The organism is Parahaliea maris (assembly GCF_008064665.1).
GTDB lineage: Bacteria > Pseudomonadota > Gammaproteobacteria > Pseudomonadales > Halieaceae > Parahaliea > Parahaliea maris.
Window position 1 is genome coordinate 173,015 of the sequence record NZ_VRZA01000006.1, and the last position, 57,671, is coordinate 230,685.

Here is a 57,671-nt window from a genome sequence, read left to right on the forward strand (position 1 = left end):
TGCGGGTATCAACCGCGCTGTCACCCGCAGTTACAAGTGGCTGACACGGCGTAGTGCTGAGGTGACCAGTTATGACATAGCGCTGAGACGGGCCAGGGAACATTGCGAGACCTTTGGAATTACAGTGCCAGAACGGGAGCCCGGAAAGGTGGGGCAACTGTGGAATATCCTCAGCTACATGGCGCGTCACCCGGTGTCATCCCTGCGCAGTTTCAGCTATCCCCGGCTGCGTCGAGGCCTGCAAATGCTGTTCTCCTCTAATTCGGACGATTTTGCTGTCTGGGTGGGCAGTCGCTTTCCAGGTTATGTGCCCGAGGCCTACGAGTTCGACCTCGGAAGTCTGCGCGCTGAACTGGATACGCTGGAACTCGAGTTCGCGCAGGTAGACCAGCCCAGGGTGTCGATTGTGGTGCCGGTTTACAACGAGTACCGGATGACGGTCAATTGTCTCGAATCGATTCTCAAGCAAACCAGTGATTCAGCTCGCTATGAAGTTATCGTCGCTGATGATTGCTCCAGCGATCTGACCCGGTCGATCGCCGACCGAATTAGTAACGTTGAAGTCGTTCGTGGCGCAACTAACCTGGGCTTTTTGGGTAACTGTAATCGTGCTGCTGAACAGGCCCGGGGTGAGTTCATACTTTTCTTGAATAACGATACTGCGGTGACGGAAGGCTGGCTCGACCGTCTGGTTGGCTTGATGGACAGTGATGAGAGCATCGGACTTGCGGGTCCGAAACTACTGTATCCCAATGGCAAGTTGCAGGAGGCGGGAGGTATTGTTTGGAGCGATGCGTCGGCCTGGAATTACGGCAAGCTGGATAATGCTGACAAACCGGCCTACAACTACGTCAAGGATGTCGATTATATCTCCGGTGCCTGTCTACTGATTCGGAGCTCAATCTGGCAACAGCTAGGTGGCTTTGACGCCCGCTACTCACCGGCTTATTACGAAGATACGGATATCGCCTTCGCCGTACGTAGCCTCGGCTTTCGCGTAGTTTATCAGCCTGCCTCGCGCGTTGTGCATTTCGAAGGGGTCAGTAACGGCACTGACCTGAAGGAGGGCCTCAAACAGTATCAGGTTCGCAATCGAGAGATATTCCAAGATAAGTGGCGAGAGGAATTGGAGTCCTTCCATTTCGAGAATGCGGAGCACGTATTCTGGGCTCGTGACCGCTCCCGGGAGCGGCGCAGCATTCTCATTATTGATCACTATGTGCCACATTACGACAAAGATGCTGGCTCCCGTTCGACCTTTATGTACATCAAGCAAATGGTCCACATGGGCTACAAGGTATTGTTCCTGGGGGCCAACTTCTTCCCCCATGAGCCGTATACGGAAACCTTGCAGCAACTCGGGGTAGAGGTATTGGTGGGAGAGCCAATGGCTCGTGGGCTCGACCGTTGGCTGGCCGAAAATACTCGCTATATAGACACCATCTACATTCACCGACCCCATGTCGCAGAGCAGTTCTTGCCCCACCTTGAACGACTGGAGAACAGGCCGCCCATCGTTTTTTTCGGGCATGACCTTCATTACCTTCGAACCAGGCGGGAGGGTGCCGTGCTGTCGGAATCGAGTCTGGAGAAAGAGGCTTCAAGATGGCACAGCCGGGAATTCGCCGTATTTGATCGTGTCGATAAGATCTATTACCCATCAGAGGTGGAAGTAGCGGCCATTAGTAAGGAGCGCCCAGACCTCGACGTCTGTTCGATTCCGTTATACGCCATAGAACCTGCGGCCGATACCACTTACGCGCGGGATGAGCGGCAGGGAATGCTCTTTGTCGGTGGGTTCAACCATCCGCCGAATGTGGATGCAATCAACTGGTTTGTGCGCGAAGTACTCCCGCTTGTGCACATTGAGTGTCCTCTGGTCCAACTTCATATTGTTGGCTCCAACGCGACAGAGCAAGTGGCGGCTCTCGGTGACGAGCCGGGGGTGACCTTCCATGGTTTCTTGAGTGACGAGGAGTTAGAAGCGCTCTACCAGAGGGTGCGTCAGGTAGTGGTTCCCCTCCGTTTTGGCGCGGGGGTCAAAGGTAAGGTACTGGACGCGCTGGCGCGGGAGCTACCGGTTGTCGCGACTTCGGTCGGTGCGGAAGGAATCCCCGAGGCGGAGGACGTACTCTGTATCGCCAATGACGCCAACGATTTCGCCGCCGTCGTTATCGCCATCGAGAAGGGCGCGATGGATGTTTCCTCCCTGCTAATGAGAGTTCCGCAATGGCTGGAAGAGCGTTACTCCAAGCGTGCTGTACAGGTATTGCTGCAGCGTGATTTTGGCCACCCCCTGCGCGAGCCGCTCAACATTGAGGCGACGGCATGAGGGACGGCAGTAATGATCTGGATGGGTGTTGCACGGCGCTCGAGCTGTTTAGTGGCATCCACTGCTCAAGGCAGCGCCTGAGTTACCCCCGTTTGAGCGGCAAAGAAGTTTAATGCGCTGCGTAATCCACATAGGTACCGAGAAGACTGGTTCAACGGCGATTCAGCGTTATTTGTTGCACCACAAGGATGAACTCAGCTTGAGCGGAGTTCATTGCTGCGAAAGCTATGGCAAGGGCAATAATCGAGCCTTCGCTGCGGCCTTCACCGCACCAGACAGACGGGATGACTATTTTCGCCAGAATGACCTGGACGATCCGGAGAGCAGGAAACAATGGTTTGAATCTCTCGCCGCCCAATTTGACACGGAGTTGCAGGAAACTGGAGAGACAATCGGGACATTTTTGATCTCGTCCGAGCACCTGCATTCCCGGCTCCAGTCCGCATCTGAGGTCAGGGCCGTCGCTGACTTTGTATTGCCAAGGTTTAGCAGTGTCGAGATTCGCTGTTACCTGCGGCGACAGGATGAATTGGCGCTCAGTCGCTTCAGTGAGGCCTTGCGGGCCGGTTATGCGCCCCCTGCATTATTACCGAAAGGTCAGCGCCCTCTCAGTACTCAGCCGGCTCCCTACTTCGACTACGCGGCGCTATTGGATCGATGGGCCTTGGCCTTTGGCGACGCCGCTGTGCACCCTCGGATTTTTTCTCGGGAATCGCTTTTTAAGGGGGATGTGGTAGCGGATTTCCTGCAATCCATCGGTCAACGAAAAGCTCCAGAGTCCAAGGTAATACGAGCAAATGAGGCGCTTCCCGCGACGACGCAGGCCGCTATTTACATGTTAAACCGACATATGGCGAAACCGCATAGTGTTGAGGGGCGAGTGTTGAGAAAGCGTCTTGTTGCAATGGCGGAGCAAATGGGGATCAGTGGTGATAGCCTTCTTCCCTGTAAGACCGCAGCGCGGAACTTTTACCAGAAATTTGAAGCAGGGAATAGAGAAGTTGCGAAGCGCTGGTTTGGTCGGGATACACTGTTTGTTGAAGACTTCAGCAGATACCCCCTTGAGTCGACGCGGTTGGATTCCTCCCGGGTAGCGTCACTATTGGGGGGACTATTGTTGGCGGTGGCAGGCGAGGGAGAAAATTCAGACAGCTTTGGTCCCGTGTTGCCCAAGAAACCATTGCCCGACTTCAATTGGAGCTAGAGATCGCCACGCGGCAACTAGCGAAGTAGGCAAGTGTGAAGCAGTCGCCAGGTGCGACGATAGCAGCCCAGCTAAAACGATATTGGATCTATAAATTTATATGCGAACCGTAATATGCCACTATCATATTTTCAAAAACAGTGGGACCAGTTTTGATGAGCAACTAACGGCGAATTACGGTGATGCTCATTGTATTTTTGACGGTCCTTTCAGGTACTCAAAGATTAACCAAGATGAATTAATCAAAATTGTCAGTAATCACAAAGATTGTATTGCGTTCTCTTCGCATCAGATTAACCTGCCTGTCCCTTCCTCGATAGATGTTCGCGTGGAGCCGGTGGTATTTGTGCGGCATCCACTGTTGAGAATACGGTCTATATATCAATTCAGCAAGAAGTCTCCTGCCACTTCCTTCGTCGGAGAATTCTCTTCAGGTCTGGATTTCGGCGATTGGATAAATGAATGCATAAAAAGCAAAGCTGGTTTGACTATGATCAGCAATGCTCAGACTCGCTTGTTATCGAACGTTTATAATCGCCCTTCTATTCAAAGGCGCAGTGCAAGTGGAGGATTGATCTGTGATTTTAATCAAGCAGTCCGAAACCTGTCTCAGGTCAATTTGTTAGGGCGTACAGAGTTTTTTGAGCTTGATGTATCGAAGTTTACGAAAATAATGGCCGAGTTTGGGGTCGAGTTCGAATTTCATCGAAAGTCTGCCAGTAATGTTACCTCTGGAGACCTTGAGTTGCCTGTTGAGGCCAGACTAGAACGTATGCAGAGAGAAGTTGGGGAGCCGGTGTATGCGCTGCTTAAAGCTATGAACCAACAAGATCTGAATTTATACGATTTTGTGACGGAAACGCTTCAGTACTAAGCAATCCCACTGCCTTGAGATGCCATTCTCGAACTTAACTGGATCCTTTCTAATTGCTACTGTTGCCTGTGAAAACAAAATATTTATTGAGTACAAAAACCACTATAGGCGTCGTCGTAATCATGACAACGACTGAAAGATAGCGCGACACTTTCAGATAGTCCACGATGTACCAGGCGAAGAAGGTATTGAGCGTAACCCCCGTTAGGGCTGAAGCAATAAATTTGACTAACTGGGTGCTGCTGCTCGTGGTGTCTCGGAATACCCAGCGTGAATTTCCAGCATATGAAACGAGTACCGCCAAAGAAAAAGCAACTAGATTTGCCGTTGTCGCTCGCGCTACAAGCGCAGGATACAAGCTCAGGTAAAAGAACACATGTACGGCGGTTGCGATTGCACCTACAATCGCAAAACGCAGCAACTCGCCACCGAGACAGCGGTCGATCAAGCTGGGTTTGTTACTCATAGACTTTACGAACGAGATAGAGTGGCCGTCTTTTCGTCTCGACGAAAATTCGTGAGACATATTCTCCCAGCATACCGATTCCAACGAGCGTAATCCCATTAAAGAACAGCATTACAGTCATTAGTGAAGCGTATCCAGGTTGATCCACACCCAGGATGACTGTTTTGATCACGATGACAGCGCCATAGATAAATGCCCCCGTCGCCAGGCTGAACCCAAGCCAACTCCATACCTTCAGGGGAAAGGAACTGAACGAGGTTATGCCGTCGACAGCAAAACGGAAGAGCTTTCGGTAGTTCCACTTGGTAGTTCCTATCGCTCGATCCGATCTCGCGTGGGCCAGGCGCATCTCCCGGAAGCCCAACCATTCAAACAGGCCTTTGTTGAATCGAATTCGTTCCTCCAGACTGAGAAATGCGTCTAGTGCCGGACGTGCCAAAAGCCGGTAATCGCCTGCATTCGGTGTGATTTCGGTATCGCTTATCTTATTGATGAGGCGGTAAAAAGCGTTTGCTGTGGCGCGTTTGAAAAAACCATCCGCATACCGGTCCGTTCGAACATGTGTCACTACGTCGAATCCTTCTCTCCAATGTGCGACCATTTCCGGGATTAATTCTGGAGGGTCCTGGAGGTCCGCATCGATCATGATCACCGCTTCACCTCGAGCGTGTGCCAGGCCTGCGGTTAATGCGGCTTCCTTGCCGAAGTTCCTGGATAGGTCGACAATTCTCAGTTGTGGAATTTGCTCACGCATAAGTATGAGCCGGGCAAGGGTCTGGTCCGTGCTTCCGTCATTGACGACTATTATTTCGAAGGACTGACTACATTCGGAAATAAGTGGTGTTACTGTGGCGAAAAAAAGCTGGATCATGTCTTCTTCGTTTATCATCGGACAAACGAGACTCAATTCAACAGAACGCTTTTCTAAATTTGCGGTTTCCAATTTCGCTACCTTTACAGTTCATATCGACCTGAGGGCTGGTTCAATATTGGGTACGAGGCGCTTACTTTACCTTACAAATGTCAGAGCCCTTTCGGCACTCCAGATAGAATTTTACAGCATTTCGCGCAAGTTCGGGGCTTTCCCGCAACTCCTTGGGCATTATGCGATTAATCTTTCCGGTATCGTTGTCCTCTCCGTTTGCAAAAGCCTGCAGTGCAGCTTCCTGTTGATGGTGATAGGAAGCAAAGAAGGGAGTGCTAAGTCTGAATGCGTTCACTTGGTAAAAGTAAATTGCCAGCACGAGACTCCAGCCTGCCACTGTCAGAATTTTGGCTGGAGTGCGCGTTGGCGCGAATTTTGTACGCTCAGGAATTGCGATCAACCAGTACCATGCGAGTCCACATACGGCGAAGCTTGTATACCGGACATAACGAGGAGCCATTACATATTCATCGCCCAGGTAATTCCGAGTTAGAAAACTTCCCACAAGAGACAAAGTGCCGAATACAATCATGGCGCTACCCAAATTAGCCGGGTGTCGATAGGCAAGCTGGTCTATGGCTGTTACAACGATGCCGAAGAATAGCAAAGCGCCGAGAAACGTTAATGTGCTATAGGCTTCAGGCTGTGTCAGTCCTAAACGTACAAGGGACGTTCCAGAGATCAGGCCTGATCCAAGACCGGCGCATACCCATTGAAGAAAACGTACGATATCCAACGACTGTGTTTGCGCGGATGAGTTCTCCTGGGCACCTGCCAGAACGATAATGACAGGCAAACTGATAAATAGAATAGCGATGAAACGTAGCTCGTACACTTTCCGCTGCCGTGAAGTCAAGGCTAGAACCACTAGAGTGGCCGCCGAAGCAAAAGCGAGCGTGAAAGCAATATCAGAAAACAAAGTAGCTGCGATTATGCTTACCAATACAGGAATTAGTCCGCAATCATTTTTCAAATATCTGTAGGTCAGGAACACGAAAACCCATGCTAGAAGAATGAAAGTGTACTCAAAAATGAGCAAATTGTTTCCCAGGCTGTTTCGCTCCTCGGGGTGGGTAAAAAGCATGATTAGAAAAGTAATTATCCACCAATTGATTCGGCCACTTGTTCTCTTCATGTCGTAAGCGGCGCCGTAGACTAGTAATGCGAGTAACAGAAAATAGGACGCGGCGCCTATCAGGCGAAGGACATGTAAATTATAGTTGGCGTACTGTGACACATATAGAATTACCGATTTTGTCAGTACATGTCCGTGTCCGGGGAATTCGAACTCAGAAAACAGAGAGGCCAGAATCTTGGGCTTGTCGGTGGCGGCCAGTGGTTCAACGAACTGAAAGGTCCATCTGAATAGATCTTTATAATCAGGGTACGCATGGGCTGTCTGTTGTAGATCTAAAATGACCACGCTAATCCAGCCAATAACAACGAAAAGGAAAATACAGAGGCCAATATTTTTTGAAATTGAGGCAGGGCTTGGAGTCATCTATCTTATGTCCACCTAACATCACCAGCGTGCTATTCATGCTGATAGTTGCAATGAGAAAACATGGGTATTTCTGGGTGAGGCTGGACTCCGAGTAATGGACATTACTGGCTCCGAGCGCATCATATGACATTGTGGAAAGACCTGCAAAATGCTCAAATCGGCATTCGCGATAGTTCCATTTGGGTACTGGATATGGGTGTCGATATCACAGCTCGCAGCCGTGTTCAGTTTGAGGATCCGTCCGTCGGGGTGGGGAGTGTAGCAAGCCACCTAACCGCTTATCCTCATCCACTGCGGTGTAAAATCCCTGGGGATCCCGAGGGTCTTTAAGAGTTGCGGCGAAAGCGATCGAACTGGTTTGGGGTTCTCGGAAGGGTCATTGGGCTAGTTGTGGAGATTTGGAGTCGTCATGAGGCATGTCCTGTTACATGGTCACATATTTAAAAATGCTGGAACCACGCTAGATTGGGCCTTGCAGCGCAGTTTTGGGCCCCGCTTTCTGTATCATCAAGAAGAAGTGGAGATGCGAAATAGAGGCGAGAAGAGATTGGCGGAGGTTATTTTTAGTGCCCCGGACTTGACAGCGCTTTCCAGTCATCACATGCCCATACCAACTTTTAGGCTGGCAAATTTCTGCTTTCACTCGCTCTATCTGTTGCGCCATCCATTGCGGCGCGCGATTTCTGTGTATTCTTTCGAGCGGCGGCAAGATGTGCAGACGCGGGGAGCCAAAGCTGCAAAAAGGATGGGACTACAGGATTACTTGCGTTGGAGGTTGGAGCCGGATGTGCCCAATACAGTGCGTAACTATCAAACTGCTTATCTAGCGGGATGTCATCGTCAGTTTCTCGATGCCGGAGAGATGGCGTCGCTATTTGGCGAGGCCCAAACTGCGCTTGGCAAACTAAGTCTCGTTGGGCTTGTGGAGCGGTTTGATGACAGTATGGTGCTATTCGAGACTCTGCTAAGGCCCTGGTTTCCTGATATCGACCTTGCTTATGTTACCCAGAACCGCTCGCAGGTAAGTGGAGAGGCCGGCACCTTGGGCGAGTTTTCCAGTCCAGTTGAAGAAATGGGTAAACTCGCTCCGGCGATGGTGGACGCCAATGCTTACGACCTCGCACTTTACCAGTTAGTCTCCGACAAACTTGATCATGCAATTAATGGGATAACCGGGTTCGAGGAAAAGCTCAGGAAATTTCAGGAGCGCTGTATGAGTGTGAAGGACGCACACGGCTAGAGGCACATAGACGTTTTTTTTCTGCTGAATTGCTTTTAGCGTTCGCGAATCTCTTCGCTCAGAAGCCTTGGGTCAGATATAATGAGACCAGGCGGTTCCTGGGGGAAATCTGCAAGATTTTCTTCCCCCAGTACATAGCTAATCTGCTGGCTGATGCAGCGGTGTTCTGGTTTATGGCTGCTGGTGGGTAGGGACTGTTTGCTTTGGGTTGGATAGGGTTAGAGGATGCTGGTATCGGTTCATTTACCAAAAACGGCCGGCACGAGTTTCCGTGAAGCGCTGAGCGAAAGTTACGGCACTCGTCTCTACACTGATTACAACGATAGACCTGTAAACACACCACTGCTTAGTCTTCGCCTAAGGACGGTCTGTTCGGCGGTGACGTTGCCATTTAATTCTCCGGTATTGACGGGGAGTTTTGATTGCGTCCATGGGCATTTTTTGCCATTTAAATATTGTGCATTAGGAGTAACCGCGAGCCCACAGTTTATTACCTGGCTTCGCGACCCCCTGGATCGTTTGCTCTCTCATTATTTCTACTGGCGAGATGCTTCGCTGTCGAGCAATTTCGGACCGGTCTGGCAACAGTTCAGGGACGAAAGTTGGTCCCTGGAGCGATTTTGCAGTGAACCAGTTATGCGCAACCTTTATGCCCGATTCCTCTGGGGGTTTCCCCTCCGCCACTTTGACTTCGTTGGCCTGACCGAACACTATGAGGCCGATCTTGAGTTCCTTGGGAATCATGTGCTTCAACGTAACCTCAAGCTGGTTCGCCGAAACATTATGTCGGGAACCGGAAAACGAGAAGCAAAAGATGCTCTTTCCGCCAGGTTCATAGAAAACGTGCGAGGCTGGCACAGTAAGGACTATCGTATCTACGAGCAGGCATTGGAGATGCGCGCTAGACGGATTCGGCTGGGTAGTGGGAAAGATTAGCATGAACTCCTGGCCAGCTATTGTCGTTTTCATAACGTGTAGTGATAGCTGCGATCGCCAAGGTAAATGCAGATTAATGGTATAGAGACCACCAGGTCTGCTACTTGACCTATGGTGAAATTGAACCTGCCATACTGCGTTATCCGGTGAGGCGACATGCACCGTAATATTTGTCTCGGCCGGGCTACAAGTTGGTCAGGCTGAAGTTTATGTAACTGGAGGCTACGCCTCCCCTCCAGTTTAACTGAATTCAGGGCCCTCAAATTATGCCGCCCTCGCAGTCCGGCTGGCGCGACGCCATCTTCAATCGCCGCATTCTCGCCTGCGTGTTCATCGGCCTGGCCTCCGGAATGCCGCTCTACGTGCTCTACCAACTGGTCCCGGCCTGGCTTCGGGATGAAGGCGTATCCCTCACGGAAATCGGCCTGTTCTCCCTGGTTGGCATCCCCTACACCTGGAAATTCCTCTGGGCGCCTTTCATGGACCGCTATAGGCCACCCTTGCTGGGTCGCCTCGGTCGTCGCCGAGGCTGGATGCTGTTTACCCAGGTGGCCCTGCTTGCATCCATTGGCGCTTTGGGCCTGTTCCAGCCCGACTCTGCGACGCTTGTGATCGCCTGGATTGCGTTCGCCGTGGCGTTCTTCAGTGCCAGCCAGGATGTTGTGCTGGATGCCTTTCGGCGCGAAATTCTCCCGGATTCCGAGTTGGGCCTGGGCAATGCTATACACGTGCAGGCCTACCGTATTTCGAGCCTTGTACCGGGGTCGCTGTCGTTGATTCTGGCTGACCTGATGCCCTGGGGCAGCGTTTTCTGGATTACCGGTGCTTTCATGCTGGTAGGTGTGGGCATGACCTTCATGGTACGGGAACCGGAATCCGAGGTTCCTCTGGGCGGGGGGCTGCGTGAAACCGTGGTAGCACCGTTCTATGAGTACCTTCAACGCAAGGGCTGGCAGCCCCTGCTGGCCGTGTTGACTTTCATGTTTCTATACAAGATCGGGGACAACATGGCGACGGCCCTGGCGACGCCGTTCTACCTGGATATGGGCTTCTCCAAGACCGAGATTGGCCTCGTCGCCAAGCACGCTGCCCTGTGGCCCGCCATTTTTGGCGGCCTGCTCGGTGGTGTGGTGATGATCCGCGTGGGTATCAATCGCAGCCTGTGGCTATTTGGTGTGGTGCAACTGGTGAGTATCCTCGGGTTCGCCGTACTGGCGGCCAGTGAACCGCATCTCTGGTTACTGGCGCTCGTCATTGCTTTTGAGTATCTGGGCGTAGGATTGGGTACGGCGGCATTTACCGCATTTATCGCCCGGGAGGCCAGCCGCGCTTTCGCAGCGACCCAGTTTGCGCTCTTTACGGCTCTCGCGGCACTGCCGCGGACATTTGCCAATGCCAGCACCGGGGCCATTGTCGAGGAAACCGGTTGGGTGGCTTTTTTTCTGCTGTGTGCGGTGCTGGCTTTACCGGGCATGTTGATGCTTTTGTGGGTGGCCCCCTGGCGCGGGGAGGGAGAACGTACTGTGGTGGTGCAGAGCGCTAGCTGAGTCGTTTCCCAAGTGCCCGGCTCGTCATAATCACGGCGTCCAGCGATACTTCCGCAGCGCTATTTTCCCCTGCGAAATACGCACTCCCTCTGCCTCCAGCCGCTGCCTTTGGGTATACTCCCCGCTGGAGCCGGCAGGCAGGGAAATGCTGCCCTGCGCATTGATCACGCGATGCCAGGGAACCTTGCTTCCCGCGGGTAGCTGTCGCAATGCGAGCCCCACACGACGCGCAGCTCGCCCCAGCCCGGCGTGAAGCGCGACATCGCCGTAGGTCGCCACTTTGCCGCTGGGGATCATGGCCACGACCTGCCATATGCGCTCGTTAATACTGGTTTCAGGGTGAGTCATATGTAGTTGAATAAGAAGGGCGCTGTCTGGATGCATCCGCTTCCTTGAAAAGTATGTACTGTAAACCGACTGACAACTTACGACGAGTCTCTTGAAAAGTTTCAATCGCAACAAGCTGTTTCTCTTCTTCCTCCTTCTGGCCGCTACCCTCGGGGCATCGGCCAGAGCCGATCGACTCTACACCACAGACGGGGAATCGATACCCGGCCGTCTCCTCGGTATCTCCGACGGCAAGGTCCTGTGGTCTTCCGAAGTGTTCGGTGACCTGGTTATCGACCAGTATCACATCAGCCGCATCGAATCGGGTGATCATTATGATTTCAAGTTGTCTGGCCGCGAGCTGAACGACTGCTGGATGTTTGTGCAGGACGACCATCAACTGCTGCACTGCGACGAAGGTGTGGAAATGCTCTCCAGCTGGAAGCTGGTAGTGGCCGTGGGGGAGTCGGTGAATGATCCGCCGCCGCTGCTTGCCCAGAAGGGCAACGTCATCGTTGCCGCGGAGGACTCATCCGGCAACAACAATCTCAACAAGATCAATGTGGACGCGCGCTCAGAGCTGCGCTTCATCGAGTCCCGCCATACCCTGACGCTACGCTATCAGGAGGAGACCCTCGAGGACGCCCCCGCCCGTGACATGTGGCGCACCGGGTATCAGTACGACCAGTTTTTCACCGAACGCTGGTTCGCCGCGGGTAACGCCTCCTACGAGGAAGACGAGTTCAAGGCGATCGAACATCGCTCGCTGGTGGGTATGGGGATGGGCTACCAGTTCCTGGAGACTCGTTACTTTGACCTGCTGGGCAAGGGTACGGTGAACTACGTTGATGAGCAGTTCAGCACCAGCCCCAGCCGCAAGACCCCGGCCTTTCTCTGGAATCTCGATTTCGCCTGGCGTTTCAATGACAAGGGCATGGAGTTCTTCCACCGTCAGTCGGCCCTGCAAGCCTTTGAGGATGGTGATGACTGGGAAGTCACCACCCTGACCGGATTGAAATACCCGATCAACGGCCACTTCAGTTCGACCGTGCAGCTCGAGTACGACTACGACAACCTGCCCGCCCAGTCCGAGGTGGAGAAAAAGGACCAGACCTGGTCCATCGGCCTGAATTACAGCTGGTAACCTTGCATTCGCCCTGACCGTCCCCAGAACAGGGGGATAGGAGGTCGCCATGCGTTTATTGTTCCTGCTCCTGCCCTGGCTGGAGCTCGCCACCCTGATCAAGCTCGGTGCCGAAACCAGCGTGCTCACCGCACTGCTCTACGTCTTTGCCACGCTCGTGCTGGGGCTGCTCATCCTGCAGCGCCAGGGGATGGGCATGTTCCAGCACCTGCGAGAGGCCCAGGCCGGCCGGGTGCTGGGTGGCCGCCTGCTGCTGGATGATATGGCCGTCGGCTTTGCCGCACTTTTGCTGATGTTTCCCGGCATGATCACCGATGTTGCCGCCCTGATCGTGATGATCGGTCCACTGCGTCGGCGCATTGCCCGCTTTTTTGCTGGCCCGCAGGCGGAACCTTACGTCCCGGAGCGCGACGCGCAAAGCCACAATACCATTGAGGGACATTACCGGCGGCTCGACGACTGAGCTTGGTGTTGTTTCATAACCAATTGATATATAAGAATTAATTTTATTTTCTGTGAGTGGTTGGGGCGCTTGACGGCACACCGTATGTGACTAGAATTAGCACTCTCTCGCAAAGAGTGCTAATCGGGCCCTTGAAATCCATTCCAGTGCCCCAATAGATCAAGCAACCCCCGCCGGGGGCCTGTATAACATCGTTACTAGGAGAGCTTCAGAAATGAAAATCCGTCCGCTGTACGACCGGGTGGTCGTTCGTCGTAAAGAAGAGGAAGAGACCACTGCAGGCGGCATCCTTCTGCCCGGTTCCGCCAAAGAGAAGCCCAATCAGGGCGAAATTGTTGCAGTTGGCGAGGGCAAGGTCCTGGACAACGGCGACGTACGTGCCCTGGCTGTCAAGGTTGGCGACCGCGTGGTCTTCGGCCAATACGCCGGCAGCAACACCATCGAGGTTGACGGCGAAGAGCTGATCATCATGGGTGAGAGCGAAATCTACGCCGTCGTAGAGTAATCGCCCCCCGAACCGAATTCAGAAACTGTAAAGAGATTAAGGATTTAGACAATGGCAGCTAAAGACGTATTTTTCGGTGACGACGCTCGTCAGCGCATGCTGAACGGCGTGAACATCCTGGCTGATGCCGTAAAAGCCACCCTCGGCCCCAAAGGCCGCAACGTAATTCTGGACAAGTCCTTCGGTGCTCCCACCGTGACCAAGGACGGTGTATCCGTGGCCAAGGAAATCGAACTGAAAGACAAGTTCGAAAACATGGGCGCACAGATGGTCAAGGAAGTAGCTTCCCAGGCTTCCGACCAGGCCGGTGACGGAACCACCACTGCCACCGTACTGGCCCAGTCCATCGTTAACGAAGGCCTGAAGTCTGTTGCCGCTGGCATGAACCCGATGGATCTGAAGCGCGGTATCGACAAAGCCGTTGCCGCCGCTGTGGCCCAGATCGAAGCCGCTGCCATCCCCTGTGAAGACAGCAAGGCGATCGCCCAGGTAGGCTCCATCTCCGCCAACTCCGACAGCCAGGTTGGTCAGATCATTGCCGACGCCATGGAAAAAGTGGGTAAAGAAGGCGTGATCACCGTTGAGGAAGGCACTGGCCTCGACAACGAACTGGACGTGGTAGAAGGCATGCAGTTTGACCGCGGCTACCTGTCACCCTATTTCATCAACAACCAGGAAAACATGACTGCCGACAACGAGTCGCCCTTCATCCTGCTGGTTGACAAGAAGATCTCCAACATCCGCGAACTGCTGCCCCTGCTGGAGCAGGTAGCCAAGGCCTCCAAGCCGCTGGTGATCGTAGCAGAAGACGTGGAAGGCGAAGCCCTGGCCACTCTGGTTGTGAACAACATGCGCGGCATCGTGAAAGTCGCTGCCTGTAAAGCACCGGGCTTCGGCGACCGTCGCAAGGCCATGCTGCAGGACATCGCTATCCTGACCGGCGGCACCGTGATCTCCGAGGAAGTGGGCCTGGACCTGGAGTCCGCTACCCTGGAGCACCTGGGCACCGCCAAGCGCGTGACCATGGACAAGGACAACACCACCATCATCGACGGTGCTGGCGAAGGCGCAGCTATCGAAGCCCGCGTGAAGGAAATCCGCGTCCAGATCGAGAACACTTCCTCTGACTACGATCGTGAGAAGCTGCAAGAGCGCGTGGCCAAGCTGGCCGGCGGTGTTGCCGTGATCAAGGTTGGCGCTGCCACCGAGATCGAAATGAAAGAGAAGAAAGCCCGCGTTGAAGACGCCCTGCACGCAACCCGTGCTGCGGTTGAAGAAGGCGTGGTTGCTGGCGGTGGTGTTGCCCTGGTGCGCGCTGTTTCCGCTATCGCCGACCTGAAAGGCGACAACGAAGACCAGAACCACGGTATCGCAGCAGCCCTGCGCGCCATGGAAGGTCCGATGCGCCAGATCGTGTCCAACGCGGGTGACGAAGCCTCTGTGGTTCTGAACAAGATCCGCACTGAAGGTGAAGGCAACTTCGGCTACAACGCTGCCACCGGCGAGTACGGCGATATGCTGGAAATGGGTATCCTGGATCCCGCCAAGGTAACCCGTACTGCGCTGCAGGCTGCTGGCTCGGTAGCTGGCCTGATGATCACCACCGAGGTGATGATCGCTGACGCGCCGGAAGACAAGGCTGCGGCTCCTGCGATGCCCGACATGGGCGGCATGGGCGGCATGGGCGGCATGATGTAAGCCGGACCCACAGTCCTTTAAAAGGAACCCCGTCTCGAGAGAGGCGGGGTTTTTTTATGTACAGGAAGTACTGTAGATCGCGGGAGCCATGGAAGGCGAGAGCGATCAATGGGCATGAAAGTGCTACAATCCCAGCGGGGTTATAAATAAATAAGGAGAAATTCATGAGTATGGTTGTCGAGTTCATTTTCCGCTGGGCGCACGTCCTGTTTGGTATCACCTGGATAGGCATGCTGTACTACTTCAATTTCGTCCAGACGGAATACTTCAAGGAGGCCGAGGCGGACGCCAAGGCCGATGCAATGAAAAAGCTGGCGCCGCGGGCGCTGTGGTGGTTCCGCTGGGGCGCGATGTTCACGTTTATCACCGGTCTGGTCCTGCTGCACTTCGTGGGCGCCATGAGCAACTTCGTCGGTTCCTCGCTGATCTGGATCGGTGCCCTGGCCGGTACCCTGATGTTCCTTAACGTGTGGCTGATCATCTGGCCCAACCAGCAGATCGTCCTGGGCATGAAAGAGGGTGAAGGTCCCGTAGCGGCGGCCAAGGCCGGGTTGGCCTCGCGCACCAACACCCTGTTTTCCGGCCCCATGCTGCTGGGGATGCTGGGCTCCAAGCACCTGTATATCTCAGATCTCAGCATGACCGGCCTGATTGCCTGTGTGGTGATCATTCTGGCCCTTGAGGCGAACGCCCTGTTTGGCAAGACCGGCCCCATGACCAAGGTGGTCGGGGTGGTCCATTGCAGCATTGCCCTGACGGCGCTGCTGTGGATCCTGCTGGCCTTCCTGTAGGCTGCATTGGCGTCAGTTAAAGCCGGGCTTGTCCCGGCTTTTTGCTTTCCGGCGAGTGCATTTTTGCCTCCTGGGCAACTGGTTCAGCACTGGTTTCTGCCGTCTGGGTGCCTATGTATAATGGCCGCTCGTTTTCATTTGCTACGCCGTTTATGTCCCAAGACGATCTCGACCACATCCCCTCCATTGTCCCCACACGGGACAGCGACTCGCACCACGCCAAGCCACGCCCCCGCAGCCAACCCGCTGGCGGCAAGGGGAAGGGAAATGGCCGGGGCAAGGCGCCGCCGCCCGCCCGACAAGGCGGCAGCGGGCTGTGGGCGCGCCTTTTTATCACCATTGCGCTGGTGGTGGCCGCGGTCGCCTGTGCCTGGGCCTGGCAGTTGCAGGAGCAGCTGCAGCAGTCCAATCACCAGTTGGCGCGGGCCGCAGAGCGCATCACCGACCTGGAAGATCGCCTCTCGGACACCGATGAGGGCCTGAGCCAGAATACCCAGGCGATGGCGGTCAAGATCAAGGAGCTGTATTCGGAGGTAGACAAGCTGTGGGCTTCTGCCTGGCGCCGCAACAAGGCGCGGCTGGACGACCTCGAAGGGGCCAGCAAGAGCCAGGGCCAGAAGGTCACGGCGAATGCGAAGTCCCTGGCGGATGCCCAGAGCCAGCTCAAGGCGGCATCGGCGGATCTGGCCAAGTTGCGCGGCGTGGCCAGCGACCTGGAGCGCCTGATGAGCAGTGCCAAGGCCAATGGCGCCGAGGTGGAGCGGGTGGCTGACAGCCTGAACAAGATCAACCTCGAGTTGGCCAAGATGAACAAGCGGATCCAGAGCAACGAGGAGTGGGTGAACTCCATCAATGCCTTCCGCCGCCAGATCAATACCGACCTGTCGGCCCTGCAGACCCAGCTGCGGAACATGCAAAGCGCCGGCACCACACCCTGATCCACCGGCGGGGCCAGGGCCCCGCCCATTCACAAGGGGGTGTATACTGGCGCCCCTGATATTTGCTGCCCCAGGCCCGGCATACGCAGTTGGGCCGATGAGAAAAGGTATTTGCCATGACTGTCATTCGCCAGGACGACTTTATAGACAGCGTCGCCGACGCGCTGCAATTCATCTCCTACTACCACCCGCTGGATTTCGTGAAGGCGGTGCACCAGGCCTATGAACTGGAGCAGAACCCGGCGGCAAAGGACGCCATGGCGCAGATCCTGATCAACTCCCGCATGTGCGCCACCGGCCACCGCCCGATCTGCCAGGATACCGGGATCGTGACGGTCTTCCTCAAGATCGGCATGAATGTGCAGTGGGACGCGACAATGTCAGTGGCGGATATGGTGAATGAAGGCGTACGCCGGGCCTACCTGCATCCGGACAACGTACTGCGGGCCTCCATCCTCGCCGACCCGGCGGGTGCCCGCAAGAACACCAAGGACAACACCCCGGCCGTGATTCACATGGAAGTTGTGGAAGGGGATACCGTGGACGTGCAGGTCGCAGCCAAGGGCGGCGGTTCCGAAAACAAGTCCAAGATGGTGATGCTCAACCCCTCCGACAGCATTGTCGATTGGGTGGTGAAGACCGTTCCCACCATGGGCGCGGGCTGGTGTCCGCCCGGCATGCTGGGTATCGGCATCGGCGGCACGGCGGAGAAGGCCGCAGTGATGGCGAAGGAGTCCCTGATGGACCCCATCGATATCCACGAATTGCGCGAGCGCGGCCCCTCCAACCGTGCGGAAGAACTGCGCCTCGAGATCATGGATGCGGTCAACAAGCTGGGTATCGGTGCCCAGGGCCTCGGTGGCCTGACCACGGTGCTGGACGTGAAGATCATGGATTACCCGACTCACGCGGCCTCCCTGCCGGTAGCGATGATCCCCAACTGTGCCGCTACCCGCCACGCCCACTTCGTGCTGGATGGCTCGGGTCCGGCCCTGCAGACCCCGCCGGACCTGGACGAATGGCCCGACATTACCTGGGAAGTCGGCGATACCGTACGCCGGGTGAACCTGGACGCCGTCACCCCGGAAGAGGCCGCCCAGTGGCAGCCGGGCGATACCCTGCTGCTGTCCGGCAAGATGCTGACCGGGCGCGATGCCGCACACAAGAAAATGAAGGAACTGATCGAGTCCGGTGAGGGCCTGCCGGCAGAAGTGGACCTGAAGGGCCGCTTCATCTATTACGTGGGCCCGGTCGATCCGGTGCGCGACGAAGTGGTTGGCCCCGCCGGTCCCACTACCTCCACCCGCATGGACAAGTTTACCGACTTCGTCCTCGAGCACACTGGCCTGCTGGGCATGATCGGCAAGGCCGAGCGCGGCCCCACCGGCATCGAGGCGATCAAGAAGCACAAGGCGGTGTACCTGATGGCCGTGGGCGGTGCCGCCTACCTGGTGTCCAAGGCGATCACCTCGGCAAAAGTCGTGGCCTTCCCCGAACTCGGGATGGAAGCCATTTACGAGTTCGAGGTGAAAGACATGCCGGTCAGCGTGGCGGTGGACGCCACCGGCACCTCGGTCCACGAGACCGGTCCCAAGCTGTGGAAGCAGAAAATCGAGGCCGAAGCCATCGAGCTGATTTAGCCTCCTGTCAGGTTCAAGTGGGCATTACGGGCAGCTGATGAGAGAATGGATCCCCGCCTACGCGGGGATGACTCAACCACACCTATCATTGGCTCGGGTAACGTCATCCCCGAACGCCTTTGTCGGGGATCCATTCTGAAAGGTCAGAACTTTGCCTGAAACCTTCTATTGGCACGACTATGAAACCTTCGGTGCCGATCCCTCGCGGGATCGGCCCGTGCAATTCGCCGGAGTTCGCACCGATGCCGATCTGAACATCATCGGCGATCCCCTGGTCATTTACGCCCGCCCCGCCAACGATTTCCTGCCCCATCCCCAGGCCTGCCTGGTGACGGGCATTACCCCCCAGGAGGCGCTGGAAAAGGGGGTGCCGGAGTGCGAGTTTATCGCCCGGATCCACTCCGAACTGGCCCAGCCAGGCACCTGTGGAGTGGGCTACAACTCCCTGCGCTTTGACGACGAGGTTACGCGCTACACCCTGTACCGCAATTTCTACGACCCCTATGCACGCGAATGGCAGAACGGTAATTCGCGCTGGGACATCATCGATATGTTGCGCGCCGCCTACGCCCTGCGCCCCGAGGGGGTGGAGTGGCCCCTGCGGGAGGACGGTCACGCCAGCTTCCGCCTGGAGGAGCTGACCGTCGCCAACGGCATTGCCCACGAGGCGGCCCACGACGCGCTGTCCGACGTGCATGCCACCATTGCCATGGCGCGGCTGATTCGGGAAAAACAGCCCCGGCTCTATGACTACGTGCTGGCCCACCGGGACAAGCGCAAGGTGGCGCAGCTGCTGGATGTGGCGAATATGAAGCCGGTATTGCACGTCTCGGGGATGTTCGGTGGCGAGCGCTTCAATACGGCGCTGGTGGTGCCGCTGGCGGAGCACCCGCAGAACCGCAACGAAATCATCTGCTTCGACCTTTCCAGCGATCCGGCCATGCTGGCGGAGTTGAGCCCCGCCGAGATTCAGGGCCTGCTTTACACACCTGCCAGCGACCTGCCTGAGGGGCAGCAGCGTCCGGGGCTGAAAACTCTGCGCCTGAACCGCTGCCCGCTGGTGGTCACCGCGAAGATGGCGAGCCCGGAAGTGGCGGCGCGGATCGGGCTCGACGGAGCCCTATGCCGGTCTCACCTGGCAGCACTGCGTGCGCAGAGGGCCGCCAACCTGGCCGATTTCACTGCTCGGGTGCAGGCCATCTACGCCGAACGCGAACGGCCACCGATTACCGACCCGGACCGTATGCTGTACAGCGGCGGCTTCTTTGGGGAGGCGGACAAGCGCGCCATGGCCCGGGTGCGCGAGGCAACGCCGGAAGCCCTGGCCAGCCAGAGCTTTCCCTTCGAGGACCCGCGACTTCCGGAAATGTTGTTCCGCTACCGGGCGCGCAATTTTCCCGAGTCCCTGTCCGCTGAGGAGATGGCGCAGTGGGAGGAGTTTCGCTTCCAGCGCCTCACCGAGCCCGAGGCGGGCGGCAGCCTGTGCATGGAGAGCTATCACGAGGAGATCGAGCAACTGCTCGCCGCCGGTGATCTCTCACCGGCGAAGGAACAGGTTTTGCATCGCCTGCTGGAGTACGGCGACAGCCTGTTGGCCTGAGGCGCCTTCGGCGTCAGCCGGAGGTCGTTGGCGTTGTTGGAGCATCGGGCTTTTTCGCGATGATGGTTTTTACCACATCGAGAAAAACGTGGTTCACTTCCTCCAGTTCAAACCCGGCCGCCACCACGTTATTGACCGTGCGCCGGTTCATCGAGGGGCCAATTTTCTCCGTCAACAGGGTCATCAGCTGCATCATGGCGCTGAAGGGGAAGAAGCGGCTGCCGGTGTGTTCGAACATGCACAGCTCGCCACCGGGCTTGAGCACCCGATGCAGGCTGCGCAGGCCGTTGACCGGGTCTGGCACCGAGCAGAATGTGCAGGCGGTAAACACCTGGTCGAAGTGGTCGTCGGGGAAGTCGAGTTCATGGACGTCCATTACCCGGGCTTCGAGTTCGCCGTCATAGGCGGTCACCCGCGGCGCCGCCACTTCCAGCATGGCCGGGCTGATATCGATGCCGGTAATGGTTTTGCCGGGCGGGAAGGCTGCTATGTCCAGGCCTGTGCCGAGTGCCATGAACAGGATGCGACCCTCTCCCATCCGGTTGAACAGGGCGTGCTTCACCGGGTGCCAGCGCTCCTCTGCGCCGCGCCCCGCCATGAGGTCGAAGGTCGGTGCGGCTTTATCCCACTTGGCCTGGGTAGCGAGATCAGTCATGTTCTGCACTCCTGGCGACGGCAGCCAGTGACTGCGGGCCGCGCACCTGGTTGTTCAATACCCAGACCACCACGATGCAGATGAGGCCGCAAACGGCACCCTCCACCAGCGCAAGCCCCCCGGAGATTGGCGTCATGGCGGCGTGCATGCCCACCACCATACCGGCAACCATCCCGGTCAGCATCAGGGGCACCATCACCTCCATGGCCCCGAAGTAGCGCCCCAGCGGGAGCCACAGCAGGGTGGCGAAGACCATGCCCAGCAGCATGGTGAGCACCATCACCAGCCACATGTTCCAACCCAGAGGGGTCATGGCGGCGATCAGCCAGCCGATCACGGCCCCGCCACCGATGTTGGCGAACAGGTCGCCAAGCACAAAAAACAGCCGTTGATCCATGTTATTCGGGCTCCGTTGCTGCGATTGGGTGGGAACATCATACGATAAGCTGGCACGCATGGGCATCCGGCCCCGGCAGGCCCTATAATGCCACCGAGTATCGTCAGTCATGGAGTTCAGCGTGCAATTCGCCGGCAGTCATATCCTCTCTGTTACCCAGTTCGAACGCGCCGACGTGGAGCGAATTTTCACCGTGGCCGACCGCATGGAGCCCTACGCCCATCGGCGCCGGGTGACCAAAGTGCTGGACGGCGCGATTCTCGGCTCCATGTTCTTCGAGCCCAGCACGCGTACCCGGGTCAGCTTTGGCAGTGCCTTCAATTTGCTCGGCGGGGAAGTGCGCGAGACCACGGGGTTCGAGAATTCCGCCATTGCCAAGGGGGAGTCTCTCTACGATACGGCCCGGGTATTGAGCGGCTATTCGGATGTCATTGCCATGCGCCACCCGGCAGCGGGTTCCGTAGCCGAGTTTGCCGCTGCCAGCCGGGTGCCGGTGATCAACGGCGGTGACGGTGCCAACGAGCACCCCAGCCAGGCGCTGCTGGACCTGTACACCATCAAGAAGGAACTGGCCGGCCGCGGCCGCGCCATCGATGGCCTGCGTATCGCCATGGTGGGTGACCTGCGTTACGGGCGCACGGTGCACTCGTTGTGCAAGCTGCTGTGCCTGTTCGACAAGGTGCAGGTGGTGCTGGTCTCACCCCAGGAGCTGAAGATGCCGGGGGAGATTGTGGAAGAGCTACGGCAGGCGGGCCACGAGGTCATTGAGTCCGATGCCCTCGAGGCGAGCATCGCCCACGTCGATATCGTCTACTCCACCCGCATTCAGGAAGAGCGCTTCAGCTCCCAGCAGGAGGCCGACCTGTACCGCGGCCGCTTCCGCCTGAACCAGAGCATCTATACCGAGCACTGCGAACCGAATACGGTGATCATGCATCCGCTGCCGCGGGATTCCCGGGACACCGCCCGGGAGCTGGATGATGACCTGAACGACAACCCCAACCTGGCCATTTTTCGCCAGACCGACAACGGCGTGCTGGTGCGCATGGCGTTGTTCGCCCTGGTGCTGGATGTGGTGGACCAGGTCGATCGGCACGCCCGCGACGTCAACTGGTATACCGCGGGGCGCTTCTGATGGGGTTTTCCCTCCGTTTCGGCGCGGACGCGGTACGGGTTCTCGAGGAGCAGCAGGCCTTTGACGGACACTTTTCCGTGCGTCGGGTGACGCTACAGCACCGCTGTTTCGGCGGTGGCTGGAGTGCACCCCTGACCCGGGAGGTCTTCGAGCGTGGCGATGCCGTGGGTGTCCTGCCCTACGACCCGGTGGAGGACTGTCTGATCCTGATTGAGCAGTTTCGCCCCGGGGCCATGCGCGGCTACGACTCACCGTGGATGCTGGAGCTGGTGGCCGGTGTGGTCGAACCCGGGGAGAGCGACCGCGAGGTCGTACACCGGGAGGCGCTGGAAGAAGCCGATTGCGAGCTCAGTGAACTGGAGCCTATCGCCAGTTACTACCCCAGCGCCGGGGCCTGCTCCGAACAGGTGCGGTTGTTTTGCGGCCGGGTGACGCGGGCCGGTGTCGGCGGTGTTCACGGGCTGGAATCGGAGGGTGAGGACATCCTCGTCCACGCCATTCCCCGCCTTGAAGTCCTGCAGATGCTGCGGGAGGACCGCATTCCCAACGGCCATACCCTCGTTGCCCTGCAGTGGCTTGCGCTGCACGGCGAGTCCCTGCGCGAGCGCTGGAGTTGACCAGGAGCGACACTCCCCGGCCCGAGGCCAGCCAGACCGAATCACGACCCGGCCTGCTGCGCTCCAGCGCCCTGGTGGGCGCGATGACCATGCTGTCGCGGGTGCTCGGCCTGCTGCGCGACATCGTGATTGCCGCCACAGTAGGGGCGAATGCCCTGGCGGACGCCTTTTTCGTGGCGTTCAAAATCCCCAATTTCCTGCGCCGCCTGTTCGCCGAGGGCGCCTTCTCCCAGGCCTTTGTGCCGGTGCTGGCAGACTATCGGGAGCAGGGCAGTCACGCGGCGGTGCAGGCCCTGGTCAACCGGGTCGCGGGGGTGCTCGGCGGCACCCTGCTGCTGGTGACGGGCCTGGCGGTGCTGGGCGCACCTGTCGTAGCGGCGCTCTTTGCCCCCGGCTTTCTGGATGATCCGCATAAATTCGACGCGGTTACCGGCATGATCCGCATCACCTTCCCGTATTTGCTGCTGATTTCCATGACCGGATTCTGCGGCGGCATCCTCAACAGTTACGGCCGCTTCGCGGTACCCGCGTTTACCCCGGTTTTTCTCAATCTGTCGCTGATCAGCGCTGCCCTCGTGGCGGCGCCGCGATTTGCCGAGCCGGTGTACGCGCTGGCCTGGGGGGTGGCACTGGCCGGTGTGCTGCAACTGCTGTTCCAGCTGCCCTCCCTGTATCGCCTGGACCTGGTGCCCCGGCCGGTCTGGGATACCCGCCACGAAGGGGTGCGGCGTATTCTCAAGCTGATGGGGCCTGCCCTGTTCGGGGTCTCGGTCAGCCAGATCAATTTGCTGCTCGATACTGTGCTGGCCTCCTTCCTGCCCACCGGGAGCGTCTCCTGGCTGTACTACTCCGACCGCCTCACCGAGCTACCGCTGGGCGTCTTCGGGGTGGCGGTGGCTACGGTGATCCTGCCCAGCCTGTCATCCCACCGGGCCGCGGAACGGAGTGAGGATTTCACCCTCACCCTGGACTGGGCGGTGCGCATGATCCTGCTGGTGGCGGTGCCGGCGGCGGTGGCGCTGGTGGTGCTGGCGGAGCCGATTCTGGTGACCCTGTTCCAGTACGGCGAGTTGGGGAGTTTCGATGTCCGCATGGCCAGCTACAGCCTGCAGGCCTACAGCCTCGGCCTGATCGCCTTTATGCTGATCAAGGTCCTCGCGCCCGGGTTCTACGCCCGCCAGGACACCAAAACCCCGGTGAAGATTGGCATCGTGGCGATGGTGGCCAACATGGTGCTCAACTTCCTTTTCGTGTTGCCCCTGCTGTTCTGGTTCAATCTCGGTCACGTGGGACTCGCCCTGGCCACCAGCGCGTCGGCCTGGCTCAATGCCGGGCTGCTGCTGCGGCGCCTGCGGGCGGAGGCCGTTTTCCACTTCCAGCCCGGCTGGGGCCGGTTTGTACTGCGCCTGCTGATTTCCACCGCGACGATGGGTCTGGTGGCCTGGGGTCTGGTGCCCGCGGTACCAGAGCTCGCCGCCATGGGGCCCCTGCACCGGGCACTGGCCATTGGCCTGGTCTGTGGCGGCGGCGGCCTGGCCTACCTGGTGTGCCAGGCTGCGCTGGGCGCACGACTCAGCCAATTGCGCACGCCGCGCAGCCACGCCTGAATTCCCCCTGTAGAGGGCAAATTGCCAGCCCCTGGCCATAGGACAAGGAGCCTCCTTTCCGTATAATTGGCGGTTTGGTTTGACGGGGGCGGAGCCCTGCATGGAGCTGATTCGAGGCCTGCACAATCTGCGGCCCAACCACCGCGGCTGTGTGGCCACCATCGGCGCCTTCGACGGGGTGCATCTGGGCCACCAGGCGGTCATAAACCACCTGCAGGGTAAGGCGCGGGAATTCGGGCTGCCCTCGGTAGTGATCGTGTTCGAACCGCTGCCCAGGGAGTCACTGGCACCCTTGTCGGCGCCGGCCAGGCTGATGAGCTTCCGCGAGAAGTTCCGCGCCCTGGAGGCGCTGGGCGTGGACCGCGTACTGCGTATCCGCTTTACCGAGTCACTGCGCAGCAAGACCGCCCAGTCCTTCGTGGACGACGTATTGGTCGCCGGGCTGGGTGTCCGCTACGTGGTGCTGGGAGACGACTTCCGCTTTGGCAATGCTCGCGAGGGCGACCTCGAGTTCATGCGGGAACAGGGTGTGCGCTATGGCTTTGAGGCCGAGCCCACCTCGACCTCTGAGCTCGGGGGTGAGCGCATCAGCAGCACGCGCATCCGCAAGGCCCTGGCGGATGCGGATTTCGCCCTGGCAGAGCGGCTGTTGAGCCGGCCCTACAGTATTTCCGGCAAGGTGGTGTACGGCCGGCAACTGGGACAAAGCCTGGGTTTCCCCACGGCCAATATGGAACTGCACCGGCTGCGTTCGCCGCTCTCCGGCGTGTACGTGGTGTCGGTGAGCGGGGCGGGTCTCAATGCTGCTGCCGGCGTCGCCAACGTGGGAACACGGCCCACGGTGAACGACAGCATCAAGGCCAACCTGGAAGTGCACCTGCTTGACTGCGACCGCAACCTGTATGGCAAGCACATCGACGTCACGTTCCGGCACAAGTTGCGGGACGAGGCCAAATTCGACTCGGTCGAGCAACTGCGCGAGCAGATCGGCCGGGATATCGCCTGCGCCCGGCAGTGGCTGGCCGCAGATTGACTGGTAGAAGATTGAAATGAGTGAGTACAAGAGCACCCTGAACCTGCCGCAGACGGCATTCCCGATGAAGGCCAGCCTGGCCCAGCGGGAGCCCGAGCGCCTGAAACAGTGGCAGGCCATGGACCTCTACGGCAAGATTCGCGCTGCCAGCGCCGGCAAGCCCAAATTTATCCTTCACGACGGCCCGCCCTATGCCAACGGCGACCTGCACGTGGGCCACGCAGTCAACAAGATTCTCAAGGACATCATCGTCAAGTCCCGTACCCTGGCGGGCTTTGATGCGCCCTATGTGCCCGGCTGGGACTGCCACGGCCTGCCGATCGAGCTGAACGTCGAGAAGAAAGTCGGCAAGCCCGGGGTCAAGATCAGCCCCGCCGAGTTTCGCCAGAAGTGTCGTGACTACGCCGCCCGCCAGGTCGACGGCCAGCGCGAGGATTTCGTGCGCATGGGGGTGCAGGGGGACTGGGATGACCCCTACCTGACCATGAACTTCCGCTTCGAGGCGGACATCGTGCGCACCCTGTCGCGGATCATCGACAACGGCCACTTGCACAAGGGCTTCAAGCCGGTGCACTGGTGCATGGACTGTGGTTCCGCCCTGGCCGAAGCCGAGGTGGAGTACAAGGACAAGCACTCGCCCGCCATTGACGTGGCTTACGCTGCGGTGGATTCCGCGGCCTTCAACACCGCCTGTGGCAGTGACTACAGTGGTGAGATTGCCATTCCCATCTGGACCACCACACCCTGGACACTGCCGGCCAGCATGGCCGTCAGCCTGCACCCGGAGCTCGACTATGTCCTGATCGAGGGCGAAGGCCGGGCACTCCTGGTGGCGGAAGAACTCGCCGAGGCCTGTGCCAGCCGCTTTGGCCTGCCGGGCCTGACCATTCTCGGACGCTGCAAGGGAGCCGCACTGGACCGCCAGTTGCTGCAGCACCCCTTCCTCGATCGCCAGGTGCCAGTGGTGCTGGGCGACCACGTGACGACCGACGCCGGTACCGGCGCCGTGCACACTGCACCGGCCCACGGCCAGGATGACTTTGTAGTCGGCCAGCGCTACGGCCTGGAGGTTTACAACCCGGTGGGTGGCAACGGCGTGTACCTGCCCGAGACCGAGCTGTTTGCCGGCCAGCATGTGATGAAGGCCAACGCCCTGATCGTGGACCTGTTATCAGAACGCGGCGTGCTGCTGCACCACGAACAGTACGAACATTCCTACCCGCACTGCTGGCGCCACAAGACCCCGATCATCTTCCGCGCCACGCCCCAGTGGTTTGTGAGCATGCAGCAGAACGGCCTGCTGGATGCCGCCAAGGAGGCGGTGGAGCAGGTGCAGTGGCTACCGGAGTGGGGCAAGGCCCGCATCGACAGCATGCTGGTCAACCGCCCGGACTGGTGTATTTCCCGCCAGCGCACCTGGGGCTCGCCGATCACCTTGTTTGTGCATCGGGAAACGGGCGAGCTGCATCCGCGTACCCACGAACTGATGGAGCAGGTGGCCCTGAAGATCGAGGAGCGGGGCATTGACGCCTGGTTCGACCTGGAGCCGGCGGAACTGCTGGGCGACGAGGCGGCGGACTACGACAAGATCACCGATACCCTGGACGTCTGGTTCGACAGTGGCGTGACCCACGCCTGTGTACTGCGCCAGCGCGAAGGCCTGCAGGCCCCGGCCGACCTCTACCTGGAGGGCTCCGACCAGCATCGCGGCTGGTTCCAGTCTTCCCTGCTGACCGGCATTGGCGCCTACGGTGAGGCACCCTACAAGACCGTACTGACCCACGGTTTCACGGTGGATGGGGAAGGACGCAAGATGTCCAAGTCCATCGGCAATATCGTGCCCGCCAAGAAGGTGATGAACGAGTTGGGTGCCGATATTCTGCGCCTGTGGGTAGCGGCGGCGGACTTCCGTGGCGAAGTGGCCGTATCCGACGAAATCTTCAAGCGGACCGCCGATTCCTACCGCCGTATTCGCAATACCGCGCGCTTCCTGTTGTCCAACCTGAACGGCTTCGACCCGGCAACAGACCTGGTGCCCGATGCCGAGATGCTGTCGCTGGACCGCTGGGCGGTGGATCGCGCAGCGCGGCTGCAGGAGGAGATCGCCCAGGCCTACGACCAGTACCAGTTCCACCTCATCTACCAGAAGTTGCACACCTTCTGCGCCAATGACCTGGGTGGCTTCTACCTCGATGTGATCAAGGACCGCCAGTACACCACGGCGGCTGACAGCCTGGCCCGGCGCAGCGCCCAGACTGCCATGTTCCACATTGGCGAGGCCCTGGTGCGCTGGGTGGCCCCCATCCTCAGCTACACCGCTGAGGAGATCTGGGAAAACCTGCCCGGTGAACGCGCCGAGTCGGTATTCCTGGTGGAGTGGTATCCTCAGCTGGCAACGCTGGCCCCGGGTGAAGCCCTGGGACGTGAGTACTGGCAGCGGGTTATGGATGTGCGCAACGCCGTCAACAAGGCCATCGAGCAGCAACGGGCGGAAGGCAATGTCCGCGGTTCTCTCGACACCAGCGTTACCCTGTACTGCAGCGCCAGCCTGCTGGAAGACCTGGAGCAGCTGGGTGATGAATTGCGTTTCGTATTGATCACCTCGGCTGCGGCCCTGGCGCCGCTCGCCGATGCTCCGGCCGATGCGGCGACTACCGAGATCGAGGGCCTGTGCCTGCAGGTGGCGGTGGCGACCGAGGAAAAATGCGAGCGCTGCTGGCACCGTCGCCCCGAGGTCGGCAAGATCGAGGCCCACCCGACCCTGTGCGGGCGGTGCGTGGAGAACATCGAAGGCCCCGGCGAACAGCGCCGCTACGCCTGAGGTGCCTGCAATGCGTTACGGTGTGGGCGCCTGGCCCTGGTATCTGCTCGCCCTGGTGGTGATCGGCCTGGACCAGTACAGCAAGGGGCTGGCCAGCGCGAGCCTCGAGTACGCGCAGCCGGTGCCGGTTTTTTCCTGGTTCAACCTGACTCTGCATCACAACACGGGTGCGGCGTTCAGTTTTCTCAGCGATGCCGGCGGTTGGCAGCGGTATTTCTTCACCGGTATCGCCGCTGTGGTCAGCGGTCTGCTGGTGGTCTGGATCTACCGCCTGCAGCGCGGGCAATGGCTGCTGGCCCTGAGTCTGGCACTCGTGCTGGGCGGCGCCATCGGCAACGTCTGGGACCGACTGGTGCTGGGCTACGTGGTCGACTTCATTTCTGTACACTATGCCGGGTATTACTTCCCGGCCTTCAACCTAGCGGACTCGGCGATTACCGGCGGCGCCATCGGCATGATTCTTGACACTTTCCTGGGCCGGCCCGAGGGCGGCACAAAGGAGGACTGAAGGGTGGATGTACCCGTTAGCGAGGGCACTCGCGTATATCTCAATTTTTCCGTGAGCCTGGAAGACGGTTCCGAGGTGGATTCCAACTTCGGCGGCGAGCCGGTGGATTTCGCCGTGGGCGACGGCAGTCTGCTGCCCGGCTTTGAACGCTGTATCTTCGGCATGCACCCCGGTCAGCGGCAGGTTTACACCGTGCTGCCGGAGGATGCCTTTGGCCAGCCCAATGACAACAATGTGCAGGTGATTCCGCGGTCGCACTTCGATGACGACGTGGAACTGGAAATCGGCCTGGTGTTTTCCTTTGCCGATGCCGGCGGTGGTGAACTGCCCGGCCTGATTGTGTCTTTCGACGACGAGGAGGTGACGGTGGACTTCAACCACCCGTTGGCGGGGCGTACAATCCTGTTTGACGTGCACATTCACCGGGTGGAGCCCACCGAGCTGCACTAATGGAGGCTGTCAGTTTGCAAATTCAGCTCGCCAATCCCCGCGGATTCTGCGCTGGCGTAGACCGCGCCATCGATATCGTGAACCGGGCACTGGACCTGTTCGGCGCTCCGATCTATGTCCGCCATGAAGTGGTGCACAACAAATTTGTCGTGGGTAACCTGCGGGAACGCGGCGCCGTGTTCGTCGATGAACTGCACGAGGTACCGGACGACTGCATCGTTATCTTCAGCGCCCACGGTGTGTCCCAGGCGGTGCGCAACGAGGCGGCCGGGCGCGGCCTGAAAGTCTTCGACGCCACCTGCCCCCTGGTGACCAAGGTGCATATGGAAGTCGCCCGCTACAGCGCCCAGGGCCGTGAGTGCATCCTGATCGGTCATGCCGGCCACCCCGAGGTGGAAGGCACCATGGGGCAGTACGATCACAGCGCGGGTGGCGAAATCTACCTGGTAGAGGACGAAGAGCAGGCCGCTTCCCTCGAGGTTCGCGACCCCCAGCATCTTTCCTACGTCACCCAGACCACCCTGTCCATGGATGATACCGCCAGGGTGATCGATGCCCTGCGAGCGCGATTCCCGGCCATCTGCGGCCCGCGCAAGGACGATATCTGCTACGCCACCCAGAACCGACAGGACGCGGTCAAGGAACTGGCGGCGAGCTGCGATCTGGTACTGGTGGTGGGGTCACCGAATTCGTCTAATTCCAACCGTCTGCGGGAACTGGCCGAGCGCATGGGGGCCAGTGGCTACCTGATCGACGGCCCCGAGGATATCGACCCGGCCTGGCTGCAGGGAAAGTCGCGCATCGGCATTACGGCGGGCGCGTCGGCACCGGAGGTGCTGGTGCAGGAAGTGGTCGATCGCCTGCGTGAGCTGGGCGCCAGCGAACCGGTGGAAGTGCAGGGCCGGCCGGAAAATGTCACCTTCTCTCTCCCCAAAGAGTTGCGGATCGCCGCGAAAAATATCTGAATTCTCTCCGGTGGCCCAGCCGAAGCGGCCACCTTTCATCACATTCCTCCGTTGACTGGTAACACCTTCCCGGCGGCCTAGACTGCCCCTGACAGGGAGGTGTGCCGTGAACAGGATGTTCCGACCCCACCCGGTGCGCCCGGCGCGCCGGAGTGGGGGTTTGACACTGATGGAGTTGCTGATAGCGCTGGCGGTACTGGCCGTGGTCCTCGGCCTTGCCGCGCCGTCGATGCAATCCCTGTTGCTGCAGGCGCAATTGCGCAGTGAAGGGTCGCGGCTGCTGAATGCAGTCCAGTTGGCACGAAGTGAGGCGGCGGCCCGCTTCCGGCCGGTCAGTATCTGCCCCGCAGTACAGGCTGCCGCAGGCGAACTACGCTGTGGCGGTACCTATGGAGACGGCTGGCTGGTGCTGGAGGGTCTTCCTCAGGATGCCGTGATCGAGCCGGCCAGGCTGCTGCGCCTCTACCACTCCGTACCTGATGGCTATCGGGTGGCAGACAGAGCCGGAGCAGACGCTGTCGGGGCATTCACCTATTACCCGGACGGGGCTACACGCCGGAATCTCACGCTGTCGGTCTGCTCCCGCCAGCGGCCGGACCTGGCTGGCTGGAGCGTGGTGATCAACCGGGTGGGGCGAGCGCGGCTGGCGCGTGACTGGGGGCGTTGTGAGGCAGTCTGAGCATCGTTGTCCCGGGGCGCGCGGCGCCACCCTGATCGAGGTTGCCATCACCCTGCTGGTGCTTGCGGTGGGGTTGTTGGGGCTGATTCGACTGCAGGGGCTGGCCCGGTTGGAACTATTCGATGCCGCTCAACGCACTACGGCGAGTGGCCTTGCCCGGGATGTTCTGACCCGTGTCCACGAGAACCGCAATGAGTTGGATGCTTATCAGGCCCTGGGCCTCATTCGCTATGAGGCCGGCAGGGAACTGGCCCGGGACTGTGGTGCGCAAACCTGTTCCAGCCATGAGCGGGTGAGCTTCGACGCTTACCAGTGGCACCTTCGCCTTGGAGGTTTGACGCCACTCGCAGGTGCTGACGCCGGGCCGCGCGCGGACGGTGGATTGGTCATGGGGCAGCTCTGTGTTTACCACGACGGGGGGCAGGTGGGAGTGGAGGTGAGCTGGCACAGCGCGGTGGTCGAGGCAGGGGAGGGCGCGGTTGCTGAATCCGCTCCGGTTTGTATTGGAGAGGGAGAGGGAGAGGGCGATAGCAGCCGGCAGATGATGAGGATGGTCAGCCATGTCGGGGAATGGTAGGTCGCCTCTCAAGCGGCAGCGTAAGGGTGGCTTTTCGCTGCTGGAGCTGATGATCGCCCTGGCACTGGGTTTGCTGTTGATGTCCGGTATCGTCCTGGTGTACCTGGAGAGCCGGCGACAGTCGCTGGTGGAGGCGGAAGGAGCCCGGCTACAGCAGGCGGGTCGCTATGCCCTGTCACTGCTGCAGCACGAACTGTTGATGGCGGGCTTCTACGGTCGTTTAACGGCTACCTCGAACATTCCTCGCAACCCATCGGCACCGGGCTGCGGCGCGCTAACGGGCTGGTCGCTGGAACCGCTTCCGGCCATCGACCTGATCGACGACGTGGCATCCTCGTCCCGCCTCAGTGTGCACGGTCAGGCGCTGGACTGTCTTCCCTCCGGCACCGGGGGGATTGCTCCAGGTACCGATGTCCTGGTGATCAAGCGAACGGCGGCCGAGCCCACGCTGGCCCGGGGAGAACTCGCAACGGGGGTGAGTGGCGCGGAAGCATCCCAGTGGTACTTGCAAGCGGATGAGCAGGCAGGCACGGCGCGCTGGTATTACGTACCCGACGGCGGCGATTTTCCGGCCGGAAGCAACGGGATGGGCCAGTACTTCTGGGAAGCCTATGCCGCCATATTTTTTATCCGTCCGTGGTCGCAGGCCGGCGATGGCGTGCCGACGCTCTGTGTCGAACGCTTGTCGGCGAACAGCATGGGGCCGGCGGAATGCCTTGTGGAAGGGGTGGAGGACCTGCAGTTCAGTTTTGGCCTGGATGCAGACAGGGACGGCCGCGCGGAGCGTTTCAGCGACCGGCCGACGGCCCTGGAACTGGATCAGGCGACGGTTGCCCGGGTAGCCCTGCTGATCCGGAGCCTGAATCCCGTGCCCGGGATACGCGGAGGAGGCGAGGCTGGGCGCAATAGTGGCCTCGACGACGATGGCTACCTGCGGCAGTGGTTCAGCGCCACGGTGGCGCTGCGTAATCACCATCCCCTGAGAGGGGCCGGGCGGTGAGGCTGCAAACCGGTGCCGCGGGTGCCGGCCGATCGGTGCGGGGAGTCGTGCTGCCGATGGCCCTGTGTTTTCTCCTGCTCCTCGCACTGATGGCAGCCGGTGCCGCCCGCAACAGTACGCTGGAATATCGTCTGTCGGGCAATGGTCAGCAACAGGAGGCTCTGCGGCAAATGGCGGTAGGCGCAACTCGGGCACTGGCGGCGCAACCGCAGGGGTTTAGCTCAGGGCTGGCATTGGGTGAGCGTCGCTGTGCTGCTCTGGGCTTGTGCGATCAGGCGGTTCTTCAGCTGCCTGCCACGGTCGCCCTGCCAGACAGGCCTGAAAGTCTCCACTATCACATCGAGCGAACGGGCCCCGTGGCGGGGGCGTTGATTCTCAGGGCGCCGGAGGCAGACGCCTTCAGTGTCGGCCGCTTTGACTTCGAGCGATTTGAAGCGCTGGTGGAGCTGGATGAACGCGATGCCCGCGGCGGAGCGGCTGTGGTTGCCGTGGGTATTGCCAGGCGCCGTGGGTTGGCGAACTAGGGAGGGATGAGCCATGTGGAGGCACTATGTTCTCGGCCTGTTGCTGCTTGTCGGGCAGCTCGTCGGCCTACAAGCAGATGATACCGCCATCTACCGTCGTGAGGGGCTGGGCGCGGATCACCTGCTACTGGGCATTGACTTGGACAGCGCCAGTGCAGCGCCTGCCTGCAGCACCCTGGCAGAATGCCGCCCTCCCTATCTGTCGCCCGACGCCTTTGAGCGGCTGGCGGAACAGCGCATTGGCGCGTCTGGAGAAGCTACAGGCGATGTGCCGGTAACCCGCCTGGAAGTCACCCTGGCCGTGTTGTCCTCGGTACTGTCGAAGCCACGGTTCGATACCGTACGCGCTGCGTTCATACTGCGGCAGGGAGGCAGCACAGAAGTGTTGCAGCCCTTTGAGGAAGTGGCGCAGGCTCGCGGACGCCTGGAGACGGCGCTGTGGTCGTTACCCTCTCGGCTGCAGCCAGAGGCAGCACCCCTCGGTTCGCCATTGGCGATTTACCCCGACTGGTTGCGGTTGACTGAGGATGGCGAGATGCCCATGCCGGAGGGCGCGTGCCCCCGCCTGTATACGATGCTGCTCAGTCACGCCACCCCGGAGCGCTGGGTAGATCTGGATAGCGCGGCCCTGGAACCTACCTCGGTGCTACCCGAGGTAGTTCTCGCCTCCCCTGGGGCCTTACTCAGCTATCTTCACGGTGAGTTGACCCTTCACGGTGAGTTGGCCGACCTGTTCCCGTCGCTACCGAATCGGCAGTTCATCTCGCAGACCTTGCTGGCGACGTCGGACGAGGCAGCCACAGTACTGGAGGCAATGGGTAGCTCCGCAGGGAGTTATTCCGTGCTTCAACTCGTGCAGCCCAGGGCGCTTGAACAGCAGTTATCGAGCTTGTTGCAGGACCCGTCCCCGCGAGCCCTGACCCTGGCCGCACCTGGAATCCTGCCTCCGGCTGGGTCGCGACGGGGCCAGGTTTTCCTGCCGCTCTTTGCCGGTTCGAGCCGGGTGGGCTGGCCTGGCAACCTGAAAAAGCTGGAGCTGGTCCCACCTGCCGGGGCCGATGAGGACCCCGGGCTAACGGGTTACCGGGATGCACTGGGTCGTGTCGCGCTGGAACCCAATGGCCCTACTATGGGCCAATTAAAGCAGGAAGCACTGACATTCTGGACACTGGCCGAGATGCTTCCGGCAGGGGCGGGCGGCGTGGATGGCGATCAGGTCCTGCTGGGCGGCGCTGGTCAACTGATGGCGTACGGGCTAGAAGCCAGTGATGTTCCAGGCGGCCGCCAGCTTTACCTCGAACCGCCGGTTGTCGCCAACGGTTCAGACAACGCCCTGATCGCGCTGGAACCGGAGGAAGCTACTCTCACTGCCGCCCCGTATCTGATGGCAGAGCTCATGCCGGCCGACACGGAACAGGCCCTCGACTGGTTGCGCTGGCTGCGGGGGGAAGACGTGGATGACGAAGACGGCGATGGTGATACGACGGAACTGCGCGACTGGTTGCTGGGGGCGTTGGTTCACTCCCGTCCTGCCGTCATCAACTACGGTGCCCAGTCCGGTTACAGTACTGCCAATCCTCTGGTGCGTATTTTCGTGGGCAGTAATCACGGGTTATTGCACGCCTTTGACAACACCACTGCGGAGGGAGAGGAAAGCGGCCGGGAAAGGTTTGGTTTTATTCCCCGCGCCCTGCTGGAGGTTCAACGGGCCAGGCGGGAACAGGGCGACGCCGGTGAGGGCTTGTATGGCGTGGACGGAGCTCCTGTTGCGCTGCTCCGGGATCGCAACGGTGACGGCCAGATTGTCGCCGATGAGGGCGACCGCGCCTGGCTCTTCTTCGGCCTGCGCCGGGGAGGTGCCCACTACTATGCACTGGATGTGAGCGACCCGAATGTCGCCCCCGTTCTGCGTTGGCACATCGACAGCGACCCTGGCGCGCATTTCGCCGAACTGGGCTTGAGCTTCGCTGAGCCTGTGGTGGGTCGTGTTCGTTTTGCTGCCGAGTCGCGAGAGGTGGTCATCCTGACAGGTGGCTATTACGGAGGAACCGACGATACAGGCCAGCCCCTCGGCAAAGACAGCGGCAGTAGTGAGGACCCGATCGGTAACGCCATTTTCGTGGTGGATGCCCAGTCCGGCGAATTGCTCTGGAAGGCAGTGCGCGGCAGCACCGTGGAAGGCACGGATACCCGTTTCGAGCATCCGGGGCTCAGCGACAGCTTTCCCTCAGGCCCTGCAGCGTTACGTGACAGCAGTGGGGTCATCTATCGTTTGTATCTGGGTGACAGTGGCGGGGCGGTTTGGCGGGTGGATCTACCGCCGGGGGAAGGTCCCGGCCACAGGGCGCGCAACTGGTCCCTCAGCAAATTTGCCCAGTTGGACGGTGAGTCGGCAGAGGACGATCGCCGTTTCTTTCACCCCCCTGACCTGGTTCGCAGTGTGGACGCCGGGGGCAGGCCCTTCGATGGTGTGCTGATTGCCAGCGGCAACCGCGCCGCGGCAGGTGATACCGGGGTACGGGATGGACTGTTCTATCTGAGGGACTACGCCATTGAGCCGGGACCTCCCGAACTCCCCCAGCGCGCCCCGATAGCAATCACCACGCTCCCCGACCTTTCGACATGCAATCCCGCTGACGACGCGGAGTGCGCCGGAAGTAACGTGAACGGTTGGCGCCTGATGTTCTCCGGGGTCGGAGAAAAAGGGCTGTCGACGCCCCTGACGGAGGCGGGGGAGGTCTTCTTCACCACCTTTGTGCCGCCAACTCAGTCCGAGCGTTGTAGGGGGGGAACAGGGCGCAGCTTGCTCTACCGGATCAACCTCGCAGATGGCAGCGCAGTCGAGGAAGGCGGGAGAGCCGACATGGTCGCTGACGGACTTTCTCACGGGGTGGTCGCGGTGGGTGACGCCCTGCTATTGCCCGGCTCGGGCTCGCCGGCTGGCGAGGAAGGCAGCGATAAGCCTGCCCGCAAATTGATCCCGCAGCAAGGGAAGACATTCTTCCAGCTCTACTGGCGCGAGCCCGGGCGCGATGATCTCTAGGCCGGGGCGGAACAGCTTTGGGAGTCAGTTCCCGGCTGGCGGCTTTTCACTCGTGGAATTGCTGGTCGTCACCGCGATTGTCGCGATCCTGCTGGGTGTCGCCCTGCCGGGCTACGAACGCCAGATGCTACGAGTCAAACGAACTACCGCGCTCGCCGTACTGGAGCAGCTACGCGCCCGGCAGGAGCGCTTTTTTGTTCACCATCACCGGTATGCCGAAACCTTTAACGAACTCGGCTTCGCCAGCGAGGTGTATGCCATCGACGCCGAGGGGCGGGCCGTCGAGCCGGACTCCAGGCAGCGCAGCTACCGTATCACCCTGACCGCAGCCACCGGGCTGGGCTACCAGTTGAGAGCCATTGCCCAGTTGCGGCAGCGGCGGGATGCCCGTTGTCAGGAATTGGCAGTGGACGGTAGAGGTGCGCGCGAGGCACAGCCCGGGGCTGTGGAAGAGTGTTGGTAGCTCAGTCGTCCAGCTTCAGTTTCTGCAGCCGGTACCGCAGGCTGCGGAAGCTGACCCCGAGCAGTTTGGCCGTGGCTGTCTTGTTCCAGCGGCACTGCTCCAGCGCGGCACTGAGAATCTGCCGCTCGACATCCTCCAGGTAGCCCTCGAGGTCGCCGATCGCTGCCTCGTAATCTATCCCGCCCGTCATCACTGGCGCCGCAGGCGTATCGGCGACGGTATTGCGGGGGTTGAGTTGCAGGTCCTCCGCGCTGATCTGCTGGCCGTCGCTCAACGCCCACGCCCGCTCGATGATGTTCTCCAGCTCGCGCACATTGCCGGGGAAATCGTAGGCGCGCATCGCGTTCATTGCGGAGGGTTGTAGTTGGGGGCGCTCCCCGTTCTCCCCCGCAATCCGCTGGATGATCCGCGCCACCAGGGCGGGCAGGTCGTCGAGTCGCTGGCGCAGGGGGGGAACGTGGACGTCGATCACGTTGATACGGTAGTAGAGGTCATTGCGAAAACGCCCGGCGGCTACCTCGGCTGCCAGATCCCGGTGGGTCGCACTGAGCACCCTGACATCGGTGGGGATTTCCTCACTGCTACCGACAGGACGCACCGCTTTTTCCTGAATGGCGCGCAGGAGTTTGACCTGCATGACAAGGGGTAGGTCGGCCACCTCGTCCAGGAACAGGGTGCCACCTTCGGCGGCCTGAAACAGTCCGGGCTTGTCGCGGTTGGCGCCGGTGAAGCTGCCTTTGACATGGCCGAACAGTTCGCTCTCCATCAACTCGTGGGGTATGGCGCCGCAGTTCACCGCGACAAAAGGCGCAGCTGCACGGGGGCCATGGTTGTGGATCAGCCGGGCGACGACTTCCTTGCCGCTGCCCGACTCCCCCTGAATGTGGACCGGCGCCTGACTGCGAGCGAGCTTCAGTGCCTGCTGGCGGAGGGTCTTGATGGCGGGACTTTCACCGATCAGTTCGGGGCCGCGGGTGGAACCATTCGCAGGCGGTTCAGGCGCTTCGGGCTCGGCCAGGCGCAGGGCGCTGCTCACCAGGTTGCGCAGACCCTCGAGTTCGATCGGCTTGCTGATAAAGTCGAACGCCCCCGCCTTCAGGGCGGTGATGGCCGTTTCCACGCTGCCGTGGGCTGTGATCATGGCGACCGGGATATCGGGAAACTCGGCGGCGATCGACTCCACCAGGCTGATGCCGTTGCCATCCGGCAGGCGCATGTCGGTCAGGCAGAGGTTGGGGGGGCGCTCCCGTAGCTTGGCCTCGGCTTCGCCCAGGCTGGCCGCGCTGACGGTGTCCAGCCCCATGCGACTCAGGGTTATCTCCAGCAACTCGCGGATGGCGGGTTCGTCGTCGACAATGAGTACGGTCTGTTTCATCGAGTCAGTTTATAGGGCACGTTTACTCAGAGCCAGACGAAAGCGGCTTTCGCCGTCTTCCGTGGGCTGGTAGCTCAGCGAGGCGTTGTTGATTTCGCAGAGCTCCTTACACAGGTACAGTCCCATGCCACTGCCGGATTCCACGGTAGTGAAAAATGGCTCGAACAGCTTGCCGCGATCGCCGGGCGGCACGCCGTGCCCCTCGTCGATGACATCGATAAAACATTGAGTGACCTGGAAGTCGAGTGCCACTTCCACCCGGGCCCGCTCGTGACCGGTGGCGAGTTTGCTGTGCCGGAGGGCATTATCGAGCAGATTGGTGAGTACCCGGCGCAGGTTCTCGGGGTCAAACTCCACCAGCAGGTCGCGATAGGGGCAGTTGACCGTAATACCGGCGGGCCGGTGCAGGGTATCCAGGTAGTCGCCCACGAATTTTGCCAGCCAGTCTGCCAGCAGCAGGTACTCCGGCCGGGGTGGCTCGCGCCGGGATATTTGCATCACGCTTTCCACGATCTGGTTCACCCGGACGCTGTTTTCCTGGATGATTTCCGCCATGCGGTGATCGGCCGAGCCCAGGTCCGGGGATTCCTTGAGTAACTGGGCAGCATGGCTGATGGCGCCCAACGGGTTGCGAATTTCGTGGGCGATGCTGGCGGTCAGGCGCCCCAGGGAGGTCAGTTTGAGGGCCTGGGCGTACTGTGTGACCGGGGTGTAGTCTTCCACGAAGACCAGGGCTTCCCCCTCGCTGCCGGGCTGCAGTTCGCGGAAGTTGGCAATGACGGGCGGCCCTCCGGATTGCACCTGAAAAGGTTGTGCCCGGTGGAGGCCGCTGTCACGCCAGTGTTCAAACTGCAGTGCGAGGTCTTCACTGTATTCTGCCAGCTGGCGCCCCTGTTCCACGGTGACCGGGCGTTCCGGGGCCAGCAGACTGGTGGCGGCCTTGTTCATGACTCTCACCCGGCCGTCGCCCGCCACCAGCAGGATGCCGGCCTGCATGTGCTGCACAATCTGCTCATTGAGCCGCTGCAGATTGTAGAGGTCGCCGGCCCGGCTCCGTGCCAGTTCTTCGGCGCGATCCAGGCGGACTGCGATAACCTGCACCATGATGGATACGCTGAACAGCAACAGGCCAAGCAGGCCGGCCGGGAACAGGGCATTGAAAGACAACTGGTCGGTAATGATCAGGCGCACGGTATCGAGCAACACCGCCAGTACACTGAGGGCCGCCACCAGGGTGGCCAGGGTGCGGTGGCTGATCATCACGGCACTGGCCGCCACGGTAATGACCAGCAGCACCGGCAGGCCACTGATCATGCCGCCACTGGCGTCGGACAACAGGATGATGGCGCCGATATCGACCAGGAAGACCAGGAACAGGAAGCGGCGATTATGGTGCCAGTTTGCGGACAGGGAGCCCATGAGCACCACACTGGTGGCCACGTAGGCCAGAGCGACGACCAGGTACAGCGACGGGTTCTGGCCGCCGACCAACTGGCGCGTGTTGGGGCTGATCAACATGATCAGCAGCACCACCGACAGCAGTGAGCGATAGGCGACATAGATACGGAACAGGGTGGTGTTCTGCCGGCCGCTGGTCTGGTTGACGGGGTTGGTAAGTATCGCTGGCCGGGTCAAGTGGGTACCGTGTCGTCTTGTTATTGGTGGGCATTGCGCAACCGGGTCCAGTTTAACAGTACTCGTGGCTGCCGTGTCGACTGCGGGCACGTTCGGGTTGCTGCCTGGGGCTGGCCATGACTTGCGCTTTCCCGGAAAATACGCCCCTCACGCGGTACAGGTAGCTCTTTCAGGTAAGACAGCATGACAACTCTCAATATCCTCATGGCCCAGATGAACACCTTGGTGGGAGGCTTCGAGGTCAATACCGCCAAGGTGATTGACACCCTGCGACGTGCCGAGGACGAGCACGCGGCTCCGGTCGTGGTGTTCCCTGAGCTAACCCTGAGCGGTTACCCGCCGGAGGACCTGTTACTGCGCCCCAGTATCGAAATCCGCGTAGCCAAGGCGCTGGAGCAAATCTGTGCCGCCATGACCGGCGATGGCTGGATCGTGCTTGGCTACCCGCGGCGTATTAGCGGGGCCCTGTATAACGTCGCCGGCGTTCTGCACCGTGGCCGGGTCGTGGCGGAGTACCGCAAGCAGTGCCTGCCCAACTACCAGGTATTCGACGAGAAGCGGTACTTTCAGCCCGGCGACTCCCCCTGCGTTGTCGACATCCAGGGGGTGCGAGTCGGGTTGACGGTCTGCGAGGACATCTGGGAGCCGGGCCCCACCCGCCAGGCCGCTGAAGCGGGTGCCCAGTTGCTGATCAATATCAATTCCTCTCCCTATCACCGCGGGAAGCGGGATGAACGCTGGCGCCTGGTGAGTGAACGGGCGCGTAGCGCCAGTCTGCCCATTGTCTACGTGAACCAGGTGGGTGGGCAGGATGAACTGGTGTTTGATGGCGGTTCCTTTGCCGTCTCTGCTGCCGGTGAAGTCTGTGCCGCTGCCCCCAATTTCGATGAGGGGGAATACTGGCTGCAGGCGCACTGCGAGGACGCCGGTGTGGCGTTTACCGGTCTCGACATCGCACCGGCCCTGGACGAACTGGCAGCCACCTGGCACGCCCTGGTGCTGGGGGTGCGGGACTACGTCAACAAGAACCGTTTCCGTGGAGTCGTACTGGGCCTTTCAGGCGGTGTGGATTCTGCCCTGACCCTGGCGGTGGCGGTCGAGGCGCTGGGGCCTGACCGGGTCGAGGCCATCATGATGCCCTTCCGATATACCTCCCAGATGAGTGTGGAGGACGCCGCCGAGCAGTCCCGCACCCTGGCAGTACAGCACAAGGTAATCTCCATCGAACCCATGTACGAGTCCTTTATGGCCTCGCTGAGCGAAGAGTTTGCCGGTTTGGCGCCCGACACCACCGAGGAAAACCTGCAGGCCCGCTGTCGCGGAGTATTGCTGATGTCCATCTCCAACAAGAAGGGCCTGCTGGTCCTTACGACCGGCAACAAGAGCGAACTGGCGGTAGGCTATTCGACCCTCTATGGGGACATGGCCGGTGGATTCGATGTACTGAAGGATGTGCCGAAAACGCTGGTGTATGAACTGTGTCGCTATCGCAACGCCCTCGGGCCCTGCATACCGGAGCGGGTGATCGAGCGCCCACCCTCCGCCGAGCTGCGCCCGGACCAGAAAGACCAGGACAGCCTGCCCGAGTACGACGTGCTGGATCGCATCCTGGAGATGTACGTGGAGCAGGACTGCAGCGCCTCGGCCATCATCGCCGCGGGGATGGACCCGGACGACGTGCACCGGGTGCTGCGGCTGGTGGACCTCAACGAATACAAACGGCGCCAGGCGCCGATCGGGGTGCGGATTACCCAGCGTGGCTTTGGTAGGGACCGGCGCTACCCGATCACTGCTGGTTGGACCCTCGGCGACTAGCGCGGGTCAGCGCTCCGGGGGAGGGTTGTTCAGCCCTCGTACTGCTCCCGGCTGTCGAACTGGGGTGGCTCCGGCGGGTCGAACAGGCCGAAGCTGAGCTTGTTGATCCAGGAGCGCTGTACGCCCTCCAGGGTGTAAGAGCTCTCGAACTCGCCGTTCCTGTTGAGGGAGGGGTGCTCCGGATAGTTCAGTGCCAGTACATTGATGGCGTCCTGGGCCAGGTCATTCATGCCCAGCAGGATGTAACCCTGGGCCATTACCGCCAGACCGTCGGCTACTGCCGGGGTGTGCTGGAAATGCTCCACCACGTAGCGGCCGCGGTTCGCCGCTGCCAGGTAGGCACCGCGGCGGAAATAGTAATTGGCGACGTTGATTTCGTGGCGGGCCAGCAGGTTGCGCAGATAGACCATACGCGCCCGGGCGTCGGCGGCATAGGGGCTGTCGGGGTAGCGAGATACCAATTGGGCGAATTCAGCGAAGGCCTCCTTGGCCTGGCTGGTGTCGCGCTTGGTCTCATCGGTGGGCACAAAGCGGGCAAACAGGTCCTGGCCACCGGTGTAGGCCGCCAGGCCCTTCATGTAGTAGGCGTAATCCACATTGGGGTGCTGGGGGTGGAGGCGAATGAAGCGATCCGCCGCTTCCACTGCCGCCTCGTGCTCGTAGGCACCGTAGTGGGCGTAGATGATTTCCAGTTGTGACTGTTCGGCGTACTTGCCGAAGGGGTAGCGAGACTCCAGCAATTGCAGGCTGCGTACCGCCAGGTCGTAGTTGCTGTTGTTGAGGTAGCGCTGGGCTTCCTCGTACATCTGCTGCTCGCCGGCGTCGGCGGCAATATCCGGGCCATCGTTGCCGGAACAGGCCGCCAGGCCTCCGACAATCGCCAGCAGGGCAATGATTTTCAGTGATTTCAACAAGTTGGTGACCGCTCGCGTGTTAGACTGTGACGGAACTGTGGTGGCGTATTTAACCACAGTGGCGCGAGGGCTTAAACAGGCACCGGCAGCCCGTACCCGGCTGCGTGAACCCCTATACAGGAGCAAAGGGAGCATATGGCGGACACTATCCGCGAACAGGCCGATATTCCGGCCGAACTCGATGGCGAAAGGCTCGATGCAGCCGCAGCGCGCCTGTTCCCGGATTACTCCCGTTCCCGGCTCCAGAGCTGGATCAAACGGGGTGATTTGCGACTGGACGGCGCCACTTGTCGCCCCCGCGACAAGGTGCGGGCCGGGGGGAAACTGTCCCTCGAGGCGGAACTGGAGGACGAGGTCAGCTGGAAGCCCCAGGACATCGAGCTCGACATCATCTACGAGGATGACAGCATCCTCGTGTTGAACAAGCCCGCCGGCCTGGTGGTGCATCCCGCGGCAGGTCATGCCGACGGGACCCTGGTCAATGCGCTGCTGAACCATGCGCCGGCCATGGCGCAGCTCCCCCGCGGCGGTATCGTCCACCGCCTGGACATGGAAACCTCCGGCATCATGGTGGCCGCCAAGACCCTGCAGGCCCACCACGACCTGGTGGACCAGCTGCAGGAGCGCACCGTCAAGCGGCAGTACTGCGCCGTGTGCATCGGCGCGATGACCGGCGGCGGCACCATCGATGCTCCCATGGGGCGCCACCCCCGCTCCCGCAAAAAAATGGCCGTGGTGGCTTTTGGCGGCAAACCCGCCATCACCCACTACCGGGTTACCCAGCGTTTTGGCCACCACACCCGCATTGCCGTCAGCCTCGAGACCGGCCGCACCCACCAGATTCGTGTGCACATGGCTCACCGCAAGTACCCGCTGATTGGCGACCCTGTCTACGGCGGCCGCCCGCGGATTCCCAAGGGCGCATCCGAGCGCCTGATTACCGCCCTGCGCGGCTTCCCCCGCCAGGCCCTGCATGCCGAGGCGCTCGGCCTGGAGCACCCGGAAACGGGTGAACCCATGCATTTCGAGTGCCCCTTACCAGACGATATCAACGAACTGCTGACTATCCTGGCCGAAGAAGACCCCGTTGGCACCGCCCGTGACGCTCCGGGTTATTGAGGCCGGCTGGCCCGCTCCGGCCAATGTCGTGGCTTTCACCACAACCCGTCGGGGCGGTCATTCCAGGGGTCCTTATGCCAGCTTCAATCTCGGGCATCACGTCGGCGATCAGCCTGACGCCGTGTCGGCAAACCGCCTTCAACTGCAGCAACAGCTGCCTGCAGGATGTGAGGTCCAGTGGCTGAACCAGGTTCACGGTACCGAAGTTACCGCCGCCACTGGCCACGGCTTGCCCGAAGCCGACGCCAGCGTTGCCGCCGAGCCGGGGGTTGCCAGTGCGGTACTGACCGCGGACTGTCTTCCCGTCCTCTTCTGCGATCGCTCAGGTACCTGCGTCGCCGCCGCCCATGCCGGCTGGCGGGGCCTGCAGGCAGGCGTCCTGGAGGCCACCGTGGCAGCCCTGCCCGCAGCGGCGGATGACTTGCTTGCCTGGATGGGGCCCGCCATCGGGCCGTCCGCTTTTGAGGTGGGGCCGGAGGTGCGCGAAGCCTTTCTGGCGGTACTGGCCGACCGCAGTTCCCCCGCAGCCCTTACTACGTGCTTCCGACCCTCATCGAAAGCGGGTCATTACCTCGCCGACCTCTACGCCCTGGCTCGTCTACACTTGAAATCCGTGGGTGTGAGCGCCATTTATGGGGGAGAGCATTGTACTTTTACCGAGGCTGAGGATTTCTTCTCCTATCGCCGGGATGGCGAGACGGGGAGGATGGCATCGGTGATTGCGCTCTTGTAAGTTCTATCGGAGCCGCAATCTTTGTTATTGAAGTACTTTGCGTAGTGCTTTGGCTAGGGTTGAAAGCGTACTGTCCATAAGGGCGTGTAGCGACCCTATGAGGCATGGATGCCGATTAGGAGCGTACAGGGATGTACTTGCAGCGAGTCGCGGAATGCCCTTATGGGCAGTTCGCTGCCGCAGACTGTGAATTGTGCTCTTCGCTTTACTGTGTACCGACAATAATAACCACACTTGAATTAAGGTTATTCGCCCCCATATCTCACCCAACGTTTTAGCAACCAGCCGCACCCGTATTGCGGCGGTTCCAAGGAGAACACCGGAATGAGAATGGACAAACTGACCAACCAGCTGCAAAGCGCCCTGGCCGACGCCCAGTCCCTCGCGCTGGGTAAAGACCACAACTTTATCGAACCCATCCACCTGCTGGCGGCCCTGCTGCAGCAGCAAGGCGGCTCCGCTCGCCCCCTGCTGCAAAAAGCCGGCGCCAACCTGCCCGGCCTGGCGAACAAAGTGAGCACCGCCCTGGACACCCTGCCGACCGTCAGCGGCAGCGGCGGCGACGTCCATGTCTCCAACGACCTGGGCAAAGTGCTCAATATGGCCGACAAACAGGCCCAGAAAAACGGCGACGCCTACATCTCCAGCGAACTGGTGCTGCTGGCCCTGTTGGACAGCAAAAACTCCGCCGCCGACGCCCTCAAATCCAGCGGCGTGACCGAACCTACCCTGAAATCTGCCATTGATGAAGTACGCGGCGGCGAGTCCGTAAACAGCCCTGAAGCAGAAGAATCCCGCCAGGCGCTGGACAAGTACACCATCGACCTCACCGAGCGTGCCGAACAGGGCAAGCTGGACCCGGTCATTGGCCGTGACGACGAGATTCGCAGAGCCATCCAGGTGTTGCAGCGTCGCACCAAGAACAACCCGGTCCTGATCGGTGAGCCCGGCGTGGGCAAGACCGCCATCATCGAGGGCCTGGCCCAGCGCGTGGTTAACGGCGAAGTACCCGAGAGTCTGAAGGACAAGCGCATCCTGTCCCTGGACCTGGGCGCCCTGCTGGCCGGCGCCAAATTCCGCGGTGATTTCGAGGAGCGCCTGAAGGCGGTGCTCAACGAACTTTCCAAGCAGGAAGGTCGTATCATCCTGTTCATCGACGAACTGCACACCATGGTCGGCGCCGGCAAGGCCGAGGGCTCCATGGATGCGGGCAATATGCTCAAGCCGGCTCTCGCCCGCGGTGAGTTGCACTGTGTCGGCGCCACCACTCTGGACGAGTACCGCCAGTACATCGAGAAAGACGCCGCCCTGGAGCGCCGCTTCCAGAAGGTGCTGGTCGACGAGCCCAACGAAGAGGACACCATCGCCATCCTGCGTGGCCTGAAAGAGCGCTACGAGGTGCACCACGGTGTCGATATTACAGACGGTGCGATCATCGCTGCGGCCAAGCTGTCCCAGCGCTATATCACCGACCGCCAGCTGCCCGACAAGGCCATTGACCTGGTGGACGAGGCCGCCAGCCGCATCCGTATGGAAATCGATTCCAAGCCTGAGTCCATGGACAAGCTCGAACGTCGCCTGATCCAGCTCAAAATCGAGCGCGAGGCGGTGAAAAAGGACAAGGATCCGGCCTCCCAGAAGCAGCTCGACCAGCTCAATGGCGAGATCGAGAAAGTGGAGCGCGAGTACTCGGACCTGGAGGAAATCTGGAAGGCGGAAAAAGCCTCCCTGCAGGGTGCAGCGCATATCAAGAGCGAACTGGAGCAGGTCAAGCTGGACATGGAGACCGCGCGCCGTGCGGGTGACCTGACCCGCATGTCCGAACTGCAGTACGGCCGCATTCCCGAGCTGGAGAAACAACTCGCCGCCGCCCAGGAAGCTGAAGGCGCAGGCAGCGAACACACCCTGCTGCGCAACAAGGTCACCGACGAAGAGGTGGCGGAGGTCGTGTCCCGCTGGACCGGTATCCCCGTCGCCAAAATGCTGGAGGGTGACCGCGAAAAACTGCTGCGGATGGAAGATGCCCTGCACCACAGGGTGGTGGGTCAGGATGAGGCCGTCGTGGCCGTATCCAACGCCGTGCGCCGCTCGCGGGCGGGGCTTTCGGACCCCAACCGTCCCAACGGCTCCTTCCTGTTCCTCGGCCCGACCGGTGTAGGCAAGACCGAACTGTGCAAGGCCCTGGCCGAGTTCCTGTTTGATTCCGAGCAGGCCATGGTGCGGGTGGACATGTCCGAGTTTATGGAGAAGCACTCCGTAGCGCGCCTGATCGGTGCGCCCCCCGGCTACGTGGGATACGAGGAAGGCGGCTACCTGACCGAAGCCGTCCGCCGCCGGCCCTATTCACTGTTGTTGCTGGATGAAGTGGAGAAAGCCCACCCGGACGTGTTCAACATCCTGCTGCAGGTGCTGGAAGACGGCCGCCTGACCGACGGCCAGGGCCGCACAGTGGATTTCCGCAACACGGTGGTGGTGATGACCTCCAACCTCGGCTCCGACCTGATCCAGGAAATGGCTGGTGAGGAGAACTACGACCGTATGAAAGCCGCGGTCATGGGCGTGGTCGGCCAGCACTTTCGGCCAGAGTTCATCAACCGGATCGACGAGACGGTGGTGTTCCACCCCCTCGCCCAGAGCCAGATCCGCGGCATCGCCGAGATCCAGCTCGAAGGACTGCGCAAGCGCCTGAAAGAGCGGGAGCTGGGGCTGGAAATCTCAGAGGCCTTCATGGACCACCTCTGCGAGGCCGGCTTTGACCCGGTTTACGGTGCCCGGCCGCTGAAGCGGGCAATCCAGCAGGAGCTGGAGAATCCGTTGGCGCAGCGGATTCTGGCGGGGGAGTTTGAGCCGGGCGCGGCAGTCCTGGTAAATCTGGATGCCGATGGCAGGGTCGACTTTTCCTCAATCACTGGCTGAGTTAGTTTCAGCTCGAGCCCCCGGTTGTGAACAAATTCACAGTCTGGGGGTTTTCTGTGCCATTTATCTCCTGATCGCTGCCGCCTGTCAGTTACCACTCGTATTTGCGCGGGGCCTGTTTACAGTAATTCACTGGGGAATTTGGTAACAGGATTGTTATATGCGGCGCAGAGAACAAAAGAGAGCGCTATCACTCCGCGAGGCGGGATTTACGCTGACGGAGCTCATGATTGTGCTCGTCATCTTTGCCATTCTCGTTGCGATAGCCGGTCCGTCCTTTTATAACACCATCAAGGAAAATGAATCCCGCACGCAGATCAACAGATTGATGAGCGCCCTCAATCTGGCGCGCAGCAATTCAGTGAAAACCAGTTTGCCGGCGGTGGTCTGTGCCAGTAGCGATGGTGCAACTTGCACCGGTGTCACCGATCTTGCCAGTGGCTGGCTCGTATTCGAGGACCGGAATTCAAATGGTGCACTGAATACTGACGAGCTGTTGCGAGTATTTGAGGGCTTGCCGGCGGGATACGTAGTCAAAAATAACTTCGCCAATGTGACATATTATCCCGATGGTTCCGCAAGTGCTGCGAGCGCCCAGACGGTACTGCTTTGCCCACCTGACCTTGATGATGCCAAGGCTTGGCGAGTCGTACTCTTTTCATCGGGACGGCCATCGATGTCTCGGCCAGCCAGTGGGGACTGCAGTGCATGAATACTCCCATTAATCGCTCTTCGAAGAATTCAGCAGCCGGGTTTACCCTGGTTGAGCTCGCGGTTGCTGTGCTGATACTGGCCATCGGTGCGCTTGGGCTCGCGGGGCTGCAAATATCTGCCAAACGAGCGGGATTCGAAGCCGTTCAACGCACTCAGGCTGCGGCACTGGCCACGGATCTTTTTGAGCGAATGAGGGTAAACCCCTCTGACCTTACGCTGTACCAGACCGCCGGCGTGGGTGCGGCTACCGGTTCTTCACTTTCTACTCCGGCGAAAAATTGTGTTTCTAGTACCTGTGTCGCCAGTGAATTGGCTACTCAGGACATGTGGCAATGGGAACAGGCAATTGATGGAGCCAACGCCACTCGTTCCGGCGTGAATACCGGGGGACTGTTAAACGCCATCGGCTGCGTGACTGTCACAGGCCGTCGGGTGACGATCGAGATTGCGTGGCAGGGCGCTGAATTGCTTTCGGACCCTAATAGCGGGTCTGGATGTGGTACGGGCCTGTATGGTACCGACGATGCAGATCGGCAGATTCTACAAATGACCAGCATGATAGGAACGATCTGATGACCTTTGGTTTTGAAGTTGAATCCTGCATGTGCAGGCAACGTGGTCTTTCCATTATCGAATTGATGGTGGCGCTGGTGATTGGCGTCATTATTACCTTTGGTGCAACTACTCTTTTTTTGCAGAGTAAGCGCAGCTACCTGCAAGATGAAGAGGTCGCACGCGTTCAGGAGAATGGCCGTTATGTACTTCGGCTGTTGAATCGGGAGTTGAGCATGTCTGGTTTTTATGGGCGTGTGTTACGTGGTGACCTGGTGACTTCAGCGCCTTCGGGAACCGACTGTTTTAACTATCTTGTTGACACTGACCTTCCTTTCGAACATCACAACAATGTCTCAGCAAATGGAGTGGGTGCTCCCAATGACCCGAATATGCCGGCCGGCTGCCTGGTAGCTGGAGAACACGAAGCTGGTACAGACATGCTTGTGGTTCGACGCTCTACTGATCGTCCAAACTATGAAAAAGGTACTACCCTGGAGGCGCTCGATCCGAATGCGGTTTATCTCAGAATCGTGGATGACAACGTAGCCATCACGCTGGAGCGAGGGGGCGGTGCGACAGGGTCCACGATCGATATATGGGAATACAGCCCCAATATCCTCTTTATTCGTGACCATGCCATTACTTCAGGCGACGGAATTCCTGCGTTATGCCGGCGCAGGATATCTACGGGTGGTAATGATGTGTCAGCTGTGGAATGTCTGGCGGAAGGTGTTGAGAACTTGCAGGTGGAGTTTGGTGTCGATCTCGATGGCGACCTACAGGTGGACCAGTATCTTGATGCACCTACTTCTGTACAGATGGGTGCGGCGATGGCGGCCAAGGTGTACATACTGGTAAGAAGCGGCAATGAAATTCCGGGATATACAGATGACAAGGTCTATACGCTGGGCCAGACCGTGGTGCCGGCACACAACGATGGTTTCTACCGGAAGGTAATGCAAACCACAGTACTTCTCAGAAATTCAGAGGCATTCAAGTTTTAGCGATGAACAGTTCCATTAACGAAAGAAAGATGACAGTGCATTCACAGCGTGGCGCGGTGTTACTGATTTCTATGCTGATCCTTCTGCTGCTGGCCATCATAGCCACCACTGTCTCCGAAACCAATTTGATGCAATTGCAGATGGCGGGTAATGACGAAGCGAAGTCTGAAGCGACACAGCAGTCACTCGCGATTGTCGAGTCGATCTTGTCCGACCAGAGTAATATTCCGGTGGTCGGGGATATCGGTTTCAAGATATGTGCTTCAGGTGGGTCGGGGTGCGACTTGCACGTGATGGACGTTGATTCGGCACTGATACCGGCTACGGGTACCACGGACTATTACGCGGTGCGCGTGGGGCCGCTTGAAACTACCATTCCAGCAATGGATGAATCTATGGCCAGCAGTGGTGCCTCCTATAAGGCTGCGAAATTTGATATCTACGCATCCTATGATGGCACAGCGAACAAACAGGGATACACGAAAGTCGTGCAAGGTGTGCTGGTCAAACTAGCTGCGTCGGCGCAGTAGGTCGAGGCCCAGGAGAGAATCATGGATATGCAATTAGCAAGTAAATGGTGTCGGGCCCTGTTGCTGGGCTGGTTGGTGTCGACGCCTGTCTGGGCGGATGATACCGATATCTACTTGAATAACAGTGCGCTGGATACCGGTATTACCCGGATCATGTTGACTCTGGATTTCAGGTCCAATGTCGGAAGTACTATCTGTAATGACGCGAGCTCAGCGGCTTGTGAAACCATTATGGGGTCCCGGCTCTATCCAGAGATGGACCTGTATGGTCTTGATGGAGAGCGTGGCGCTGACGGTTATCCCGATCAGGATCAGCTTGATCCGCTAAGTCTTGGTAATACGATCGCAGATACTTACTGGGGAGGTACCAAAACCAATCTTTACGATGTGTTGCGGACCGTGCTTCGTGTAGTTCTGAATGATGTTTCCCAACAGGCAGCCTCCAATGCAAGCATCGAAGGTGTTGAAGTGGGGGTGATGGTGGCGCACGAAGGCACTTGCAAGGGAGCTGGCCCTGGCCAGATTCCCAACCTGAAAGCGAGTAAGCCCAAGGGGTGTAGCCAAGGTGCCTATGTTTTGAAGGGCTTTACCGATATTTCAGACCCGTTAACATCTGCCGCCAATCTAGAAGATCTGTTTGTCAAAATTGCCGCCATTCCAGAGCCAGGCATCCAGGCATCGTGGATGAAAAGTGCCTGGAATGGACACTCATTCAAGATTCGCGACATCTACTTCGAGTTTTTCCGTTATGTAACAGGTGGCGCAGTATTCAATGGTTTCCTGGGTTATGACGACTACAACAGTCAGGAAAATCTGGGAAATCTCTACGAAACCGACAACGACGTCGTATTCGATCTTCTTCTGGGACTGGGTGATCAGGCGCTTCTCTCACCCGATGTGTCAATCATGAATAGCTATAACCTCGGCCTGTCATTGATGGCAGACGATACCGACAATATCAGTTCTGCAACGTACGAAAGCCCCCTGGATCCCAATGATGCATGTTCCGGCCTGTACATGATCAATTCGTTGTTCGGGACAACGGGTAACTCTCACGGTGATACCGATACTGCCATTGGTGGTACAGCCGGCTCCGGTGGCCTTGGTCTTTCTCTCTCCGGTGGGCAGGATGCCAAGGATGCCCAGTTAGTTGGTAATATGTACAACGTGGATCTCGGGTCATCCACCTACGGTGCCCCGGATGTGCCAGGTGTGCAGAACCTGACGAGCTATGTAATCAGCGACAAGGTACGGACCAATACCAACGCGATTGCTGCGGCCGGTGGCACAGGCCAGGCGTATCCCCTTAGCGACCCTCAGGCGGCTCTGGACACCCTGAGTGCTATCTTTAATGAGATTCTGAGTGTCAGTACCACCTTCGTAGCTGCGTCGGTACCAACCAACGTGTTCAACCGGGCGGAGGTGGTCGATAATCTCTACTTCGCCCTGTTCCAGGCAGAGTCGGAAGTGCGCTGGAACGGCAATGTCAAGAAGCTGAAAATCGCAGACCTCGAAGTGACTGATCCCAATGGGGTGATTACTACCGAGCAGATTATCGCCCAGGCGCCATTGACCGACCCGCCCAAGCGGGCAATTTCCAATGTGGACGGCAGAATTCTCACGGATGCTCTCACCTTCTGGACCGATACCACGGGCGCTGATGTTATAGCGGCAGACCCCAACGCGGGTGAGGTCAGTGGTAAGGACGGGCGCACCATCACCCGTGGCGGTGCCGGTCAGCAGATACCTGGTTTCCTGCCGTCTTCTACGCTCGGAGCAGATAATTTTGTGACGGGGGCCCGTCAGGTGTTCACCGAGGATCCGTCGTCAGCAAATGATCTGTTAGACCTCGATGGCTCAATCTCTGACGCAGACCTGACAGCCCTGCGTCCCTACCTGGATCCTAACGATGCAATTACGGATGGTGACCCCGAGCGGGAGCTCATCAAGTGGATTAGAGGTATTGATGCCTATGATGAGGATGGGGATACGGTATACACCGACGTCCGCCCCTGGCTGATGATGGACCCAATGCACTCCCGGCCGCTGGTGATCAATTACGGCGCGCGGGAGGGGACCTCATATACAGCGAACAATCCGGATATCCGCCTGTTCTTTGGAACCAACGATGGCATTTTCCACGGCATCAAGAATACGGAGACCAACGGCAACGAGTCGGGCAAGGAAACTTTCGCCTTCATTCCACTCGAACTGCTGCACTGGCAGAAAACCCTGGCGGCCAATTTTGCCCAGATTGCCGAGCCACACCCCTACGGGATGGATGGTATTGCAGTCTCTTATGTCTATGACGATGACCGCGACGGTAATATCGAACCGACAGACGGAGACTATGTCTGGGTATTCATCGGCCAGCGGCGTGGCGGTGACGGCCTATACGCCTTCGACCTGACAGATCCAGATGACCCTGAACTCATGTGGAAAGTTACCAGCGGAACTTCCGGGTTCGAGCAGTTGGCGCTCACCTTCTCCACACCTCAGGCAGTGACTCTGGACCTGGGGGTTGCGGGTGGAACGCCCGCGCTGATCTTCGCCGGCGGTTATAATGGCGGGTGGTCCGGTAATTCGCGCGTTGGCAAGGATGCCGGCGACGCTAATGACACTATTGGTAACGCGATTTACGTGGTGAATGCCGAGACAGGTGCTCTGATATGGAAAGCTGTGGGTCCGGATGGCGGAGCAGCGCCGACCAACTCGGACAGCCTGTTCTACCAGGCCCTGATGACCGATAGCATCCCGTCCAACATCACCGTGGTCGATACGGACTCCAATAACGTAGTTGACCGAGCCTACGTTGGCGATAGCGGTGGTAACGTCTGGCGAGTGGAGTTGACTGAGGCGGCCTATATTGCTTCGGGCTCAACCGTAACGGATGAAACTAACTGGTATGTCACCAAACTGGCATCATTCGGTGGCGCAGGTGCCAGCGATCTGCGCTTCTTCCATGGTCCGGATTACGTCAGAACGACCACCTACGACGGCGTTATCCTTACCTCGGGGGACCGCGCTGACCCGCGTGAGACCACGGTGAATAACTATGCGTTCGCCATCAAGGACACCTTCCAGACAACCAACAGCAATGCGGCAGCCATCAAGGCCAGAACTCCCCTTGTCATCGGAGATCTGACTGATATCACGGACCTCTGTATAACCGGAGCAGAGGCCGCTTGCACCAGTGCCGACCTTTCAAACGGGTGGAAACTGGAGCTTGAAGCTTCCGGAGAGAAGGGCCTTTCTCAGCCGCTGACGACCAATGGTGTGGTGCTCTTCACCACCTACGTGCCAAACGACGGTTCGGCCGGTCAGCAGTGTACGCCGTCTGAGGGTACCGGGCGGGTGTACGTGGTCAATCTCAGCGACGGCTCCGTTGTCTTTGACCTGTCCGCGGGAGGTACGACGACCAAGGTGGATCGTTACTCCGAAGTGGGTCCTGGTATTCCGGGCGATGTGATCCCCTACGAAGACCAGGTGCTGATTCCCGGGAAGGGGATCGGCGGCAAGCAGATATTCAATATTCCCGGGCGGGACCTGTGGCGTATTTACTGGCGCGAGGAAGATGTAGACCAGCTATAGCTTAGCTGGTCTACATCTGTTGTTTATCACAAGAACGAATAAGGGGACATAGGATGCGCCGGGTCGAGAGTGGATTCACCTTGATTGAAATGATGATTGTGGTTGTGATCGTCAGTATTCTGATGCTGGTGGCATTGCCGGCCTACCAGGATTCGGTGATCCGGGCAAAGCGATCCGCCGCCCGGACAGCGCTTTCCGAAATCATGTCTCGTCAGGAGCAGTTCTTCATCAACAACAAGAGCTACGCAACGACTCTTGCGGAACTTGGCTTACCGGCAAGCTACTTTGTCAACGAGAACGCCGAGACCGCCACCTCAACTGCTGACAGGGTTTACCAGATAGCGCTTGTACTCGATTCTGGCGTATTCGATGCAGCTACTGCCACACCTCAGAACACGCAGACCAAGGATACCCGGTGTGCGACTTACACCCTCAACGTAACCGGCGCCAAGTCAAACTCGGGTGGTGGCAGTGTGACCGAATGTTGGTAGGTGGCAATGGGGGCGCCGGTGGCCCGGTGTCCACGCAACTGACCCGAACCAGGGAGAGTTTCAGTTGCAGTGCAGGCGGATCTGCTTCAGGGCGAGTTCCCGCTGAGCCGCTTTTTCGTCCTCCGACAGGATTTTGTCATTCCCCTGATCATCCTTCATATGCACCTCCTCGAAGGACTCCACAGCGGTCAGATTCTCTCGTGCCCGATCGCAGACTTCCGGGTTCTTCTTGATCTGGTCTTCGATCTTGATCGGGGCTGCTTCAAAGCTATTGCTCACCGAAGGCTCTAGCGTGGCGGGCACCACCCCCTCTTCAGCGGAAACTACTCGCTTGAACTTGCCCCCGGTTCGCAGCACCTCATAGTCAACGCCCTTGGGAGGTGGCCGGTCACTGTGCACGGGGTTTCCCCTGTCGTCCAGCCAGCGATAATAGGTTGTCTCGGCGCCGGTCGTCGCAGTGCTGAGGGAAATCAAAAAGATTGAAGTTACCCACGTGCTACACCGCTGTACGGATTTAATTCTCATCCCTAGTGCCTTGATTAGCCTATGTATTTTCTAAAGTAGCGCACTCGTCAGGCCTGTGCAATGCAATGACTGGGGTGAATATGGGGGAATCCTCAATTTGTCAGGTTGACATTTTTCAGCGCCGGACCAACAATACTGCCCTGTCTCACAGCTGGTAACGGCTAACGCTGAGTACCCTCAGCCCCTGGCCCACTGCCGCGATGCGATGATTCGCGCTGCAGCTGCCTGTGAGTCCCGTTATCCAGTACGGCCGCATGGGCTGTGCTGGGGGCCAGACACTGCGCTACCCCGCAGGGCGACCGATACACGGGTTCGTGATCGCTTTTCACGCTGAACACAGTGAAAAGAGCCTTCGAGGATAGCCACCCACGGTGGTTGCCGGGGGTGGGGTTGCGAACCTCCCGCATGTATCTCGCCCGCACATGGGAGTGGCGTAGCCAGCCAGGTACCGGTCCAGGTACTTCTTCAGGCTTCTCCACACATTGCGATGAAACGGCTACCGGCGAGGGTAACGCGTCGGGGCGTTTTGATTGGGCCTCAACAGCCCTGGGAGAAAAATCGTGGAGATGTTGTCCGGCGGTGAAATGATCGCCCGCGCCCTGGAAGACGAGGGAGTCGAGTTTATTTTCGGCTACCCCGGCGGCGCGGTTCTACATATTTATGACGCCTTGTTCAAGGCGAGCAAAGTCCCCCATGTGCTGGTGCGGCACGAGCAGGCGGCAACCCATGCCGCCGACGGCTACGCCCGCGCCACAGGCAAGCCCGGTGTGGTGCTGGTGACCTCGGGTCCCGGTGCCACCAATGCGGTGACCGGTATTGCCACCGCCTACATGGACTCCATTCCCATGGTCGTGCTGTCAGGCCAGGTCCAGAGCCACCTGATCGGTGAGGACGCCTTCCAGGAGTGCGACATGGTGGGTATCTCCCGCCCGATCGTGAAGCACAGCTTCATGGTGCGCAAGCCGGAAGATATCCCGGCCATGATCAAGAAGGCTTTCCACATTGCCACTACCGGCCGCCCCGGCCCGGTAGTCATCGACATTCCCAAGGACGCCACCCGCCCGGATGCCAAGTTCGAGTATCACTATCCGGAAGCGGTGAAGATGCGCTCCTACTCGCCCGCCCAGCGCGGACACACCGGTCAGATCAAGAAAGCCGCGCGAATGCTGCTGTCCGCCAAGCGCCCGGTAATCTACTCCGGTGGCGGTGTGGTGCAGGGTGAGGCCAGCGGCCTGCTGACCGAGTTGGCACAGAGCCTGAATTATCCGGTGACCAATACCCTCATGGGCCTGGGCGCGTATCCCGGTACCGACCGCCAGTTCCTCGGTATGCTCGGCATGCACGGTCTCTACGAGGCCAATATGGCCATGCATAACGCGGACGTGATCCTGGCGGTGGGCGCTCGCTTCGACGACCGCGTGACCAATACCGTCAGCAAGTTCTGCCCGGGAGCCAAGGTCATCCACATCGATATCGACCCCACCTCCATCTCCAAGACGGTACAGGCCGATATCCCTATTGTTGGCCCTGTGCACTCGGTACTGTCGGATCTGATGGAGCAGGTCTCCCAGATGCGCAAGAAGGACGCGGACCTGCCGGATCAACCGGCGCTGGAGCGCTGGTGGCAGCAGATCGACGAGTGGCGGGGCAAGCACGGCCTGTGGACCGGCCGTCGTTATGGCGAGAATGAGCACATCAAGCCGCAACAGGTTATCGAGAGCCTGTATCGCGCCACCGGCGGCAATGCCTTCGTCACCTCCGACGTGGGCCAGCACCAGATGTTCGCCGCCCAGTACTACCGCTTCAACCACCCGCGCCGCTGGATCAACTCCGGGGGCCTCGGGACCATGGGCTTCGGGCTGCCGGCGGCCATGGGCGTGAAGCTGGCCTTTCCCGATGCGGATGTCGCCTGTGTGACCGGCGAGGGCAGTATCCAGATGAACATCCAGGAGCTGTCGACCTGCACCCAGTACAACACGCCGGTGAAAATCATCAACCTGCGCAACAACTACCTGGGCATGGTCAAGCAGTGGCAGGACATGCAGTACGAGGGGCGTTACGCCATGAGTACCTATGAGGACTCACTACCGGATTTCGTCAAGTTGATGGAAGCCTACGGTCACGTGGGCATGCAGGTGCGCAGCCTGGACGAGCTGGACGCGAAGATGGAAGAGGCCTTCGCCATGAAGGACAAAGTGGTCTTCCTCGATATCTTCATTGACCCGATGGAGCACGTGTACCCCATGCACGTGGCCCCCAACGGTTCCATGAAAGATATGTGGTTGAGCAAGAACGAGAGGACCTGACAATGCGACGCATAATCTCCATCCTGCTGGAAAACGAGCCCGGCGCGTTGTCGCGGGTTGTCGGCCTGTTCTCCCAGCGCGGGTACAACATCGAAACCCTGAACGTGGCCCCTACCGAGGATGCCACCCTCTCGCGGCTCACGCTCACCACCGTCGGCGATGACAAGACCATCGAGCAGATCACCAAGCAGCTCAACAAGCTGGTGGACGTGGTCAAGCTGGTTGACCTCACCGAGGGCGCTCACATCGAGCGTGACATGATGCTCATCAAGGTGCGTGCCAGCGGCGGCGCCCAGCGTGACGAAGTGAAGCGCACGACGGATATCTTCCGTGGCCAGATCGTGGATGTGGGACCCAACGTCTACACCATCCAGCTGACCGGCACCGGTGAAAAACTCGACTCCTTTGTCGCCGCCATGGCGGAGGCCGAGATCCTCGAGGTCGTGCGTTCCGGGGTGGCGGGTATTTCCCGCGGCGAAAAGGTATTGCGGCTCTGATGCTTGTAGACCGGTGGCCCGTGCCGGTCCTTCTCACCACCCGCCGGTAAAGTTGCTATCCTGAGGGGCAGGCTTTGAGTCATTGCCCACTCAGGAGGCAGCATGGAAAAAGTGACCGGCATCGGCGGGGTGTTCTTCCGCGCCCGGGACCCCTCGGGCCTGGCCCGCTGGTACGAGGAGCACCTAGGGATCAACCCGGTGCCTTCAGACTATGAGACGCAACCCTGGAGCCAGCAGGCGGGCCCCACGGTGTTCGCGCCCTTCCAGCAGGACACCGACTACTTCGGCCGGCCCGAGCAGGGCTGGATGATCAATTTTCGGGTCAATGATCTCGAGCACATGG

At 59.6% G+C, this 57,671-nt stretch carries 51 protein-coding genes (2 of these 51 running past the window's edge); 41 read left to right on the plus strand and 10 right to left on the minus strand.

Going from position 1 to position 57,671, the window contains the following annotated elements:
- The 3 genes from FV139_RS16500 to FV139_RS16510 all read left to right on the plus strand — a co-directional run.
- A protein-coding gene (locus FV139_RS16500; RefSeq protein WP_148069567.1) for a glycosyltransferase crosses the window boundary here: on the plus strand, window positions 1–2,332 show its 3' portion. The gene continues 1,127 nt to the left of window position 1, outside the view; 2,332 of the gene's 3,459 nt are visible here — the last part of the coding sequence; the start codon falls outside the window, past its left edge; it ends in the stop codon at window positions 2,330–2,332.
- Between the two features lie 112 nt (window positions 2,333–2,444).
- A complete protein-coding gene (locus FV139_RS16505) occupies window positions 2,445–3,536 on the plus strand; it encodes a hypothetical protein (protein WP_148069568.1) in 1,092 nt (363 codons plus the stop codon).
- A gap of 100 nt (window positions 3,537–3,636) precedes the next feature.
- Entirely contained in the window at window positions 3,637–4,410 is a 774-nt protein-coding gene (locus FV139_RS16510; RefSeq protein WP_148069569.1) for a sulfotransferase family 2 domain-containing protein, read from the plus strand.
- 49 nt (window positions 4,411–4,459) lie between these two features.
- Here FV139_RS16510 and FV139_RS16515 read toward each other — a convergent pair whose 3' ends face one another.
- The 3 genes from FV139_RS16515 to FV139_RS16525 all read right to left on the minus strand — a co-directional run bounded on the left by FV139_RS16515 (window position 4,460) and on the right by FV139_RS16525 (window position 7,302).
- Window positions 4,460–4,876 carry a GtrA family protein gene (locus FV139_RS16515; RefSeq protein WP_187276595.1) on the minus strand — a complete coding sequence of 139 codons (417 nt, stop codon included), beginning with the start codon at window positions 4,874–4,876 and terminating at the stop codon, window positions 4,460–4,462.
- Window positions 4,869–5,819, minus strand: coding sequence for a glycosyltransferase family 2 protein (locus tag FV139_RS16520; RefSeq protein WP_213004146.1), 951 nt, complete (start codon window positions 5,817–5,819; stop codon window positions 4,869–4,871). Before FV139_RS16520 ends, FV139_RS16515 begins: the two co-directional genes overlap by 8 nt.
- Before the next feature lie 61 nt (window positions 5,820–5,880).
- Complete coding sequence (locus FV139_RS16525) at window positions 5,881–7,302, minus strand: hypothetical protein (RefSeq protein WP_148069571.1); 1,422 nt, start codon at window positions 7,300–7,302, stop codon at window positions 5,881–5,883.
- A gap of 412 nt (window positions 7,303–7,714) precedes the next feature.
- Here FV139_RS16525 and FV139_RS16530 point away from each other — a divergent pair, with 412 nt between their 5' ends.
- From FV139_RS16530 to FV139_RS16540, 3 genes are all read left to right on the plus strand, one after another.
- Window positions 7,715–8,545, plus strand: coding sequence for a sulfotransferase family 2 domain-containing protein (locus FV139_RS16530; RefSeq protein ID WP_148069572.1), 831 nt, complete (start codon window positions 7,715–7,717; stop codon window positions 8,543–8,545).
- Window positions 8,546–8,770: 225 nt separating this feature from the next.
- Entirely contained in the window at window positions 8,771–9,481 is a 711-nt protein-coding gene (locus FV139_RS16535; protein ID WP_148069573.1) for a sulfotransferase family 2 domain-containing protein, read from the plus strand.
- Between the two features lie 266 nt (window positions 9,482–9,747).
- The gene (locus FV139_RS16540; RefSeq protein ID WP_148069574.1) at window positions 9,748–11,028 is read left to right on the plus strand and encodes an AmpG family muropeptide MFS transporter; all 1,281 of its coding nucleotides are present in this window, start codon (window positions 9,748–9,750) and stop codon (window positions 11,026–11,028) included.
- Window positions 11,029–11,058: 30 nt separating this feature from the next.
- Here the strand turns inward: FV139_RS16540 and FV139_RS16545 are convergent, their stop codons facing one another.
- On the minus strand, window positions 11,059–11,376 hold the full coding sequence (locus FV139_RS16545; protein WP_148069575.1) for an MGMT family protein: 318 nt from the start codon (window positions 11,374–11,376) through the stop codon (window positions 11,059–11,061).
- A gap of 91 nt (window positions 11,377–11,467) precedes the next feature.
- On the opposite strand from FV139_RS16545, the gene FV139_RS16550 reads away from it, so the two are divergent.
- From FV139_RS16550 to sbcB, 8 genes are all read left to right on the plus strand, one after another.
- A complete protein-coding gene (locus FV139_RS16550; protein ID WP_148069576.1) occupies window positions 11,468–12,499 on the plus strand; it encodes a DUF481 domain-containing protein in 1,032 nt (343 codons plus the stop codon).
- Between the two features lie 49 nt (window positions 12,500–12,548).
- Entirely contained in the window at window positions 12,549–12,962 is a 414-nt protein-coding gene (locus FV139_RS16555; RefSeq protein ID WP_148069577.1) for an FxsA family protein, read from the plus strand.
- A 214-nt stretch (window positions 12,963–13,176) separates the two neighbouring features.
- Entirely contained in the window at window positions 13,177–13,467 is a 291-nt protein-coding gene (locus FV139_RS16560; RefSeq protein ID WP_148069578.1) for a co-chaperone GroES, read from the plus strand.
- Window positions 13,468–13,518: 51 nt separating this feature from the next.
- A complete protein-coding gene (groL, locus tag FV139_RS16565) occupies window positions 13,519–15,165 on the plus strand; it encodes a chaperonin GroEL (RefSeq protein WP_148069579.1) in 1,647 nt (548 codons plus the stop codon).
- A 164-nt stretch (window positions 15,166–15,329) separates the two neighbouring features.
- Entirely contained in the window at window positions 15,330–15,956 is a 627-nt protein-coding gene (locus FV139_RS16570) for a urate hydroxylase PuuD (RefSeq protein WP_235898688.1), read from the plus strand.
- Between the two features lie 152 nt (window positions 15,957–16,108).
- Window positions 16,109–16,894 carry a hypothetical protein gene (locus FV139_RS16575; RefSeq protein ID WP_235898689.1) on the plus strand — a complete coding sequence of 262 codons (786 nt, stop codon included), beginning with the start codon at window positions 16,109–16,111 and terminating at the stop codon, window positions 16,892–16,894.
- A 116-nt stretch (window positions 16,895–17,010) separates the two neighbouring features.
- Complete coding sequence (locus FV139_RS16580) at window positions 17,011–18,534, plus strand: fumarate hydratase (protein WP_148069580.1); 1,524 nt, start codon at window positions 17,011–17,013, stop codon at window positions 18,532–18,534.
- Between the two features lie 151 nt (window positions 18,535–18,685).
- Window positions 18,686–20,134, plus strand: a complete 1,449-nt coding sequence (gene sbcB / locus FV139_RS16585; RefSeq protein ID WP_148069581.1) for an exodeoxyribonuclease I — start codon at window positions 18,686–18,688, stop codon at window positions 20,132–20,134.
- 13 nt (window positions 20,135–20,147) lie between these two features.
- Here the strand turns inward: sbcB and FV139_RS16590 are convergent, their stop codons facing one another.
- Window positions 20,148–20,789: a class I SAM-dependent methyltransferase gene (locus tag FV139_RS16590; protein WP_148069582.1), complete on the minus strand. Its 642-nt coding sequence runs from the start codon at window positions 20,787–20,789 to the stop codon at window positions 20,148–20,150.
- On the minus strand, window positions 20,782–21,186 hold the full coding sequence (locus FV139_RS16595) for a hypothetical protein (RefSeq protein WP_148069583.1): 405 nt from the start codon (window positions 21,184–21,186) through the stop codon (window positions 20,782–20,784). Before FV139_RS16595 ends, FV139_RS16590 begins: the two co-directional genes overlap by 8 nt.
- Before the next feature lie 121 nt (window positions 21,187–21,307).
- On the opposite strand from FV139_RS16595, the gene FV139_RS16600 reads away from it, so the two are divergent.
- From FV139_RS16600 to FV139_RS16665, 14 genes are all read left to right on the plus strand, one after another.
- Window positions 21,308–22,321, plus strand: coding sequence for an aspartate carbamoyltransferase (locus tag FV139_RS16600; protein ID WP_148069584.1), 1,014 nt, complete (start codon window positions 21,308–21,310; stop codon window positions 22,319–22,321).
- Complete coding sequence (locus FV139_RS16605) at window positions 22,321–22,938, plus strand: NUDIX domain-containing protein (RefSeq protein ID WP_148069585.1); 618 nt, start codon at window positions 22,321–22,323, stop codon at window positions 22,936–22,938. The genes FV139_RS16600 and FV139_RS16605 overlap by 1 nt, the downstream gene beginning before the upstream one ends.
- An 83-nt stretch (window positions 22,939–23,021) precedes the next feature.
- Entirely contained in the window at window positions 23,022–24,545 is a 1,524-nt protein-coding gene (gene murJ / locus FV139_RS16610; RefSeq protein ID WP_148069649.1) for a murein biosynthesis integral membrane protein MurJ, read from the plus strand.
- A 100-nt stretch (window positions 24,546–24,645) separates the two neighbouring features.
- Window positions 24,646–25,578, plus strand: a complete 933-nt coding sequence (gene ribF / locus FV139_RS16615; RefSeq protein ID WP_148069586.1) for a bifunctional riboflavin kinase/FAD synthetase — start codon at window positions 24,646–24,648, stop codon at window positions 25,576–25,578.
- Window positions 25,579–25,594: 16 nt separating this feature from the next.
- Entirely contained in the window at window positions 25,595–28,399 is a 2,805-nt protein-coding gene (gene ileS / locus FV139_RS16620; protein WP_148069587.1) for an isoleucine--tRNA ligase, read from the plus strand.
- A 10-nt stretch (window positions 28,400–28,409) separates the two neighbouring features.
- Window positions 28,410–28,907 carry a signal peptidase II gene (gene lspA, locus FV139_RS16625; RefSeq protein ID WP_148069588.1) on the plus strand — a complete coding sequence of 166 codons (498 nt, stop codon included), beginning with the start codon at window positions 28,410–28,412 and terminating at the stop codon, window positions 28,905–28,907.
- Between the two features lie 3 nt (window positions 28,908–28,910).
- Complete coding sequence (locus FV139_RS16630; protein ID WP_148069589.1) at window positions 28,911–29,357, plus strand: FKBP-type peptidyl-prolyl cis-trans isomerase; 447 nt, start codon at window positions 28,911–28,913, stop codon at window positions 29,355–29,357.
- A 14-nt stretch (window positions 29,358–29,371) separates the two neighbouring features.
- Window positions 29,372–30,322, plus strand: a complete 951-nt coding sequence (gene ispH, locus FV139_RS16635; RefSeq protein ID WP_148069590.1) for a 4-hydroxy-3-methylbut-2-enyl diphosphate reductase — start codon at window positions 29,372–29,374, stop codon at window positions 30,320–30,322.
- 115 nt (window positions 30,323–30,437) lie between these two features.
- On the plus strand, window positions 30,438–31,001 hold the full coding sequence (locus tag FV139_RS16640; RefSeq protein WP_268939957.1) for a GspH/FimT family pseudopilin: 564 nt from the start codon (window positions 30,438–30,440) through the stop codon (window positions 30,999–31,001).
- Window positions 30,988–31,578, plus strand: coding sequence for a PilV family protein (locus tag FV139_RS16645; RefSeq protein WP_148069592.1), 591 nt, complete (start codon window positions 30,988–30,990; stop codon window positions 31,576–31,578). The genes FV139_RS16640 and FV139_RS16645 overlap by 14 nt, the downstream gene beginning before the upstream one ends.
- Window positions 31,562–32,578 (plus strand): PilW family protein, encoded by a 1,017-nt coding sequence (locus tag FV139_RS16650; protein ID WP_148069650.1) that lies wholly within the window; start codon window positions 31,562–31,564, stop codon window positions 32,576–32,578. Before FV139_RS16645 ends, FV139_RS16650 begins: the two co-directional genes overlap by 17 nt.
- On the plus strand, window positions 32,575–33,102 hold the full coding sequence (locus FV139_RS16655; RefSeq protein WP_148069593.1) for a hypothetical protein: 528 nt from the start codon (window positions 32,575–32,577) through the stop codon (window positions 33,100–33,102). Before FV139_RS16650 ends, FV139_RS16655 begins: the two co-directional genes overlap by 4 nt.
- A gap of 13 nt (window positions 33,103–33,115) precedes the next feature.
- The gene (locus tag FV139_RS16660) at window positions 33,116–36,145 is read left to right on the plus strand and encodes a pilus assembly protein (protein ID WP_148069594.1); all 3,030 of its coding nucleotides are present in this window, start codon (window positions 33,116–33,118) and stop codon (window positions 36,143–36,145) included.
- A complete protein-coding gene (locus tag FV139_RS16665; protein WP_148069651.1) occupies window positions 36,135–36,608 on the plus strand; it encodes a type IV pilin protein in 474 nt (157 codons plus the stop codon). The genes FV139_RS16660 and FV139_RS16665 overlap by 11 nt, the downstream gene beginning before the upstream one ends.
- A gap of 1 nt (window position 36,609) precedes the next feature.
- Here the strand turns inward: FV139_RS16665 and FV139_RS21080 are convergent, their stop codons facing one another.
- The gene (locus FV139_RS21080; RefSeq protein ID WP_187276598.1) at window positions 36,610–37,983 is read right to left on the minus strand and encodes a sigma-54-dependent transcriptional regulator; all 1,374 of its coding nucleotides are present in this window, start codon (window positions 37,981–37,983) and stop codon (window positions 36,610–36,612) included.
- Window positions 37,984–37,992: 9 nt separating this feature from the next.
- Entirely contained in the window at window positions 37,993–39,618 is a 1,626-nt protein-coding gene (locus tag FV139_RS21085; RefSeq protein ID WP_235898690.1) for a sensor histidine kinase, read from the minus strand.
- A gap of 183 nt (window positions 39,619–39,801) precedes the next feature.
- Here FV139_RS21085 and FV139_RS16675 point away from each other — a divergent pair, with 183 nt between their 5' ends.
- Window positions 39,802–41,433, plus strand: coding sequence for an NAD+ synthase (locus FV139_RS16675; protein WP_148069595.1), 1,632 nt, complete (start codon window positions 39,802–39,804; stop codon window positions 41,431–41,433).
- Window positions 41,434–41,462: 29 nt separating this feature from the next.
- Here the strand turns inward: FV139_RS16675 and FV139_RS16680 are convergent, their stop codons facing one another.
- On the minus strand, window positions 41,463–42,347 hold the full coding sequence (locus FV139_RS16680; RefSeq protein WP_235898691.1) for an outer membrane protein assembly factor BamD: 885 nt from the start codon (window positions 42,345–42,347) through the stop codon (window positions 41,463–41,465).
- A 135-nt stretch (window positions 42,348–42,482) separates the two neighbouring features.
- Between FV139_RS16680 and rluD the strand changes: the two genes are divergently transcribed.
- The 9 genes from rluD (at window position 42,483) to FV139_RS16725 (ending at window position 54,000) form a co-directional block, all read left to right on the plus strand.
- Window positions 42,483–43,466, plus strand: coding sequence for a 23S rRNA pseudouridine(1911/1915/1917) synthase RluD (rluD, locus tag FV139_RS16685; RefSeq protein WP_148069597.1), 984 nt, complete (start codon window positions 42,483–42,485; stop codon window positions 43,464–43,466).
- A 28-nt stretch (window positions 43,467–43,494) separates the two neighbouring features.
- Window positions 43,495–44,199, plus strand: coding sequence for a peptidoglycan editing factor PgeF (pgeF, locus tag FV139_RS16690; RefSeq protein WP_235898692.1), 705 nt, complete (start codon window positions 43,495–43,497; stop codon window positions 44,197–44,199).
- A gap of 324 nt (window positions 44,200–44,523) precedes the next feature.
- Complete coding sequence (gene clpB, locus FV139_RS16695; RefSeq protein ID WP_148069599.1) at window positions 44,524–47,115, plus strand: ATP-dependent chaperone ClpB; 2,592 nt, start codon at window positions 44,524–44,526, stop codon at window positions 47,113–47,115.
- Between the two features lie 160 nt (window positions 47,116–47,275).
- Window positions 47,276–47,827: a GspH/FimT family pseudopilin gene (locus FV139_RS16700; protein ID WP_148069652.1), complete on the plus strand. Its 552-nt coding sequence runs from the start codon at window positions 47,276–47,278 to the stop codon at window positions 47,825–47,827.
- Window positions 47,824–48,402 carry a type IV pilus modification protein PilV gene (gene pilV, locus FV139_RS16705; RefSeq protein WP_148069600.1) on the plus strand — a complete coding sequence of 193 codons (579 nt, stop codon included), beginning with the start codon at window positions 47,824–47,826 and terminating at the stop codon, window positions 48,400–48,402. The genes FV139_RS16700 and pilV overlap by 4 nt, the downstream gene beginning before the upstream one ends.
- Entirely contained in the window at window positions 48,402–49,388 is a 987-nt protein-coding gene (locus FV139_RS16710; protein ID WP_187276599.1) for a PilW family protein, read from the plus strand. The genes pilV and FV139_RS16710 overlap by 1 nt, the downstream gene beginning before the upstream one ends.
- Before the next feature lie 2 nt (window positions 49,389–49,390).
- A complete protein-coding gene (locus FV139_RS16715; RefSeq protein ID WP_148069602.1) occupies window positions 49,391–49,918 on the plus strand; it encodes a PilX N-terminal domain-containing pilus assembly protein in 528 nt (175 codons plus the stop codon).
- Window positions 49,919–49,939: 21 nt separating this feature from the next.
- Window positions 49,940–53,509 carry a pilus assembly protein gene (locus FV139_RS16720; protein WP_148069603.1) on the plus strand — a complete coding sequence of 1,190 codons (3,570 nt, stop codon included), beginning with the start codon at window positions 49,940–49,942 and terminating at the stop codon, window positions 53,507–53,509.
- Window positions 53,510–53,562: 53 nt separating this feature from the next.
- A complete protein-coding gene (locus FV139_RS16725; RefSeq protein WP_148069653.1) occupies window positions 53,563–54,000 on the plus strand; it encodes a type IV pilin protein in 438 nt (145 codons plus the stop codon).
- A gap of 60 nt (window positions 54,001–54,060) precedes the next feature.
- Here the strand turns inward: FV139_RS16725 and FV139_RS16730 are convergent, their stop codons facing one another.
- Window positions 54,061–54,474 (minus strand): DUF4124 domain-containing protein, encoded by a 414-nt coding sequence (locus FV139_RS16730; protein ID WP_187276600.1) that lies wholly within the window; start codon window positions 54,472–54,474, stop codon window positions 54,061–54,063.
- A 611-nt stretch (window positions 54,475–55,085) separates the two neighbouring features.
- Between FV139_RS16730 and FV139_RS16735 the strand changes: the two genes are divergently transcribed.
- From FV139_RS16735 to FV139_RS16745, 3 genes are all read left to right on the plus strand, one after another.
- Window positions 55,086–56,831 (plus strand): acetolactate synthase 3 large subunit, encoded by a 1,746-nt coding sequence (locus FV139_RS16735; RefSeq protein ID WP_148069605.1) that lies wholly within the window; start codon window positions 55,086–55,088, stop codon window positions 56,829–56,831.
- Between the two features lie 2 nt (window positions 56,832–56,833).
- A complete protein-coding gene (ilvN, locus tag FV139_RS16740) occupies window positions 56,834–57,328 on the plus strand; it encodes an acetolactate synthase small subunit (RefSeq protein WP_148069606.1) in 495 nt (164 codons plus the stop codon).
- 102 nt (window positions 57,329–57,430) lie between these two features.
- Window positions 57,431–57,671, plus strand: the 5' portion of a protein-coding gene (locus tag FV139_RS16745; protein ID WP_148069607.1) for a VOC family protein. 122 nt of this gene lie beyond the right edge of the window; the window shows 241 of its 363 coding nt (coding positions 1–241); its start codon is at window positions 57,431–57,433; its stop codon lies off the right edge, out of view.

Coding starts and splice junctions, on each gene's coding strand:
- FV139_RS16505 (WP_148069568.1), top strand. CDS start 2,445: ATGCGCTGCGTAATCCACATAGGTACCGAGAAGACTGGTTCAACGGCG.
- FV139_RS16510 (WP_148069569.1), top strand. CDS start 3,637: ATGCGAACCGTAATATGCCACTATCATATTTTCAAAAACAGTGGGACC.
- FV139_RS16515 (WP_187276595.1), bottom strand. CDS start 4,876: ATGAGTAACAAACCCAGCTTGATCGACCGCTGTCTCGGTGGCGAGTTG.
- FV139_RS16525 (WP_148069571.1), bottom strand. CDS start 7,302: ATGACTCCAAGCCCTGCCTCAATTTCAAAAAATATTGGCCTCTGTATT.
- FV139_RS16530 (WP_148069572.1), top strand. CDS start 7,715: ATGAGGCATGTCCTGTTACATGGTCACATATTTAAAAATGCTGGAACC.
- FV139_RS16535 (WP_148069573.1), top strand. CDS start 8,771: ATGCTGGTATCGGTTCATTTACCAAAAACGGCCGGCACGAGTTTCCGT.
- FV139_RS16540 (WP_148069574.1), top strand. CDS start 9,748: ATGCCGCCCTCGCAGTCCGGCTGGCGCGACGCCATCTTCAATCGCCGC.
- FV139_RS16545 (WP_148069575.1), bottom strand. CDS start 11,376: ATGACTCACCCTGAAACCAGTATTAACGAGCGCATATGGCAGGTCGTG.
- FV139_RS16555 (WP_148069577.1), top strand. CDS start 12,549: ATGCGTTTATTGTTCCTGCTCCTGCCCTGGCTGGAGCTCGCCACCCTG.
- FV139_RS16560 (WP_148069578.1), top strand. CDS start 13,177: ATGAAAATCCGTCCGCTGTACGACCGGGTGGTCGTTCGTCGTAAAGAA.
- groL (WP_148069579.1), top strand. CDS start 13,519: ATGGCAGCTAAAGACGTATTTTTCGGTGACGACGCTCGTCAGCGCATG.
- FV139_RS16570 (WP_235898688.1), top strand. CDS start 15,330: ATGAGTATGGTTGTCGAGTTCATTTTCCGCTGGGCGCACGTCCTGTTT.
- FV139_RS16575 (WP_235898689.1), top strand. CDS start 16,109: ATGTCCCAAGACGATCTCGACCACATCCCCTCCATTGTCCCCACACGG.
- FV139_RS16580 (WP_148069580.1), top strand. CDS start 17,011: ATGACTGTCATTCGCCAGGACGACTTTATAGACAGCGTCGCCGACGCG.
- FV139_RS16590 (WP_148069582.1), bottom strand. CDS start 20,789: ATGACTGATCTCGCTACCCAGGCCAAGTGGGATAAAGCCGCACCGACC.
- FV139_RS16595 (WP_148069583.1), bottom strand. CDS start 21,186: ATGGATCAACGGCTGTTTTTTGTGCTTGGCGACCTGTTCGCCAACATC.
- FV139_RS16605 (WP_148069585.1), top strand. CDS start 22,321: ATGGGGTTTTCCCTCCGTTTCGGCGCGGACGCGGTACGGGTTCTCGAG.
- murJ (WP_148069649.1), top strand. CDS start 23,022: ATGACCATGCTGTCGCGGGTGCTCGGCCTGCTGCGCGACATCGTGATT.
- ribF (WP_148069586.1), top strand. CDS start 24,646: ATGGAGCTGATTCGAGGCCTGCACAATCTGCGGCCCAACCACCGCGGC.
- ileS (WP_148069587.1), top strand. CDS start 25,595: ATGAGTGAGTACAAGAGCACCCTGAACCTGCCGCAGACGGCATTCCCG.
- lspA (WP_148069588.1), top strand. CDS start 28,410: ATGCGTTACGGTGTGGGCGCCTGGCCCTGGTATCTGCTCGCCCTGGTG.
- FV139_RS16640 (WP_268939957.1), top strand. CDS start 30,438: ATGTTCCGACCCCACCCGGTGCGCCCGGCGCGCCGGAGTGGGGGTTTG.
- FV139_RS16650 (WP_148069650.1), top strand. CDS start 31,562: ATGTCGGGGAATGGTAGGTCGCCTCTCAAGCGGCAGCGTAAGGGTGGC.
- FV139_RS16660 (WP_148069594.1), top strand. CDS start 33,116: ATGTGGAGGCACTATGTTCTCGGCCTGTTGCTGCTTGTCGGGCAGCTC.
- FV139_RS16665 (WP_148069651.1), top strand. CDS start 36,135: ATGATCTCTAGGCCGGGGCGGAACAGCTTTGGGAGTCAGTTCCCGGCT.
- FV139_RS21080 (WP_187276598.1), bottom strand. CDS start 37,983: ATGAAACAGACCGTACTCATTGTCGACGACGAACCCGCCATCCGCGAG.
- FV139_RS16675 (WP_148069595.1), top strand. CDS start 39,802: ATGACAACTCTCAATATCCTCATGGCCCAGATGAACACCTTGGTGGGA.
- rluD (WP_148069597.1), top strand. CDS start 42,483: ATGGCGGACACTATCCGCGAACAGGCCGATATTCCGGCCGAACTCGAT.
- clpB (WP_148069599.1), top strand. CDS start 44,524: ATGAGAATGGACAAACTGACCAACCAGCTGCAAAGCGCCCTGGCCGAC.
- FV139_RS16700 (WP_148069652.1), top strand. CDS start 47,276: ATGCGGCGCAGAGAACAAAAGAGAGCGCTATCACTCCGCGAGGCGGGA.
- pilV (WP_148069600.1), top strand. CDS start 47,824: ATGAATACTCCCATTAATCGCTCTTCGAAGAATTCAGCAGCCGGGTTT.
- FV139_RS16710 (WP_187276599.1), top strand. CDS start 48,402: ATGACCTTTGGTTTTGAAGTTGAATCCTGCATGTGCAGGCAACGTGGT.
- FV139_RS16715 (WP_148069602.1), top strand. CDS start 49,391: ATGAACAGTTCCATTAACGAAAGAAAGATGACAGTGCATTCACAGCGT.
- FV139_RS16720 (WP_148069603.1), top strand. CDS start 49,940: ATGGATATGCAATTAGCAAGTAAATGGTGTCGGGCCCTGTTGCTGGGC.
- FV139_RS16725 (WP_148069653.1), top strand. CDS start 53,563: ATGCGCCGGGTCGAGAGTGGATTCACCTTGATTGAAATGATGATTGTG.
- ilvN (WP_148069606.1), top strand. CDS start 56,834: ATGCGACGCATAATCTCCATCCTGCTGGAAAACGAGCCCGGCGCGTTG.